The sequence below is a fragment of the Streptomyces sp. NPDC007084 genome (assembly GCF_040703595.1).
GTDB lineage: Bacteria > Actinomycetota > Actinomycetes > Streptomycetales > Streptomycetaceae > Streptomyces.
Map to the genome: position 1 here is coordinate 57672 of NZ_JBEYFY010000016.1, position 57099 is coordinate 114770.

Below are 57099 nucleotides of genomic sequence, written 5' to 3' on the forward strand. Positions count from 1 at the left end.
CCCGCGGCGGCGGGCCCGCGGCCGACTGGCTGCCCTACGCCCCCGAGGCGTACGCCGCCTTCCCGCTGGACCTGCTCGCGGTGCGGGAGGACGCGGTGGCCGAGGACGGTGACACCCGGGCCCTCGACGCGTTCGGCGAGGCCCCGCCCGGCTACCGGCTGCTGCCCGCCCACCCCTGGCAGCTCGCCCTCACCCAGGACTCCCCGCGGATCCGGGCCGCTTTCGCCGACGGCCGGCTCCTGCGGCTCGGGCGCACCGCCCGTCCGCTGTGGCCGACCGCCGCCATCCGCACCCTGTACGCCCCCGAGGACGACCTGTTCGTCAAGTTCAGCCTCGACGTGCGGATCACCAACGACATCCGCCGGCTGTGGCGGCACGACCTGCTGAAGGCGCGCGCCACCGACGCGGCGACCGCCGCCGCCTTCGCCGCCCGGCCCGGGCCCGCACCCGCCGCCTGGCTGAGCGACCGCGGCTATCGCACCGCCGACTTCGCCTTCGAGGAACTCGCCGTCCTGGTCCGCGACGGATTCGCCGGCCACCTCCTCCCCGGCGCCACCCCGCTGCTCGCCGCCGCCCTCGTGGAGGGCTTCGACGGCAGCCCGCTCGACCGCCTCACCGACCCCGCCGACTGGTGGGCCGCCTACCTCCGCCAGGTGGTGCCTCCGGTCCTCGCGGCCTTCGCCCACCACGGCGTCGTCGTCGAGGCCCACCTCCAGAACACCGTCGTGGCCGTCGACGCGGCGGGCCTGCCCGTCCAGGCGCTGTTCCGGGACGCGGAAGGCGTGAAACTGCTGCCCGGCGTGACGCGCGCGGCCGGCTGGGAGCGGCTGGTGTACTGCCTGGTCGTCAACCACCTCGCCGAACTGGCCGCGCTGCTGGCCGAACGCTTCCCGGGCACGGACCCCTGGCCCGCCGTCCGGGCCGAACTCCGCCGCCACACCGCGGACGGCGCCCTCCCCGAGGTCACCGCCCTGCTCACCTCGCCCACCCTGCCCGGCAAGACCAACCTGCTGCTCCGCTGGACGAACGCGGACGGCGCGGACGCCCGCTACCTCCCGCTCCCGAACCCGCTGTCCGCCGCTTCCTGACCCCGGCTCCTGACCCCGGCCCACCGGATCGCCTGCCGTTCCCGGGGACCGGGCTTCGCCGGCCGTTGCCGCGAACCGGGCGAGGCCGCCCGCTGCCGGTGCCGCCCGCTCTCGGCGCCGCCCCGCCGAGAGCCGCCGCCAGGTAAAGCTTTGCCGCTGAACGGGCAACGGGTTCCCCTACCGCCGCAGGTGGGCGCCGGAGCCCAACTGGACGGCGTGCGCGGCATCTTGACCGTTCCGTTGGTCCAGACCAATCATGGGGCCGCTCGCAGTCCGCCCCGGCGCGCAGGGCGGTCACCCGCACCCTCCACCCCCCATTGCCGGGAGTCTCCATGAGACCAGCCGCCACCACCCGTCCCCTCGCCGCGCTGCTGTCGGCGCTGCTCGCCGGGGCCGGGGCCCTGCTCGCCACCGCCGCACCCGCCCACGCCGCCGCCACCCCGCTGCCGGCCCACGTGGTCGCGCCCTACTTCGAGACCTACCAGCCCGACGACGTATCCGACCTCGCCGCCGCGTCCGGCAACAAGTACCTGACACTGGCCTTTCTCCAGACCGAGAAGAAGGGCTCCTGCACCCCGTACTGGGACGGCGACACCTCCCTGCCGGTCGGCCAGGCCGCGTTCGGCGGCGACATCGCCGACCTCCAGGCCCGGGGCGGCAACGCCATCCCGTCCTTCGGCGGGTACGCCGCCGACAACGGCGGCACCGAACTCGCCGACAGCTGCACCGACGTGGACGCGATAGCCGCCGCGTTCGAGAAGGTCATCACCACCTACAACATCCCGCGCATCGACCTGGACGTGGAGGACAACTCCCTCACCAACACGGCCGGCATCGACCGCCGCAACCAGGCGATCAAGAAGGTGCAGGACTGGGCAGCCGCCAACGGGCGTACCGTCCAGTTCTCGTACACCCTCCCGACCACCACCAGCGGCCTGGCCGCCAGCGGGCTCAAGGTGCTCAAGAGCGCGAAGACCGCGGGCGCCCGCGTCGACGTCGTCAACCTCATGACGTTCGACTACTACGACGGCGCCACCCACCACATGGCCGACGACACCAAGACCGCGGCGACCGGGCTGGCCGGTCAACTCGCCACCCTCCACCCGGAGCTGACGACCGCGCAGATCTGGGCGTCGATCGGCGTCACCGAGATGCCGGGCATCGACGACTACGGACCGGCGGAGACGTTCACCACCGCCGACGCGGCGGCGGTGGACTCCTGGGCGAAGACACAGGGCATCAACACCCTCTCGTTCTGGGCCCTCCAGCGCGACAACGGAGGCTGCCCCGGCACCGGCGGCAGCGACACCTGCTCCGGCATCGCCCAGGACACCTGGGCCTTCAGCCACGCCTTCGCCGACTTCGGCGGCCCCGGCACACCGGTCCCCGACGACTTCGGGGTGGCCGTCGCCCCCGGCGCGGCCTCCGTGGCGCCCGGCGGCAGCACCTCGGCCACCGTCTCCACCTCGGTCGTCGCCGGCTCGGCCCAGCAGGTGGCCCTGAAGGTGACGGGCGCCCCCACGGGAGTGACCGCCACCCTCAGCCCCGCCTCGGTGAAGGCCGGCGCCACCTCCGCGCTCTCGGTGAGCACCACCTCGGCCACGGCGCCGGGCACCTACCCCCTCACGGTCACCGGGACGGCGGGCACCACCTCGCACACGGCGACGTTCACCCTGACCGTCACCGGCACGGGTGGCGGGGGTGGCGGCGCCGTCGTCAACGGCGGCCTGGAGACCGGCTCGCTCGCACCGTGGACCTGCGCGGCGGGCAGCGGGATCACCGCCACGACCGCGCACACCGGCACGCACGCCCTGGAATCCGTGCCCACCTCCGCGGCGACCGGCCAGTGCGAGCAGACGCTCACCCTGCTGCCGAAGACCACGTACACCCTCAGCGGCTGGGTGCAGGGCTCCTACGCCTACCTGGGCGTGAGCGGCGGGGCGACGGCCAGCGGCTGGGCCTCGTCGAGCACCTGGACCAAGATCACGGTCCCGTTCACCACCGGCGCCTCCGGAACCGTGACCGTGTACCTGCACGGCTGGTACGGCCAGCCGGCGGCCCACGGGGACGACATCACCGTGAGCTGACCCTTCCGGGCAGCCGGCCGCTCGCCCTGCCCGGCGCCACCGCCCTCCGGCCGCCGCCCCACACGGCCGGAGGGCGGTGGCGACCCGCTGTTCTACAGTGGCGAGTGTGCTGCGCGACGTGACTGCTGTTCGATACGTGACCCCGCTGACGGCGGGCGGCTCCGTGCCCGGGGTCGTGGAGGCCGACGACCTCGGGACCTACGTCGTGAAGTTCACCGGGGCCGCCCAGGGGCGCAAGGCGCTGGTCGCCGAGGTGGTCGTCGGGGAGCTGGCCCGGGCGCTCGGGCTGCGCTTTCCCGAGCTGGTCCTCGTCCACTTCGACCCGGCCGTCGGCGGCCACGAACCCCATCAGGAGGTCCAGGACCTGCTGCGGGCCAGCGCCGGACTCAACCTCGGCATGGACTATCTGCCGGGCGCGAAGGACTTCACGCCGGAGGTCGCCCGGGTGTTCCCGGTCGACCCGCTGGAGGCGGGCAAGGTGGTCTGGCTGGACGCCCTGACCGTCAACGTCGACCGCACCGTGCACAGCTCCAACCTGATGGTGTGGCCCACCCTCGGTGTGGCGCCGCCCCGGCTGTGGCTCATCGACCACGGCGCCGCCCTCGTCTTCCACCACCGCTGGGACGCCTCGGCGCCGGACAAGGCGTACGACTTCAGGAGCCACGCGCTCGGCGGCCACGGCCCGGACACCCGCGCCGCCGACGCCGAACTCGCGCCCAAGGTCACCGAGGAACTGCTGCGCGCGGTGCTGGACCAGGTGCCCGACGCCTGGCTCGCCGAGGAGCCGGGCTTCGCGGGCCCCGACGCGCTCCGGGAGGCGTACGTCGGCTATCTCCTCGCGCGGGTGCGGGCCTCCGCCGCCTGGCTCCCCACGGACTTCCCGAGCCGGGAACAGCTCGCGGCGGAGGACGCCGACCGCGCGGAGCGGACCCAGCGGGACCGTCCGGACTGGCTCAAGCGCGTCCCCGACCTGCACGGCAAGCCGGCGGCGGAACAGGACTGGTCGGTGCATCTGGGATGACGGACCGGACGGCGCGGCGGACGAGAGACCAAGAGGCGGACCAGGTGAGCGACCAGATGACCGACGGGCCGGCGGACCGAGCGGCGGAAGCGACGGCGGACCGAGCGGCGGAGGCGACGGCGGAAGCGATGGAGGACCGGGTGGCGGAAGCGGCGGCGGAAACGATGGCGGACCGGGTGGCGGAAGCGGCGGCGGACCCGGTGGTGGGCGGCCGGCGGGTGCAGATCGAGTACTGCACGCAGTGCCGCTGGCTGCCCCGCGCGGCCTGGCTCGCGCAGGAACTCCTCACCACCTTCGAGGCCGAGCTGGACGAGCTGTCGCTCAAGCCGGGCACCGGCGGCGTCTTCGTCGTGCGGGTCGGCGACGAGGTGGTGTGGGACCGCCGCGAGCAGGGTTTCCCCGAGCCCACGGCGGTCAAGCGCCTGGTACGCGACCGAGTGGCCCCGGGACGAGCCCTCGGCCACTCGGAGCGTACGGCGGGCTGAGCCGGGTCAGCCGGCGAGCTGCTCGTAGGCCGGCAGGGTGAGGAAGTCCGCGTAGTCCTCGTCCAGCGACACCTTCAGCAGCAGGTCGTGCGCCTGCTGCCAGGAACCGGCCGCGAAGGCCTCCTCGCCGATCTCGGCCCGGATGGCGGCGAGTTCACGCGCGGCGATCTCGCGGGCCAGCTCCGGGGTGGCCGCCACGGTCTTCCCGTCGTGCTCGAAGACGACCCCCGCGTTGATCCACTGCCAGATCTGCGAGCGCGAGATCTCGGCGGTGGCGGCGTCCTCCATCAGGTTGAAGATCGCGACCGCGCCGAGGCCGCGCAGCCAGGCCTCGATGTAACGGATGCCGACCTGAACGGCGTTGACAAGCCCGTCGTAGGTGGGCCGGGCGTCCAGCGAGTCGATGGCGATCAGATCACCGGCCGCCACCGACACGTCCTCGCGCAGCCGCTCCTTCTGGTTCGGCCGGTCGCCGAGCACCGCGTCGAAGGAGGCCATCGCGATCGGGACGAGGTCGGGGTGGGCGACCCAGGAGCCGTCGAAACCGTCCCCGGCCTCACGGTCCTTGTCGGCCTTGACCTTCTCGAAGGCGACCTTGTTGACCGCCTCGTCGCGGCGCGAGGGGATGAACGCGGCCATGCCGCCGATCGCGTGCGCGCCGCGCTTGTGGCAGGTGCGGACGAGGAGTTCGGTGTACGCGCGCATGAACGGGGCGGTCATCGTCACCGCGTTGCGGTCCGGCAGGACGAACTTGGCGCCGCCGTCACGGAAGTTCTTGACGATGGAGAACAGGTAGTCCCAGCGGCCCGCGTTCAACCCGGCCGCGTGGTCGCGGAGTTCGTAGAGGATCTCCTCCATCTCGTACGCGGCCGTGATCGTCTCGATCAGCACGGTCGCCCGGACGGTGCCCTGCGGAATGCCCACGTAGTCCTGCGCGAACACGAACACGTCGTTCCACAGCCGGGCTTCGAGGTGCGACTCGGTCTTCGGCAGGTAGAAGTAGGGGCCCTTGCCGAGGTCGATGAGCCGCCGCGCGTTGTGGAAGAAGTACAGGCCGAAGTCGACCAGCGCGCCGGGCACGGGGGTGCCGTCGGCGTCGACGAGGTGGCGCTCGTTCAGGTGCCAGCCGCGCGGGCGCATGACGACCGTCGCCAGCTCCTCGTCGGCCTTGAGGGCGTACGACTTGCCGGACCTGGGGTCGGTGAAGTCGATGTTCCGGGTGTAGGCGTCGATCAGGTTGACCTGGCCGAGGACCACGTTCTCCCAGGTCGGCGCGGAGGCGTCCTCGAAGTCCGCGAGCCACACGCGGGCACCGGAGTTGAGGGCGTTGACGGTCATCTTGCGGTCGGTGGGGCCGGTGATCTCGACCCGGCGGTCGTTCAGCGCGGCCGGGGCGGGGGCCACCTTCCAGGAGTCGTCCGCGCGGATGGCGGCGGTCTCCGGGAGGAAGTCGAGGGTGGAGGTGCGGGCGATCTCGGCGCGGCGCTCGGCACGGCGGGCGAGGAGTTCGTCACGCCGGGGCGTGAACAGCCGGTGCAGCTCGGCCACGAAGGCGAGGGCCGCGTCGGTGAGGACCTCTTCCTGCCGGGGCAGGGGCTCGGCGTCGACGATGGCCAGCGGGGACGGCGCTGGTGCGGACATGAGCTGTCACTTCCTTCAGCGAACTACGGGCGGGCTGCTACGGGCTGTGCGGCCGAACCGGTACGGCCGCACGTGCGAGGCCGAACCGGTGCGGGCCGAACCTGTGTGGCGCCGCCGCGTCGTGGCACCCGGTGCCAGGGCGCGGGGGACGGCGCCGGGCGCCCTCGGCACGGCGGGGCGCTTCTGATCAGTGGATACTAGTTTCCTCATGGTGGAAGTTCAATGGTTTGTTGATGTCGAGATTCTCTGAGTCGACAGAAGGTGGCGCTCGGTGCCATCCCGTTCACTCCAGGTGGACGAGATCGGCCTCGGTGTCGATGTCGAAGGCCCGCGCCACATCGCCGCACTCCACGAGTGTGATCGCGTCCTGGCGCGCCTTCAGGTAGGCGCGCGCACCCCGGTCGCCGGTCGCGGTCGCGGTGATTTCCGCCCAGTGGCCGGCGCCGAAGAGCACCGGATGGCCGCGCTGCCCGTCGTACGCCGCCGCGGCGAGCGTCCCCGGCGACTCGTACACCCCGAGCACCCGGGCCACCGCCCGCGGCCCGATCCCCGGCTGGTCCACCAGCGACACCAGCGCGGCCCGCGCCCCCGAGCCGGCGAGCGAGGCGAGCCCCGCCCGCAGGGAGGAGCCCATGCCCTCCTCCCAGTCGGGGTTGTCCACCAGTACGCAGCCGGCCAGCGCGGCCCGCTCCCGTACCTCCTCCGCCCGGGCGCCGAGCACGACGTGGACGCGTCCGCAGCCGCCGGCCCGCAGCACCTCGACCGCGTGCTCGACGAGCGGGCGGCCCCGATGGGACAGGAGCGCCTTCGGGTGGCCCCCGAGGCGCCGTCCGCCACCGGCGGCCAGCAGCAGTCCGGCCACCTGGTCCTTGTTCTCCGTCATGCCCCCTGCATACCGGACCGGGCCCCCGCGCGCCCCGGCCCCCGCGCCGGCGCGGCGCTCCGCCCGGGCCGAATTTCGGTCCGCCCGGTGGCGCCCGGCGCACCGGGTGGCGTTTACTGGCCCGCGTCCCCGGGCGCCCGGCCAGCGCCACGGGGCGCTGGGCCGACGCGGGAAGGACCGCCGCACAACGGTGTGCGAGGGGGGAGCGGTGTTGCGGAGCTTGGGGCAGAGACCGGTGACGGGCAGCGACGAGGATCCGAGGGTGGCGGAACTGCGTACCGCCGTCGCCCGGCTGCGCCGTGAACTCGCCGCGCATCCCGCCGAGTTCCCCGACCGGGGCATCGCCGAGGACGAACTCGCCGCGCTGGCCGCGATGGCCGCCGGCGGCGCCCCCGAGACACCCCGGCTGCGCCGCTCCCTGCTGCTGATCGCCGGTTCGATCGGCTCGGTCAGCGCGCTCGCGCCCCGCCTCGCCGAAGTCCGCAGCGCGGTCGACCTCTTCGGCGAACCCCCGCGGGAGAGCCGCCGCTGACGGCACCCGGACGGCCGGGCGCCGCCCGCGCGCTCAGGCCGCGCCCGGTCCCGAACTGGCCAGCGCCTGCGACAGTTCGGCCGCGACCTGCTGAAGCACCGGCACGATCTTCTCGGTGGCGGCCTCGGTGACCCGGCCGGCCGGGCCCGAGATGGAGATCGCGGCGGCGGTGGGGGAGTCCGGCACCGGGACGGCCAGGCAACGGACGCCGATCTCCTGCTCGTTGTCGTCCACCGCGTACCCGGTACGGCGCACCTCCTCCAGCGCCGCGAGGAAACCGTCCGGCGTGGTGATCGTCTTCTCGGTCGCCGCGGGCATCCCCGTACGGGCGAGCAGCGCGCGCACCTCGTTGGCCGGGGCATGCGCGAGCAGCGCCTTGCCGACGCCCGTGGAGTGCGGCAGCACCCGGCGGCCCACCTCGGTGAACATGCGCATCGAGTGCTTGGAGGGCACCTGGGCGACGTAGACGATCTCGTCGCCGTCCAGCAGGGCCATGTTCGCCGTCTCGCCGGTCTCCTCGACCAGGCGCGCCAGATAGGGGCGGGCCCAGGTGCCGAGCAGCCGCGACGCGGACTCGCCGAGCCGGATCAGCCGCGGGCCGAGCGCGTACCGCCGGTTGGTCTGCTGCCGTACGTAGCCGCACGCCACCAGGGTGCGCATCAGACGGTGGATGGTGGGCAGCGGCAGTCCGCTGCTCGCGGACAACTCGCTCAGACCGACCTCGCCCCCGGCGTCCGCCATGCGCTCCAGCAGGTCGAAGGCGCGCTCCAGGGACTGGACACCGCCACTGGGAGCGGGCGATTTGGCGGCGTCGGTGGTGCTGGCGCTGGACGGCGGCACGGCGGCGGTCCTTTCAGGGCGCAGAATCGAGAGACATGACCCGAAGGCTCTCGATCAGGGCGGTGGCCGGTGACGGAGGGCAGAGACGCAGCCTACCCGGCAGGCGGTTGACTCCTTGGTTGTACGTCACTACGTTCTGCTTGCCGGAATTCTACTTCCGCCTTGTGGAAACATCCAGAGAGTCCGGCGGGTGGCCGGCGGAAGAGGCGGACTCTTGACGGCGCGGGGGTCGGAGTGAAGACTCCTTCAACAGAACGTTGAATTTCGTTACGTGGAAGTAAACCCGCGTCATCGCGAGTCAACGGCGGCAGAGAGAGGGGTCCGGGTGTCCGACGTCGAACTGGTACTGCGCTCGACACGCGTCATCACTCCCGAGGGGACACGGGCCGCTGCGGTCGCGGTCTCCGCCGGGAAGATCACGGCCGTGCTCCCGCACGACGCCGAGGTGCCGCCCGGCGCCCGTGTCGAGGACTTCGGCGACGACGTCCTGCTGCCCGGCCTGGTCGACACCCACGTCCATGTGAACGACCCCGGCCGCACCGAATGGGAAGGGTTCTGGACCGCGACCCGGGCCGCCGCGGCCGGCGGCATCACCACGCTCGTGGACATGCCCCTCAACTCCCTCCCGCCGACGACGACGGTCGAACACCTCCGTACGAAGCGGGACGTCGCCCGTGCCAAGGCGCACATCGACGTCGGCTTCTGGGGCGGCGCGCTCCCCGACAACGTCAAGGACCTGCGACCGCTGCACGAAGCGGGCGTCTTCGGCTTCAAGGCGTTCCTGTCGCCCTCCGGCGTCGAGGAGTTCCCCGAACTCGACCAGGAACAGCTCACCCGCTCCCTCGCCGAGATTGCCGGCTTCGGTGGTCTGCTGATCGTGCACGCCGAGGACCCGCGCCACCTGGCCGCGGCCCCGCAGAAGGGCGGCCACAAGTACGCCGACTTCCTCGCCTCGCGCCCCCGCGACGCCGAGGACACCGCCATCGAGAGCCTCGTCGCGCAGGCCCGGCGCCTCGACGCGCGCGTGCACGTGCTGCATCTCTCCTCCAGCGACGCCCTCCCGCTGATCGCCGCCGCGAAGGCCGACGGCGTCCGGATCACCGTGGAGACCTGCCCGCACTACCTCACCCTGACCGCCGAGGAAGTCCCGGACGGCGCCAGCGAGTTCAAGTGCTGCCCGCCCATCCGCGAGGCCGCCAACCAGGACCTCCTGTGGCGGGCGCTGGCCGACGGCACCATCGACTGTGTCGTCACCGACCACTCGCCGTCGACCGCCGACCTCAAGACGGACGACTTCGCGACCGCCTGGGGCGGCATCTCCGGCCTCCAGCTCAGCCTGTCCGCCGTCTGGACCGAGGCACGCGAGCGCGGCCACGACCTGGAGGACGTGGTCCGCTGGATGTCCTCCCGCACGGCCGAACTGGTCGGCCTTGGCGACCGCAAGGGCGCCATCGCGCCGGGCCGGGACGCCGACTTCGCGGTCCTCGCCCCCGACGAGACCTTCACCGTCGACCCCGCCGCGCTCCAGCACCGCAACCGGGTGACGGCCTACGCCGGCAAGACCCTCAGCGGCGTCGTGAAGTCGACCTGGCTGCGCGGTCAACGCATCGTCGCGGAGGGCGAGTTCACCGAGCCGGCAGGGCAACTCCTGACCCGGACCCCGTAGTCCGCCCGGCGCCCTCCGCCACCCGCGCACGGACACCGCGCCGGGCCCCTCCCCTCCGTGAACATCCCCGGCGAACCCCACCACCGACAGACCGACCGACCGCCGCACCGCACTCCGGCATCAGCACCCGCACCCGCACCCGCAACGGCCGACCCCCGAAAGGCAGATCGATCATCGTGACGGCGCAGAACCCGCCCGTTTTGGCCACCTTCACCGGAGACGCGAACCCCTACGGAGGCGGCGACCCGTACGCCGACTACCGCACCGCCGACTTCCCCTTCACCCAGTACGCCAACCTCGCCGACCGGCAGCTCGGCGCCGCGGTGGTGGCCGCGAACGACGAGTTCTTCGCCCAGCGCGAGAACCTCCTCGTGCCCGGCGCGGCCGAGTTCGACCCCGAGCACTTCGGGCACAAGGGCAAGATCATGGACGGCTGGGAGACCCGGCGCCGCCGCGGTGTCTGCGCCGAGCACCCGTGGCCGACCGCCGAGGACCACGACTGGGCGCTGATCCGGCTCGGCGCGCCCGGCGTGATCCGCGGCATCGTGGTCGACACGGCCCACTTCCGCGGCAACTACCCGCAGGCGGTGTCCGTCGAGGGCACGTCCGTCGCCGGCTCGCCCTCGCCCGAGGAACTCCTCGCGGACGACGTGAAGTGGACGACCCTCGTACCGCGCACCGCGGTCGGCGGCCACGCGGCCAACGGCTTCGCCGTCGCGGCCGAACAGCGCTTCACCCACCTGCGGCTCAACCAGCACCCCGACGGCGGTATCGCCCGGCTGCGCGTGTACGGCGAGGTCGTGCCCGACCCGCGCTGGCTGTCCGCCCTCGGCACCTTCGACGTCGTCGCCCTGGAGAACGGCGGCCAGGCCGAGGACGCCTCGAACCTCTTCTACTCCCCGGCCACCAACACCATCCAGCCGGGCCGCTCCCGCAAGATGGACGACGGCTGGGAGACCCGCCGCCGCCGCGACAACGGCAACGACTGGATCCGCTACCGGCTCGTCGCCCAGTCCGCGATCCGCGCGATCGAGATCGACACGGCCTACCTGAAGGGCAACAGCGCCGGATGGGCCTCGGTGTCGGTCCGCGACGGCGAGGCGGGGGAGTGGACCGAGGTCCTGCCCCGCACCCGCCTGCAGCCCGACACCAACCACCGCTTCGTCCTCGACGCGCCGGTCGTCGGCACCCACGCGCGCGTGGACATCTTCCCGGACGGCGGCATCTCCCGGCTGCGCCTCTTCGGCTCCCTGACGGAGCAGGGCGCGTCCCGCCTGGCGGCCCGCCACCAGGAACTGGGCGGCTGAGCCGGCCGGTCCGCGGAGGCGGGCGACGGTGAGCCCGGTGGCCGCGCCGGAACCGGTGCGGCCCCCAGGCCGTGACGGACCCCGCGGGTGCGGGTGCCGGGCCGTGACGACCCCTGCGGGCGCGCCTCCCGGGCCGTGACCGCCCTCGCGGGTGCGGATGCCGGCCGAACCGGTCCCCCCGGGACCGATGAGTCGCCGGGGCCGGTGGGGTCTGTACTGACGACGGCGGACCGCGCGGACGGGTCTTGCCGGACGGCAGCGCAGGCGGCGGGCGGACCCCGCCTCACGGATGGAAGCAGGCACACGGCATGGGCAAGCTCACCCTCACCGCATTCGTCTCCCTCGACGGCGTTCACCAGGCGCCGGGCGGACCCGAGGAGGACGCGACCGACGACTTCCGGCAGGGCGGCTGGTCCGTCCCCTACGACGACGAGGACTTCGGCCGCTTCATCACGGACGTCTTCTCACGGGCGGGCGCCTTCCTGCTGGGACGGCGCACCTACGACATCTTCGCGAGCTTCTGGCCCAGGATGACCGACCCGGCCGATCCGGTCGCCTCCAGGCTCAACTCCCTGCCCAAGTACGTGCCGTCCGCGACCCTCACGGCGCCCGCCTGGGAGGGCACGACCGTCCTCACCGGCGACCTGGGCAAAGAGGTCACCGACCTCAAGGAGCGCATCGACGGCGAGGTGCAGGTGCACGGCAGCGCCACGCTGGCCCAGTCCCTGTTCGCGCTCGACCTGGTCGACACCCTGCACCTGCTGACCTACCCGGTCGTCCTCGGCGCAGGCCGCCGCCTCTTCGCCGAGGGCGCGCCGCCGACCGCGTTCCGGCACGTCTCCGGCAGCACCACCAGTACGGGCGTCGCGATCGCCACGTACGACCGCGAAGGCCGGGCCAGGTACGGGAGCTTCCTGGACGAGTCCTGAAGCACCTCCCCGGGGACTTGGGGGAGGGTTTGTGAGGACGGTGGGGACGGCTCGCGGGGGCGCGGTGAGGCCCGTTAACTCGGGGAAAAATCATCGGGCGTGCCGGGAGAAAACCGCCGACTTGACGTTGACATGCCATGCTCTACGCGCGTCATCCTGGAGCCATGCGATTCCCCCCACGTATGACTCGTATCGGTGCCCTCGTGGCCCTCATGTCCGCCCTGCTCGTGGGCGGCGTCACCGTCGTCCCGGCCGACGCGGCGGCGGCCTCCGTCGGCAGCGTCTGCTACGGCGCGCTGCCGTCCCAGGCGCACGACACCCTCGGACTGATCGACGCGGGAGGCCCCTTCCCGTACTCGCAGGACGGGGTCGTCTTCCAGAACCGCGAGGGTGTCCTGCCCTCCCAGTCCTCCGGCTACTACCACGAGTACACGGTCATCACCCCGGGCTCCTCCACCCGGGGCGCCCGCCGCATCGTGACCGGCGCGCAGACCCGGGAGGACTACTACACCGCCGACCACTACGAGACGTTCGACCGGGTCGACTTCGGCTGCTGACGCCCGCGCCCGGCACCCGGCCGGGCTCCGGGCCGGAACCCGGTCAGGTCCGTCCCCTCTCCGCCACCGCGAACAGGGCGAACGCCAGGACGACCAGCGTGACGCTCGCGTAGATCTCGTGGCCGTCGAGAAAGCCGAGCCGCTGCACGATCCCCCACCCGTGCAGCCGGCCGGTGATCGCCTGGACCAGGCCGAGTGCGCCCTGCACCAGGGCGATGAATCCGAGCGCCTCCAGAAGCTGCTTCATGGCACGACCCTCGCCCGGGGGTCGTGCCCCGCGCATCGGCCGCGCGGCGCGTGCGCGGGGCGGAAAGTCGGCCGGTGCCCCGGCCCGGCCGCGACGAAAGTCTCAAGCGGGCCGACTTTGGTCGGTGAACGCGCTCACCAGGGCGTGCCGACGGGTCCGGCTGCGTAGATTTGTCGACGTGAGTGGTGACGAACCGGCCCCGGGGCCGCGCGAGGTTCCGATGCCGGCCCTGCGCGGCCGGCGCTGGCTGCTGCCGTCCGCCGTGGCCGCGGAACTCGACCCCGACACCGAGCGGGCCGGCCGCTCCGGGCGGCCCCGGCGCACCGTGCGGGACTGGATCGTCGACTTCGGCTGCTTCCTGCTGGCCGTCGCGATCGGCATCGCCGCGGCGAACACCCTCACCGACGACCCCAACACCCCGCACGCCCTCGCGGTAGCCGACCAGTGGATCGGCGCGGGCGCCTGCGCGGCGGTCTGGCTGCGGCGCCGCTGGCCGCTCGGCCTCGCCATCGCCCTCGTCCCCGTCGGGATCATCTCGACCACCTCGGGCGGGGCCGGGCTCGTCGCCCTGTTCACCCTCGCCGTCCACCGGCCCTTCCGGTACGTGGCCTGGATCGCCGGCGCGCAGCTCGCCCTCCTCCCGGCCTACTTCCTGCTGCGGCCCGACCCCGACCTGTCCTACCCCGTCGCCTTGGCCGTGACCGCGCTGCTCACCTCGGCGGTCGTCGGCTGGGGCATGTTCGTACGCTCCAAACGGCAGCTCATGCTGAGCCTGCGGGACCGGGCGCGGCGGGCCGAGACCGAGGCGGCGCTGCGGGCCGAGAAGGCGCAGCAGCTCGCCCGTGAGGCCATCGCGCGCGAGATGCACGACGTGCTCGCGCACCGGCTCACCCTGCTGAGCGTGCACGCCGGGGCGCTGGAGTTCCGGCCCGACGCGCCCCGCGAGGAGGTCGCCCGGGCCGCCGGGGTCATCCGGGAGAGCGCGCACGAGGCCTTGCAGGACCTGCGCGAGATCATCGGGGTGCTGCGGGCGTCGGACGCCGACGACGGGGGGCGTCCGCAGCCGACGCTCGCCGCGCTCGACGGGCTGGTCGCGGAGTCGCGCTCCGCGGGGATGAAGGTGGTACTCGACAACCGGGTCGCCGAGCCGGACGCCGTGCCCGCGTCGGTCGGGCGCACCGCCTACCGGATCGCCCAGGAGGGCCTGACGAACGCGCGCAAGCACGCGCCGGGCGCGGAGGTCACCGTCTCGGTGCGGGGCGCGGCCGGATCCGGCCTGACGGTGTCCGTCGTCAACCCCGCCCCGCCGGGCGAGGTCCCTCCCGTCCCGGGCTCCGGCCAAGGCCTGATCGGCCTACGCGAACGCGCCACCCTCGCGGGCGGCCACCTGGAACACGGGGCGGAGGGGGACGGGGGTTTCCGGCTGGTGGCCTGGCTGCCGTGGGGGGTGCGGGGGGAATGAGGGGGCGGCCCGCGCGACGCGCGTGAACTTTCAGCCCCTCCGGCGTTTGAGGAGCGGGGGTCCGGGGGCGGAACCGCCGGGATCGGACGGGTAGGGGCGGAGGGGGCGAGGAACCTCCTGGGGAGCTGGTTAGGTGGGGCGATGACTGCGATTCGACTGGCGCTCGTCGACGACGACCCCCTGGTGCGAGCGGGCCTCGCCCTCATGCTGGGCGGCGCCGAGGACATCGAGATCGTCGGAGAGGCGGCCGACGGCGCCGAGGCCGAGACCCTGGTGGACCGCACCCGGCCCGACGTCGTCCTGATGGACATCCGGATGCCGAACGTCGACGGCCTCACCGCCACCGAGCGGCTGCGCGCCCGCAAGGAGGCCCCCCAGGTCGTGGTCCTGACGACGTTCCACGCCGACGAGCAGGTACTGCGCGCCCTGCGCGCGGGCGCCGCCGGCTTCGTCCTGAAGGACACGCCCCCGGGCGACATCCTGGAGGCGGTGCGCCGGGTGGCGGCCGGTGACCCCGTGCTGTCGCCCACCGTCACACGCCAGTTGATGGAGCACGCGGCCGGTTCCACCGCCGACACCCGCAAGGCCGAGGCCCGTTCGCGGATCGCCGCCCTGAACGAGCGGGAGCGCGAGGTCGCCGTGGCCGTCGGCCGGGGCGGTTCCAACGCCGACATCGCCGCCGAACTGTTCATGAGCGTCGCCACGGTCAAGACCCACGTCTCCCGCATCCTCGCCAAGCTCGACCTCAACAACCGGGTCCAGGTCGCGCTGTTGACATACGACGCGGGACTGCTGGAGGAGGACGGGCACTGAGCGGGACCCGGCCGGGAGAGGAGCGTCGAGCATGCTGCGTACGGCCGAGATCGGAGCCGAGCTGACCGACAGCGTCCAGACCGACCGGACCCGGCCCCCCCGGCCTGGCGGCGAGTACTGCGGTCCCGGCCGGGCGGCGAGTACTGCGCTCCCGGCCTGGCGGCGAGTACTGCGGTCCCGGCCGGGCGGCGAGCACTGCGGTCCCGGCTCGGCGGCGAGTACTGCGGTCCCGGCCGGGCGGCGAGCACTGCCCTCCCGGCCCGGCGGCGAGCACTGCGGTCCGCTGCTCGCGGTCGACCGGGGGACCCCCGCGTACGGTTCCTCGGCTGAGCGGAGTCCGGGCGACGGGACCGGACCCGGGGAGGTGTGCGGCGTGCGGCCGGCTCAGTCGCGGGCGCCCGCGATCTCCGCCGGGGAGACCGGGCGGCGTTCGCGCCGGGAGACCTCGCAGGCCTCGGCGACACGCAGCGCCTCCAGGGCCTCGCGGCCGTCGCAGGGGTTGGCGCGCTCGCCCCGGACCACCTCGACGAAGGCGGCGAGTTCCGCCTCGTACGCGGGGCCGAAGCGTTCCAGGAACCCCGTCCACGGCTTGTCCGCGGCCGGCGGGCCCGCGGGCTCCGTCGAAGTGATCGGCGTGCGGTCGTCCAGGCCGACGCCGATCTGGTCCAGCTCGCCGGCCAGTTCCATCCGCACGTCGTAGCCCGCGCCGTTGACCCGGGTGGCCGTCGCCGTGGCGAGCATGCCGTCGTCGAAGGTGAGGACGGCCGCCGCGGTGTCGACGTCACCCGCCTCGCGGAACATCGCGGGCCCCGCGTCGGACCCGGCCGCGTACACCTGGACCACCTCGCGGCCGGTGACCCAGCGCATGATGTCGAAGTCGTGGATCAGGCAGTCGCGGTAGAGCCCGCCGGAGAGCGGGAGATAGCCGGGCGGCGGCGGCGACTGGTCGGAGGTCATGGCCCGGACGGTGTGCAGCCGGCCGAGGCGGCCCGAGCGCACCGCCTCCCGGGCGGCCGTGTAGCCCACGTCGAAGCGGCGCTGGAACCCCATCTGCAGAACCGTTCCCGCGGCGTCCACCTCGGCGAGAGCCGACAGCGTGCCCGGCAGATCGAGGGCTATGGGCTTCTCGCAGAAGACCGGGAGCCCGGAGCGGGCCGCCCGGCCGATCAGCTCCGCGTGGGCGGAGGTGGCGGCGGTGATGACCACCGCGTCCACACCCCAGGTGAAGATCTCGTCCACGCTCGGCGCCGCCGTCGCGCCCAGCCGGTCCGCCAGCCGCTGGGCCCGTACCGGGTCCGCGTCCGTGACGATGAGGGAGCCGCCGACCTCACGGTGACGGCTGAGAGTCGTGGCGTGGAATGTGCCGATACGACCCGCTCCGATGAGTCCGATGCGCATGGAAACAAACTGAGGGCGGACCCGCCGCCCTGTCAATCGCTTTGTCCGGACAATCGAACTTCACAACTTCCCGTCAACATCTCACGGAGCTACGCTCGGGCCGTGCCGAAACCAGATGTGGACCCGACCGTCTCGCTCCAGCTCAGCGTCGACCGCGGCAGCCCGGTCCCGCTGTACTTCCAGCTCGCGCAGCAGCTCGAGGCCGCCATCGAGCGCGGAGCCCTGACCCCGGGAAGCCTCCTCGGCAACGAGATCGACCTCGCCGGACGGCTCGGCCTGTCCCGCCCGACCGTCCGCCAGGCCATCCAGTCCCTGGTCGACAAGGGACTGCTGGTACGCCGCAGGGGAGTCGGCACCCAGGTCGTGCACAGCCAGGTCAAGCGCCCCCTGGAACTCAGCAGCCTCTACGACGACCTGGAGTCGGCCGGCCAGCGCCCCGCCACCCAGGTGGCCCTCAACACCGTCGAGCCGGCCTCCACCGAGGTCGCGGCAGCCCTCGGCGTCCCCGAGGCCAGCGACGTCCACCGCGTCGAGCGGCTGCGTCTCGCGCACGGCGAGCCGATGGCGTACCTCTGCAACTACCTGCCCCCCGGCCTGCTGGAACTCGACGGCGACCGGATGGAGGCCACCGGCCTGTACCGGCTGATGCGCACGGCCGGCATCACCCTGCACAGCGCCCGCCAGTCCGTCGGCGCCCGCGCCGCCACGCAGCAGGAGGGCGAGCGGCTCGGCGAACCCGCCGGAGCGCCCCTGCTCACCATGGAGCGCACCACCTTCGACGACACCGGCCGCGCCGTCGAGTTCGGCACCCACATCTACCGCGCCTCGCGCTACTCCTTCGAGTTCCAGCTCCTCGTACGGCCGTGAGGTTCCGGTTCCAGGAAGGGCCGTGAGGTTCCGACTCCTCGTACGGCCGTGAACCGGGCCCCTCAGGCCCGGAAAACGTCACCGAGAAGGCCGTACCGCGCCGCGTGAACGCACCGCGCGCGGGACCCGCTGGTCGGGTGGAGGATCCCCGTGATTGATACTTGGGCGTTTGGGCCGGTACGAAGCCGGTCCCCAGGGCCTGCGGAACGGCCCCCGGGCAGGACCGCAGGGCCCGGCACACCAAGGAGCACGCAAGAAGGGCACGGCCTCGTGGCACGGACTCGGACCTGGGTAAGCATCGCGCTCGCAGGGGCGCTGGGACTGTCCCTCGCGGGATGCAGCAGCACCGGCGGGAAGCGGGCCGAGGACGCCCGCAAGGCCGCCGCGGCCCAGGGCAGGGCCGCGGTGAACACGCCCAAGTGGACCTTCGCCATGATCACCCACTCGGGTGACGGCGACACCTTCTGGGACATCGTCCAGAGCGGCGCCAAGCAGGCCGCCGTCAAGGACAACATCAACTTCCTCTACTCGCACGACGACGAGGCCCAGCAGCAGGCCCAGCTCGTGGACGCCGCGATCGACAAGAAGGTCGACGGCATCATCGTCACGCTGGCCAAGCCCGACGCCATGAAGGCCGCCGTCGCCCGCGCCCGCAAGGCCGGCATCCCGGTGATCACCGTGAACTCCGGCTCCGCGGAGTCCAAGGCCTTCGGCGCGCTCACCCACATCGGCCAGGACGAGACGATCGCCGGCGAGGCCGTCGGCGACGAGCTGAACAAGCGGGGCCGCAAGAAGGCCCTGTGCGTCCTGCACGAGCAGGGCAACGTCGGCCACGAGCAGCGCTGCGCCGGCATCAAGAAGACCTTCCACGGCACCGTGCAGAACATCTACGTCCAGGGCACGAGCATGCCCGACGTGCAGTCCTCCATCGGCGCCAAGCTCCAGGCCGACCACTCCATCGACTCCGTCGTCACCCTCGGCGCCCCCTTCGCGGACACCGCCGTCAAGGCCAGGAAGGACGCGGGCAGCAAGGCCGAGATCGACACCTTCGACCTGAACGCCAAGGTCGCCGCCGAACTGAAGGACGGCACCCTCGGCTTCGCCGTCGACCAGCAGCCCTACCTCCAGGGCTACGAGGCCGTGGACCTGCTCTGGCTGTACAAGTACAACGCGGACGTCCTCGGCGGCGGCAAGCCCGTCCTCACCGGACCCCAGATCATCACCAAGGACCAGGCCTCCGAGCTGGAGCAGTACGCGGACCGGGGGACCCGATGACCGCCACCGCGCCCGCACCCGCCCCCGCGCCCGGTTCCGGTTCCGGAACCGACGAGCGCCTCCTGAAGACCTCCCCGCTGCGCCGGCTGATGGGCCGCCCCGAGCTGGGCTCCGTGGTCGGCGCGATCGCGGTCTTCGTCTTCTTCGCCGTCTTCGCGGACAGTTTCGTCCGCGCGTCCAGCCTCAGCACCGTCCTGTACGCGGCCTCGACCATCGGCATCATGGCCGTCCCCGTCGCCCTGCTGATGATCGGCGGCGAGTTCGACCTCTCCGCGGGCGTCATGGTGACCAGCTCCGCGCTGATCTCCTCGATGTTCAGCTACCAGATGACCGCCAACGTCTGGGTCGGCGTGTTCGTCTCGCTGCTCGTCACCCTCGCCATCGGCGTCTTCAACGGCGTCATGCTCACCCGTACCGACCCGCCGAGCTTCATCATCACCCTCGGCACCTTCCTCATGCTGACCGGCATGAACCTCGGCTTCACCAAGCTGATCAGCGGCACCGTCTCCACCAAGTCGATCTCCGACATGGAGGGCTTCTCCTCCGCCAAGGACGTCTTCGCCTCCACGATCACCATCGGCGGCGTCGACTTCAAGATCACCATCCTGTGGTGGCTGCTCCTGGTCGCGGTCGCCACCTGGATCCTGCTCCGCACCCGCGTCGGCAACTGGATCTACGCCGTGGGCGGCGGCGAGGAGGCCGCCCGCGCGGTCGGCGTCCCCGTCGACAAGACGAAGATCGGCCTCTACATGGGCGTCGCCTTCGGCGCCTGGATCTCCGGCCAGCACCTGCTGTTCTCGTTCGACGTCGTCCAGTCGGGCGAGGGCGTCGGCAACGAACTGATCTACATCATCGCGGCCGTCATCGGCGGCTGTCTGATCACCGGCGGCTACGGCTCCGCGGTCGGCGCGGCCGTCGGCGCCCTCATCTTCGGCATGGTCAGCAAGGGCATCGTCTTCGCCGAGTGGAACCCGGACTGGTTCAAGTTCTTCCTCGGCGTCATGCTGCTCCTCGCGACCCTGCTCAACCACTGGGTCCGCAAGCGCGCGGAGGCGACGAAGTGACCACGGAAACCGACATGACCAAGGAACCCGCCGCCGCGGACCGGGCGCCGCTCGTCGAACTCGACGACGTCAGCAAGTACTACGGCAACATCCGCGCCCTCGAAGGCGTCTCCCTGGAGGTCCACGCCGGGGAGATCACCTGCGTCCTCGGCGACAACGGCGCCGGCAAGTCCACCCTCATCAAGATCATCGCGGGGCGGCACCAGCACGACGGCGGCACGCTGCGCATCGACGGCGAGGAGACCCGCCTCTCCTCCCCGCGCGAGGCCCTGGACCTCGGCATCGCGACCGTCTACCAGGACCTCGCCGTCGTCCCGCTGATGCCGGTCTGGCGGAACTTCTTCCTCGGCTCCGAGCCCCGCAAGGGCGTCGGCCCCTTCAAACACCTCGACGTCGACTTCATGCGCCGCACCACCCACGCGGAGCTGCTGCGCATGGGCATCGACCTGCGCGACGTCGACCAGCCGATCGGCACGCTGTCCGGCGGTGAGCGCCAGTGCGTGGCCATCGCCCGCGCCGTCTACTTCGGCGCCAAGGTCCTCGTCCTGGACGAGCCGACCGCGGCGCTCGGCGTGAAGCAGTCGGGCGTCGTCCTCAAGTACGTCGCCGCCGCCCGGGACGCCGGCCTCGGTGTCGTCCTGATCACCCACAACCCGCATCACGCCTACCTGGTGGGCGACCGCTTCGTCCTCCTCAAGCGCGGAACGATGTCGGGCAGCCACACCCGCGACGAGATCACCCTCGACGAGCTGACCCGCCAGATGGCGGGCGGCAACGAACTGGACGACCTGCGCCACGAACTGGAGAACCGGACGGCGTGAAGGGTGCGTGGGGCACCCGGGACGCCGGGGTGTGATCCGTACGGCACCCCGGACCCGTACGGCACCCGGGACGCCGGGGTGTGATCCATATGGCACCCCGGACCCGTACGGCACCCGGGGCGCGGGGGAGCGGTTCGTGCGGCTACCCGGACGCCGGGGTGTGATCCGTACGGCATCAGGGAAGCCGGCGTGTGATCCGTACGGCGGCCCGGATGCCGGGGAGTGAGCCGTTCGGGGGCGGGGGCGCCGTGCGGGAGCGGCCCCCGGCGGCCCGCGGGCCGCCCCCGTCACACCGGCGTCCCCGCGCTTCCGCGGTGCGGCGCCGGCGCGGCGTAAGGCAGAATCGGCGCGATGAGCACCTACCGCGACCTCGCGCTCCCCCGAGCTCTCGGCTCCGCTCGGGCAGGGGGCACCTCCATGGGCTCCGCGCGGGCCACCGTCCTGCGGACCGTGGGAACCCGTGAGCGCCGATCCCACCTCACGGCGCCCCGTGTCCCCACCGTCGGCATCGACATCGGCGGCACGAAGGTGATGGCGGGCGTCGTGGACGCCGACGGCAACATCCTGGAGAAGGTCCGCGCCGAGACGCCGGACAAGTCCAAGAGCCCCAAGGTCGTCGAGGACACCATCCTCGAACTGGTCCTGGACCTCTCCGACCGGCACGATGTGCACGCCGTCGGCATCGGCGCGGCCGGCTGGGTCGACGCCGACCGCAACCGCATCCTGTTCGCCCCCCACCTGTCCTGGCGCAACGAGCCGCTGCGCGACCGCCTCGCCGGCCGCCTCGCCGTGCCCGTCCTCGTCGACAACGACGCGAACGCCGCCGCCTGGGCCGAGTGGCGGTTCGGCGCCGGCCGGGGCGAGGACCACCTCGTCATGATCACGCTGGGCACCGGCATCGGCGGCGCGATCCTGGAGGACGGCCAGGTCAAGCGCGGCAAGTTCGGCGTCGCCGGCGAGTTCGGGCACATGCAGGTCGTGCCCGGCGGCCACCGCTGCCCGTGTGGCAACCGCGGCTGCTGGGAGCAGTACAGCTCCGGCAACGCACTGGTCCGCGAGGCCCGCGAACTCGCCGCCGCCGACTCCCCGGTCGCGTACGGGATCATCGAGCACGTCAAGGGCAGCATCGGCGACATCACCGGCCCGATGATCACCGAGCTGGCCCGCGAGGGCGACGCCATGTGCGTCGAACTCCTCCAGGACATCGGCCAGTGGCTCGGCGTCGGCATCGCCAACCTGGCCGCCGCGCTCGACCCCTCCTGCTTCGTCATCGGCGGAGGCGTCAGCGCCGCCGACGACCTGCTCATCGGGCCCGCCCGCGACGCGTTCCGCCGCCACCTCACCGGCCGCGGCTACCGCCCCGAGGCCCGGATCGCCCGCGCCCAGCTCGGCCCCGAGGCCGGCATGGTCGGCGCCGCCGACCTCGCGCGGCTCGTCGCCCGCCGCTTCCGGCGCGCCAAACGCCGCCGCGTGGAGCGCTACGAGCGGTACGAGCGCTACACCGAGTCCCGCCGCTCGACCGGCCAGGAGTCGATGTGACGGCGTCCCTGCCCCGCCAGGCGACCTCCCCGGAAGAGCCCCAGCGGCCCCCCGAGGACCCCCGGCACAAGTTCCGCCGACGCGCCCTGACGCTGCTCATCATCGTGCTGCTCATCGGTGTGCCCGCCGGCTACCTGGTGATCTCCGCCAACCAGAGCCGCGACAGCGGCAAGGACAAGGAGGAGAAGTACTCGGCGACCGGCCTCACCGCCGGCTGGCCCTCCCGCGTCCAGCGCCGCCTCTACCAGGTCCCGATCCCCGGCCGGTCCACCGACGTCGCGTACTACGAGACGAACAACTGGAAGACCAGCCGTCTGTACGTCCAGTTCGGCACCACCGAGGCCGCCCTCGACGCGTTCCTCAAGCAGGTCGGCACCAAGGGGTCCGACCTGAAGAAGGACGACATCACCATCAGCGGGCGCGACCAGAAGATCGTCGGCTGGGAGTTCACCGGACCCGGTCCCTGGTCCGGGCTCGTCCACAAACAGAAGGACCCGGCGCCCACCCACGACATCGTCGTGAACCGCTCCGAGCCCGGGCACCCCATGGTGTACGTCGTCTCACGCACGGTTCCCTGACGGTCCGCCCCCGGTCGGCGGCGCTGCCTGCGCGCGGCCGTGGGAGCCGATTGTCCGACCCCGCCCGTAGAGTCGAAGACGACTGTCGAAGACAACTGACGTGGCAGAGGGCGGGAGGTGGACGGACGGATGCGTGAGGCGATGGACGCTGTGGACACGGTGGGCGCGGTGGACGTGCCGGTGCCGCCCGTGTGGCCGTCCCCGGCCCGGGTCCCCGCGACGCCCGCCGTCCCGGACCGCCCGCCTTCCGGCGAACCGTCCACCGACCCGCCGCCCTCCGTACGCCTCGCCGCCGTCTTCCTCCCGGCACCAGTGCCCCGGGACGGACGGGTCGCGTTCTGGGACCCGGAGGGCGAACCGCCGAGCCGTGCCGGCGCAGGAGCCGAGCCGACCGGGGCCGGTAGCGCGGGGACCGCCCGGGATCGGGGTGAGGTGCCCGGGGCCGGTAGCGCGGGGACCGCCGGTGAGCGGGCCGGGCTGACCGGGAGCCGTACGGCCGGGGCCGCTCGGGAGCAGGGTGAGCTGATCGTCGTACGGCCGCACGGCAGCGGAGTCCGCCGGGTCGCCGTGCCCGTGGTCACCCTCTCCGTCGGGGAGGCCCTGCCCCTGCTCGCCGGGGCGCGGCGGAACCCCGCGGCCCATCCCGCCACCGCCTGCTGGGGCGCGGCCGCGCTGCACGCGTTGCGGCTCGTCGCACGGGGCCGGCTGCTCCCCGGACTCACCCCGGACGGCTTCGACGCCTGGCGGGCCGGTCCGCTCGACCAGGACGACGTCGCCCACCTCCGCGCGATCGCCGCCGCCCTGCCCTACGAGGGGCACGCCGTCCCGCTCCCCGGCAAGGGCCCCCTCCGGCTGCCCGAGCCGGAAGCGCTCGTGCGGTCCTTCCTGGACGCCGTGGCCGACACCCTCCCGCGCACCCCCGCCGCGCCGTACGTCTCCGGCCGGCCCTTCGCGGCCCGCGCGCCCCAGCGGCTGCCCGGCGCCCACGCCTGGGCGGCCGAGGTCGCCGCCGGGATGGACGCGGGCGTACGGATCTCACTGCGCCTGGACCTGTCCGCCTACCAGCTCTTCGACGACGGCGAAGGAGCCCGGCGGGCCGGCGCCGCCGTCGTCCAGGTGCACAGCCTCGCCGACCCCACCCTCGTCATCGACGCGGCGGCCCTGTGGGCGGGGGAGGCCGACGAGGTCTTCGGACCCCGCGCGCGGGTCGACGCCGCCCTCGCCGTCCGCCGCGCCGCCCGCGTCTGGCCCCCGCTGGACCGCCTCGCCGAGCAGGACGTACCGGACGTGCTCGCCCTCTGTGAGGAGGAGCTGTCGGACCTGCTCGGCGTCGCGGCGGCCCGGCTCGGCGCGGCCGGCGTCGCCGTGCACTGGCCCCGTGACCTCGCCCAGGACCTCAGCGCCGCCGCGGTGGTCCGCCCCGCGCCCGGATCGGCGACGGACGGCACCGGCTTCTTCGAGAGCGAGGAACTGCTCCAGTTCCGCTGGCAGCTCGCCCTCGGCGGGGACCCGCTCAGCGAGGCCGAGATGGACGCCCTGGCCGAGGCCCACCGCCCGGTCGTCCGGCTGCGTGACCAGTGGGTGCTCGTGGACCCCGCCCTCGTCCGCAAGGCACGCAAGCGCGAGCTGGGCCTGCTCGATCCCGTCGACGCGCTCTCCGTCGCCCTCACCGGCGCCGCCGAGGTCGACGGCGAGACCGTCGAGGCCGTGCCGGTCGGCGCGCTCGCCACCCTGCGCGACCGCCTCACGGCCGGCCTCACCCCCGTCGAACCGCCCCCCGGCCTCCAGGCCCGCCTGCGGGACTACCAGCTCCGCGGCCTCGCCTGGCTCGACCTGATGACCTCCCTCGGCCTCGGCGGCTGCCTCGCCGACGACATGGGACTCGGCAAGACGATCACCCTCATCGCCCTCCACCTGCGCCGCGCCCGCCGCGAACCGACCCTGGTGATCTGCCCCGCCTCCCTCCTCGGGAACTGGCAGCGGGAGATCACCCGCTTCGCGCCCGGCGTCCCCGTGCGCCGCTTCCACGGCCCCGACCGCACCCTCGACGGCCTCGACGGCGGCTTCGTCCTCACCACCTACGGCACGATGCGCTCCGCCGCCGCCCACCTCGCCGAACAGCCGTGGGGCATGGTCGTCGCGGACGAGGCACAGCACGTCAAGAACCCCTACTCGGCGACCGCGAAGGCCCTGCGGACCATCCCGGCCCCCGCGCGCGTGGCCCTCACCGGCACTCCCGTGGAGAACAACCTCTCCGAGCTGTGGGCCCTGCTCGACTGGACGACCCCCGGCCTGCTCGGCCCCCTCAAGTCCTTCCGCGCCCGCCACGCCCGCGCCGTGGAGAACGGCGAGGACGAGGAGGCCGTGGCCCGGCTGGCGCGGCTGATCCGCCCGTTCCTGCTCCGCCGCAAGAAGTCCGACCCCGGTATCGTCCCCGAGCTGCCGCCCAAGACGGAGACCGACCACCCCGTCCCGCTGACCCGCGAACAGGCCTCCCTCTACGAGGCCGTGGTCCGCGAGTCGCTGCTCGCCATCGAGACCACCGACGGCATCGCCCGCCGGGGACTGGTCCTCAAGCTCCTGACCTCCCTCAAGCAGATCTGCGACCACCCGGCGCTCTACCTGAAGGAGGACGCGACGGCCGCCGCCGGGGGACCCTCCGCCCGTTCCGGCAAACTCGCCCTGCTGGACGAGCTGTTGGACACCCTGCTCGCCGAGGACGGCTCGGCCCTCGTCTTCACGCAGTACGTCGGCATGGCCCGCCTCATCTCCGCCCACCTGGCCGCCCGCGCCGTCCCGGTGGAGCTGCTGCACGGCGGCACCCCGGTCCCGGACCGCGAGCGCATGGTGGACCGCTTCCAGAGCGGCGAGACCCCGATCCTGGTGCTGTCCCTCAAGGCCGCGGGCACCGGCCTGAACCTCACCCGCGCCGGCCATGTCGTCCACTTCGACCGCTGGTGGAACCCCGCGGTCGAGGAGCAGGCCACCGACCGCGCCTACCGCATCGGCCAGACCCAGCCCGTCCAGGTCCACCGCCTGATCACCGAGGGCACGGTGGAGGACCGCATCTCCGAGATGCTCGAAGCCAAGCGCGCCCTCGCCGACGCGATCCTCGGCTCCGGCGAGGCCTCCCTGACCGAGCTGACCGACCGCGAGCTGACCGACCTCGTCTCGCTCCGGAGGCCGACGTGACCGGCACCGAGGGGGAGGAGCGGCACGAGGACACCGCGGCGGGCGAGCCCGCCGCCGGCACGGACCGGCCTCGCCCGGCGACCGGGGACCGCCCCGCCGACGCGGCCCGCCGGGCGCTACGGGCCGCGCGGGTGCCCGACGCGACTGACGCCACTGACACGGCTGAGGCAACTGACGCGACCGAAACGGCCGAGGGCGGTGCGGAATCACGTGGTCCCGCTGCCGGACCGCGCCCCTCGGACGCGGCTCGCGAGGCCCTGCGGCGGGCGACGGAGGCGGCGCGGACCGGGGACGACGGAGACGAGAACGCCGGGAGCGTAGGGGCGGCGGCGGATACGGCAACGGGCGCGCGCCCGGCTGACGTCGCCCGGGAGGCCTTGCGCGCCGCACGGGAGGCGAAGCGGGCCCGAGCGGCGCGAACGGAGGAGAGCGAAGCCCCGACCGTTGCGGGTGCGGCGGGTGCGGCGGGTGCGGCGGGTGCGGGGAGTACGGGCGTCGACGCCAAGCGGGGTGCGGGGAGTACGGGCGTTGGCGCGAAGCGGGGTGCGCGGCACCGGTCCGACAAGGGGGCGGCCCGCGGCACCCGAGGGCGACGGAGTGCGCCTACCGTGACTGACCCCGAAGGCGCCTCCCGTGCGCGGGAGTTGAGGGAGCTGCTCGCCGGCGCCTTCCGGCTCCCCGCCGATGTGTCCGACGCCGGGTCTGAGTCCGGCACCGACGCCGGGACCGAGTCCGGCACCGACGCCGGGACCGAGTCCGGCACCGACGTTGGGACCGGCGCCGGGACCGGCGAGGGCGCGCGCGAACGGCTCCGCCCGGAGGGTGAGCGCGCGGAGACGCGGGCTCGGCCCCACCCCGAGGACGAGGGAGAGGGCGGGACCGGAGAGGCTTGGGTGGCCTCCGGTTCCCTCCCGGAGACGGGCGCCGGTTCCGGCCCTGACCCTCTCGCCGCCCAGCCGCCCGTAACGGGAGACATCCCCAACTCCCTTGCCGCAGAGCCCGGTTACGGCACGCCCACGCCGGCGAACCCCGCTCTCGGTGAGCGGCTGCCGCGTTCCATGGCGTCGCCTGGGCGGGACGGGGAGCTGCGCCGTACGTTCCCGAGGTTTCCCGCGCGGGACACCGGGGGCGGCGCGTTCGCGGAGACGTGGTGGGGCAACGAATGGGTCACCGCGCTGGAGGAAGGGGCCCTGGACGCCGCCCGGTTGGGGCGCGGCCGGACCTACGCCGGGCAGGGGCACGTCGACGCCATCACGGTGACCCCGGGTCTCGTGCTCGCCTATGTGCACGGCAGCAGACCGCGCCCGTACCGGGTCCAGGTCAGGGTGCGGACGCTGGCCGACGCCGACTGGGACCGTTTCCTCGACGCGGCGGCCGAGCGGCCGGGGCACATCGCCGCGTTGCTCGACAAGGAGATGCCGAAGTCGCTGGCGGACTGCGGAGCCGACCTGCTCCCGGGCCCCGGCGAACTCGAACCGCACTGCAGCTGCCCCGACTTCGGACACCCCTGCAAGCACGCCGCCGCCCTCTGCTACCAGACGGCCCGGCTGCTGGACCAGGACCCGTTCGTGCTGCTCCTGCTGCGCGGCCGGGGCGAGCGAGAGCTGCTCGACGAGCTGTCCCGGCGCAACGCCACCCGCGCCGCCCGGGCCTCCCAGGAGCGGGAACCGGCTCCGCTGCCCGGAGTGCGTGCCCGTGACGTCCTCGCCCGGCGCGCGCTGCCACCCCTGCCCGTACCGCTGCCGCCGCCCGCGCATCCCGAGCAGCCGCCGGCGTATCCGGGGGTCCCGGCCGGCCCGGACCCGTTCGCGCTGGACCAGTTGGCGACGGACGCGGCGGCCCGCGCGCACGCCCTGCTCACCGCGGGCCGCGACCCGGTGGCGGGGCTGACGCTCTGGCAGGACGCGGTGCGTATCGCCGCGGCCCGCCCCGGATCGGGCCTCACCGCCGCCACCCGCGCCCTCTACGCCTCGCTCGCCTCGGCGACCGGCCGGACGCCCGCCGATCTCGCCCGCGCGGTGGCCGCCTGGCGGCAGGGCGGGTTCGACGCGCTCGCCGTGCTCGAAGAGCCCTGGGACCCGCCCGCCGGCCGCTTCGACCGCGCGAGACCGCTGCTCCTGGCCGCCGACCTCCCGGCCTTCCGGCCCTGGCGCAACCGTCTGACCCACCCGCGCGGCCACGCCCAACTGCGCCTCGGCCGCAACGGTCTGTGGTACGCCTTCGAGTCGGAGCCGGGCGACGAGGACTGGTGGCCGCGCGGCACCCCCGACCTCGATCCCGTCGGCGCGCTGACGGGCCTCGGGGCAGGGGACGATCTCTGACATCTGCACGGCCCAGGTCAGTGCCGGGGAGCGGTCGCGCGGGTGTGAGCGGGGCGGCCGGCGCTGCGTCGCCGGTGCTGGACGGCGTATGGAGGGTGGTCCCCCTGCGGACACCCCCGCAGGGGGACCACCGCGTCGGCCTGTTGTTCCCGCCGATCCGGGGTAGTCGGGGTAAACGGATTTACCGGGCACCCCGCCCGCGAAGCCGTTCCCCGCAGGGAGGACAGCATGGCCGTTCAGCAGGATGTCGTCACCGTGATCCTCAAGGACCACCGTCGTATGGAGGATCTGCTCCGTCGGATGAGAAGCGTGGAGGCGGACCGCGCGAAGGCGCTCGAACAGTTCTCGGCCCTGCTCATCGCCCATGGCGAGGCCGAGGAGGCCAAGGTCTACGGGGCGCTGAAGCGGTTCAAGAACGTGGACGACGAGGAGGTCGAGCACGGCGCGGAGGAACACGCCGAGGGCAACGAGGCACTGCTGGCCCTCCTGGAGGTGTCGAAGATCGGGTCCGACCTGTGGGACACACGCCTCGAAGAGCTGGTGAAGGCGGTCTCCCACCATCTGGACGAGGAGGAGCGGACCATTCTCAACGACGCCCGCGAGAACGTCCCCGACGAGCGCCGCGAGGAGCTGGGCGCCGCCTTCCTCCAGGAGCGGGAGAAGCACCTGGCGGCCGACTGCGGCAGCGTCGAGTCCGTACGGGCCGTCGTACGAGGCTGAGCCCGGCGCGGACCGACGTCCGCCTGACATCCCGCTCGACGTCTCGCTCGACGTCCGCGCGACACCCCGGTCGGGAAGACGGCGGACGTCCCACGGCCACCCCACTGCTGACAGTCCGTCAGAACATTGACACGGCGCCGCCTTTGTCAGGGGCGACCTGGTGGTGCCACGCTCGGGTCTCCCCCAAAGCGTGCTTCCGCCGGGTCCCGGGCGGGACCGGCGGAAGCACGCGCCCAAGCGCGACAGGAGACACCGTGCCGGGACGCGTCGCTGACGAATCGATCCACTGGAAAGACCCCAAGCGCTACCTGTGGCTGATCGCGCTGGCCGTTCCCACCCTGCCCTTCCAGGCCGGAGCCCTCGTGGAGCTGACCGGTCTGCGCGTCTTCTGGTGGTGGGGGCCCCTCTTCGCCTTCCTCCTCGTGCCCGCGCTGGACAGTGTCCTGGGACGGGACGGCGCCAACCCTCCGGAAGCGGTGATGAAGCGGCTGGAGGCCGACCGCTACTACCGGTGGTGCACCTATCTCTATCTGCCCCTCCAGTTCGGGGCCCTGGTGTGGGCGTGCGCCGTCTGGTCCGGCGGCGGACTGTCCCTCGTCGACGACGTGGGCCTGGCCGCGACCACCGGGGTGGTGGCCGGTGTCGCCATCAACACCGCCCACGAACTCGGGCACAAGCGGGCCCGGTTGGAGCGCGGGCTGAGCCGGCTGGCCCTCGCCCAGAGCTGGTACGGGCACTTCTACGTGGAACACAACCACGGACACCACCTGCGCGTGGCCACACCGGAAGACCCCGCCAGTTCCCGCCTGGGCGAGACCTTCTGGCGGTTCCTGCCCCGGACGGTGGTGGGCAGCGCCCGCTCCGCCTGGCGTATCGAGAGCCGCAGACTGTCCCGGCGCGGGCGCCGGACATGGAGCCCGCACAACGCCATCCTGACCGCGTGGGCGATGTCGGCCGGTCTCTTCGCCGCCCTGACCGCGGTGTTCGGATGGACCGTGCTGCCCTGCCTCCTCCTCCAGGCGGTCCTCGGCTTCTGTCTGCTGGAGTCGGTCAACTACCTTGAGCACTACGGCCTGTTGCGCCGACTCCTGCCGGACGGACGCTACGAACGGGTCGCGCCCCGGCACAGTTGGAACAGCGACAACACGATCAGCAACCTCTTCCTCTTCCAGCTACAGCGTCACTCGGACCACCACGCCAACCCGCTGCGCCGCTACCAGACCCTGCGCCACTTCGACGAGGCGCCCCAACTGCCCTCCGGCTACGCCACGATGATCGTCATCGCCTGGTTCCCGCCGCTGTGGCGGAGGGTGATGGACCCCCGGCTGCTGGCGCATTACGACGGTGACGCGGCGCGGGCCAACCTCCACCCGCCGGCCCACACCCGGCCCCTCACGCGTTCGTGACCAGCACGGCGCACGCGGCACGGGCCACGCGGGCGGGAGAGGCCCCGGCGTCGGGCGAGGGGAGCAGCATATGACTGACCGTCAGCCGGACGATCAGGTCCGTGGCCTCGAGCCGCCGCTTTGCCAGCACCCCGGGCGCGACTTCCGCCAGCCACGCGTCCACCAGTTCCCGGGCCTGCGAGAAGACGGGTTCGGGGCGGCTGGAAAGGAACGGCAGCAGGGCGTCGGTGCCGCCCTGCGCCGCGGCTATCACGGCCCGCACGAACGGGTTGCGGGCGGACTCGGCCAGAGCGTGGGCGACTCCGGCCTCCAGCGCGGCGGCCACGTCATGACGGTGCGCGTCGAGAACCTCGGCCACCCCCAGGAGAAAACGACCGGACTCCCGCTCCACGAGCGCGGCCCCTATCCCCGCCCGGTCACCGAACTCGGCATAGATGGACGGCCGGGAGACCTCGGCCCGCACCGCCAGATCCCCGACGCGCACCCGGTCCCACCCCTCCCGCGCGGCCAGTCGCCACGCCTCCTCCAGGACCCGTTCACGCATCGCCTTGCGCCACGCCACCCTCGGCGGGTCGGGCGGGGGAGGAGTCGGGGCCGGGTGTCGGGTCGGCAGGCGGTCGGGCTGCATACCGAGAGTGTGCGCCATTCCGGCGGGCCCGGGGATCACTCCGGCGCTCGGGAGCGGGTAGAACCCCGTGAGGCGGCCGGACGCGGCCAGGTCGTCCAGGACGTCGAGCGCCGGCAGCGGTCCGCTCGCCATCACGACGGCCACGGCACGGTTGAGTTCGACCGCGGGCGAGGGCGCCACCCGGCCGAGCGCCTCGTGGAGGAGTACGACCCGCTCCCAGTCGGTCTCCCGCACCGAGGCGGCCGTCGCGTGGCAGGCGGCGGTCGCGGCCTGCAGACCGTACGGTCCAAGGCCCCGCCCGACGGCCGCGGCCCGGGGCGCCGCTTGTAAAGCAGTTCGACCCGCGTCGAATCCATCGCGGCGCGTCCACCGCCGGGTGGAGGGTCGGGACATCGCGGAAGCCGCGGCGCGAGTGATCACCGGCCTCGCGCCATCGCGTCCGGCGCCGCGCGAAGAGCCCGAACCGACCGGCAAGAGGAGCGGCTGATGAGAGTCCCACGATCCGCCTGGCTGAGGCGTTACCTCCCCCTGGGGGCGGCCCTGACCGGGCTGCTGACGCTGGGGACCAGCCCGGCCCACGCGGCCGACAAGTGCGTGAACCTCGGCAACGGGCGCCTCTGCGTGGCGATCACACCCGTCAACCAGCAGGGCGCCATCCAGGTGACCTACACCAAGACCGGCGGACCGGCCGTCTACGGCCACCTCGCGTGGCAGGTCCCCGGCGGTGACGACCACGTCTCCCCGGACATCTCCATGACGGCAGGGCACACCTACTACCACACCTGGCCGACGTGGGTGGGGCCCGGCTATGTCGAGGGCGTCATCTGGACGGACCGCTACGGACGCCTCCCGACCGGTTACGTCAAGGTGACCTGACCAGCCGTCAAAGTCCCGGCGGGCGGCGGGCGGCGGGCTGGGAGCAGGAGGCCGGAGCCGCGAGCGGGCCCGGTCAGGGCCGGGCTTCTTCGCCGAGCCAGGCGAACGCGGAGTCCACGAGGTCGCGTTCCAGCTCGCTGCCCTGGGTCGCGAAGGTGCGCTCGACCGGGAACCCGCTCCGGTCGAGGAGGTAGGCGAGGGCGGCGTACTCCGGCGGGTACTTGGCCACCACTCCGGCGTCGATGCCGGTGATCCCGGCGGGGAAGGTGAACGTGGCGAAGTCGTAGACGCTCTTGCGGTCGGCGATGCGCCAGACACCGTCGCGGCGTTCGAGCCGGTCGATGAACCGGTTGTGGCCGTTGCAGCCCAGGGCGAGGCCGCCGTTCTCCACGACGATGACCGCGTTGGTCTCGCTGACGGCTCGGGTGCCGTCGGCGGAGAACGTCACGGCCGGTGCGGTGATGAGGTGCTTGGTGCGCAGGCCGGTGGTGGCCATGCGCGCGGAGGCGTCGACGAAGTCCGACGCCAGGCCCTCGAACCAGGTGATCTCGATCCGGGCCCCCGGGTGGAACAGCTCCCGGAGCCGGTCCCACCGGCCCTGGTCACGGTGGATCCATCCGGTCATGAGGTCGGCGATGTCCTGGCGGTCCTGAAGCTGCGTCGATGTAGGCATATGCCCAGTCTCCGGCGGCTCGATCGATCGGTCCAATTGATAGATTCGATCTATCATTCGCTGAAAACGATCGGAGTCCGTCCGTGGAACTGCGCCACCTGCGGTACTTCGTGGCCGTCGCCGAGGAAAGCCACTTCGGCCGCGCCGCCGCGCGGCTGCACGTGACCCAGTCGACGCTGAGCACCCAGGTCAAGGCCCTGGAGCGGGAGGTGGGAGGCCCGGTCTTCGTCCGCACCAGCCGCCGCGTCGAGCTGACGGAGGCGGGGGAACTGCTTCTTCTGGAGGCGCGGCGGACGCTGGCCCAGGCCGAGCGGGCCCTCGACGTAGCCCGGCAGTCGGTCCGGGGCGAGACCGGCGCGGTGCGGATCGGGTTCTCCGGAATCGCCGTACTGGAGGGCATTCTGCCCGCGGACCTGCGCCGCTTCCACACGGCCCACCCGAGAGTCGAACTCCACGTGGCCGAACTCCCGCCCGCCGCACAGGTGCAGGGCCTCCGCGACGGCACGCTCGACGTCGGATACAGCCCCGACAACGGCCTGGGGGACGTGGACGGCCTGGTGGCGCGGCGCGGCGTACGCACCACCCTGTCGATCGCCGTACGCCCCGATCACCCACTCGCCTCCGCGGCGACGGTCGCCCCGGCGGACCTGGAGGGCGAGAACCTCATCGTGTACGCGGCCGACCCCGACGACCTGAGCGTGCTCGACCGGCTCCGGGCGGGCCACGCCGAACGCCGCGCCGGAGTGCACCTGGTGACCAGCACCCTGGGGGTACTCGCCCTGGCGTCGGCCGGCGTGGGCGTCGCCGTGGTCCCCACGGCGGCCCACCGCATCGCCGTGCCGGACGTCGTCTACCGGCCCCTGCGCGACACGGCGGCCGACGTCCAGGTCGTCACCCTCAGCCGGGCCGACGAACTCGCGGGCCCGGTACGCGCGTTCGTCAGCTCCCTGGACCGGCCCACGCCGATGTGAACCCGGTCCGTGAAGGGGTGGACGGCAACCGGTGAGCCTTCTCGGCGCCGGCAGCATCGTGTTGACCACCGCCGGCATCCAGTGCTTGAGTCCGGGCGTGGACAGCACTTCCGCCAACCGGCGGTTCTGGAACCGGATCAGCGGCGACTACCAGCGCAAGCACGACCCGCGGATCGGGGCGGCGCCCCGGCTGTGGGGCACGTACGCCATCCCCGACGCGCGGCTGCACGCCCTGGGCGACGTCACCGGCAAGCGCGTCCTCGAACTCGGCTGCGGCGCGGGCCAGTGGTCCAGGGCGCTCGCCGCCGAGGGCGCCCGCGTGGTCGGGCTCGACCTGTCCGAAGCCCAACTCGCCGCGGCGGCAGGCGCGATGGGAGCGGCCCGCTATCCGCTGGTGCAAGGCGCCGCCGAACACCTCCCGTTCGCCGCCGCCAGCTTCGACCTGGTCTTCTGCGACTACGGCGGGCTGAGCTGGGCACCCCCGCGCCTGGCCGTCCCGCAGGCCGCACGGGTCCTGCGCAGCGGTGGCCGCCTGGTGTTCAACGTGGCGAGCCCATGGTTCGAGGCCTGCTACGACGAGGCCGCCGGCCGCGCGACCACGACGCTGCACCAGGACTATTTCGGCCTGGACGCCATCGCCGAGGACCAGGACGCGGTCAGCTATCAGCTCACCTACGGCGACTGGATCAAGGTCCTGCGCGGCGCGGGTCTCGTCATCGACGACCTCATCGAACCGCGGCCCGCCCCGGGAACAGCCAACGGGTACAACGAAACAGACCCGCCCGACTGGGCACACCGCTGGCCGGCGGAAATGCTCTGGGCAACCCACAAGCCGTAGGTACCGCGGCCCGAGACGCGACGGAATCCCCATCCCCATCCCCGGCCGGCCTCGCAAGCCCTTGTGCGGGCCGGACGCGATGGGTCGCCGAGGCAGACCTGAAGCTCCGCGAGATGTGTCCGGACGAGCCGCGCCGGATCGCGTCGGATGCCGCTCCGGCTCACTCCGCCCCGGCGCCGGCGCCGGTGACGTTGGCGGTCAGCAGGCGGAGCAGGTGCTTCGCCGTGGCGTCCTGCTCCGGGGTGAGGCCCATGGCGTTGCCGATGGACACGGGGACGGTCCGGGCCTTCTCGCGGAGTTCCGCGCCCGCCGGGGTGAGGGTGACGGCGACGGACCGCTCGTCCTCGGGCCGGCGTCGTCGGTGGATCAGCCCCATCGTCTCCAGGCGCTTGAGCAGGGGAGACAGCGTGCTGGATTCCAGTTGCAGGGACGCGCCCAGCTCGCGTACGGAGACCGAGTCCCGCTCCCACAGCGCCAGCATGACCAAGTACTGCGGATAGGTGAGTCCGAGTTCGTCCAGCAACGGCCGGTAGCGCGTGGTGACCGCTCGCGAGGCCGCGTAGAGCGCGAAACACAACTGGTCCTGGAGCAACAGCGAGCCCTGGTCCTCGGGATGGTTCATGGTGCGGCTCCCTGGCGGTCGGGGCGTAACCCCACGATTCTACCATTTCACGCGCCCGCGATAACTTTGACAGCGATTAAGTTGTGCACGACTTAATCGCGCTGTACTGTTTTCCTCGTGCTCAGGGCGGCTGTCCCGGCCGTCGGCGCACGTGAAGAAGGGGCAACTCATGTCTGAGAACAGCAATCTCCCGGTGCTCGAACCGGCCGCGGCGGCATTCGCGCAGGCCACCGCGAACCCGCCGTACCTCTTCGACCTGGGGCCTGTGGAGGGCCGCAAGGCCGTCGACGAGGTGCAGTCCGGGGAGATCGACAAGCCGCGGATCGTCGAGGAGTGGATCACGGTCGCGGGTGGGCCCACCGGCTCGGTCAGGACCCGCATCGTCAAGCCCGCCGGCGTCGAGGGCACGCTGCCCGTGATCCTCTACCTGCACGGCGCGGGCTGGGTCTTCGGCAACGCCCACACCCACGACCGCCTGGTGCGTGAACTCGCCGTCGGCGCGGGCGCCGCCGTGGTCTTCCCCGAGTACGACCTCTCGCCCGAGGCCCGCTACCCCGTCGCCATCGAGCAGAACTACGCGGTCGCCCAGTGGATCGTCCGCGAGGGCGCGGACAAGGGCCTGGACGCGGGCCGGATCGCGGTGGCCGGCGACTCCGTAGGCGGGAACATGACGATCGCGCTCACCCTGATGGCCAAGGAGCGGGGTGACGTGCCGCTGGTTCAGCAGGTCCTCTTCTATCCGGTCACGGATGCCGCCTTCGACACCGGCTCCTACGACCAGTTCGCCGAGGGCTATTTCCTGCGCCGCGACGCCATGCGGTGGTTCTGGGACCAGTACACGACCGACGAGGAGCAGCGGGCCGAGATCACCGCCTCGCCTCTGCGGGCCTCCGTCGAACAGCTCCAGGGGCTGCCGCCGGCGCTGGTCGTCACCGCTGAGGCGGACGTCCTGCGCGACGAGGGCGAGGCCTACGCCGCCAAGCTCCGGCAGGCCGGTGTGCCCGTCACCGCTGTCCGCTATCAGGGCGTCATCCACGACTTCGTCATGCTCAACGCCCTGCGTGAGACCCAGGGCGCCGAGGCCGCGATCGGCCAGGCCGTCGCCGTGCTGAGCGCCGCCCTCGGCGTCGCGTAACGTCCACCGGTCCGACCCGCTGCCCGGCCGATCCGGTCGGGCAGCAGCCGCGTCCGGCCACGGGTGCCCGCACTCGTTCCTCCGGTGGCCGATGGTGACGGCGTTGTGTACGTGTTGCCGGCCGCTTCGGTCCCCTCGCGCCCCTGCCTGCACTGCCCGTGTCGGCCGGGCCGGTGGGGATGGGGGGCGGAACAGGCGTCACTGCCCGGCCGGCGCCGCCTGCGTCATCGCCGGAGACACGGCGAACAGGGCGTGCACGGCGGCGCGGACCTGGCGGGCCACCACCTCGGGGGAGGAGGCGTCGAGTTTCCCGTCGAGGTGCAGGAACGCCAGACCGTGGACAAGGGCCCAGACCGTGGTCGCCAGGGCGTCCGCCTCGTCCGCTCCGGGGAAGGCGTCCCGGACGATGCCGCTCACGTATTCCGAGATGACCGCGGTCGCGGCGACCCGGTCCGTGTCGGCCGGGTCGCAGGGCTCGGCGAACATGGCCCGGAACAACGCCGGGTGGTCCAGCGCGAACTGCACGTAGACCACGGCCACCGCCGCCAGGTCCTCCGGAGTCGAGGGGGAGGGGTGTGCCGCGGCCAGGTCCGCGGCGAGTTCGCGGTATCCCTGTGCGGCGACCGCCGACACGAGCGCTTCGCGGTCCGTGAAATGGCGGTAGGGGGCGGTGGCCGAGACCCCGGCCCGGCGGGCGACCGCGCGCAGCGACAGCCCGGCGCTCCCGTCCTCCTCCAGCAGTTCCCGCGCGGCACGCAGGCAGGCCGCTCGCAGGTCGCCGTGATGGTAGCTGCCGCCTTGCGACATAGGTCACACTCCCTCATGTTTACGGTGCTTACTTTTTCGCCTAATGTGAATGGTGCATACATCGTAGGTGATCGAGATGGAAGAGGGAAACGGAATGACGAGCGAGCTGTTCTCGCCGCTGACTCTGCGCTCGGGGCGGGTGCTGAGGAACCGGATCGCCAAGGCGGCGATGGAGGAGAACATGGCCGGCGACGGCCAGCTTCCGGACGGGCAGTTGCTGTCGCTGTACCGGCGCTGGGCGGCCGGTGGTACCGGCCTGCTGATCACCGGCAACGTGATGGTGCACGCCGAGGCCCTGACCGGGCCGGCCGGTGTGGTCCTCGACGAGCACGCGCCGCTGGAGCCGTTCGTCGAGTGGGCGAAGGCCGGAAAGTCCGGTGGCGGGGCGATCTGGATGCAGATCAACCATCCGGGCCGTCAGGTGGCCTCCGACATGCCTGGTGTCGTGTGGGGGCCGTCGGACGTCGCGGTGTCGCTCGGCAAGCACAGCAGCCGGTTCGGCAAGCCGACCGCCATGACCGCGCGGCAGATCCGGGAGACCGTGGCGCGCTACGCCCTGACCGCCCGGCGCGCCGAGGAGGCCGGGTTCGACGGGGTCGAAATCCACGCCGCGCACGGATACCTGCTGTCGCAGTTCCTGTCCCCGCTGGTCAACACGCGCACCGACCAGTGGGGAGGTTCGCTGGAGAACCGCGCCCGGATGCTCCTGGACATCGTCCGCGCCGTCCGTGCCGCCGTCTCCGCGTCCTTCGCCGTGGCGGTGAAGCTGAACTCCGCCGACTTCCAGCGCGGCGGCTTCGACGCGGAGGACGCCCGGCAGGTCATCGAGATGCTCGCACCGCTCGGCGTCGACCTGGTCGAACTGTCCGGCGGCAGCTACGAGAGCCCCGCGATGACCGGCCGCCCCGCCGACGACCGCACCCGGGCCCGCGAGGCCTACTTCCTGGACCTCGCCAAGGACCTCGTCAAGACCAGCCCCGTCCCGCTCATGCTCACCGGCGGCATCACCCGCCGCAACACCGCGGAACGCGTCCTGGACAGCGGCGTCGCCGTCATCGGCATGGGCACCGCCCTCGCCGTCACCCCCGACCTGCCCGACCTGTGGCGTGACCACCGCGAGGCCGACCGCCAGATGGAACCCGTCACCTGGTCCGACAAGGCCCTCGCGTCCGCCGCCGGCATGGCCAGGGTCCGCCACCAGATGCGCCGCCTCGCCCGAGGGCGCCGGCCCAAGGCCGGCACCCACCCGGCCGTCGCCCTCGTATCCGAACGCCGAAACCAGCGACGCGCCCTGCGCCGCTACCGCGCCTGGCTGGCCAAGGGACGAGGTGCCGCCGCGAAGTGACCCCGCGTTCTTCGAGGCGGACGTGGCACGGCAACCGCGGCGAGGGCCCGCGTGGGAACCAGACGTTCTCACGGGCGAGGCGCCGCCCCGGTGTCCGGCATTCCGTGCCGAAGGGCCGCCCGGAGAAGCGGTTCGCGCCCGACGCGGACGACAGCGCCCACGCCTGAACGAAGGCGTGGGCGCTGCGCGGCGTCCGGCCGGGGCGGGGGACGCGTATGGCGCACCGGCATCTGGACGCGCGCTCACGGACGGGGATCGGCGTCGTCGTGACAGCCGGCCGCCCCGGAGCTGGCTTCGTCGTCCGTCGGGAGACCGCAGGGTTCGGGCACCGTGGCTGCCGTGCGGCGCGAGGCCGGGAAGGCCGGCCTGGCGCGGTGAACCGATGCCGTCAGCGTGCGGCGGCGTTCACGTCGGCGACCAGGCGCTCCGCGAGACGCTCGGACGACGGCGGGTTCTGGCCGGTGTAGAGGTTGCGGTCGACGACGACGAAGGGGCGCAGCGGCAGCCGGGCCTTCACGTAGTCGGCCCCGCTCTCGCGCAGGCGGTCCTCGAGGAGCCATCGGGCCTTGCGGCCGAAGCTGTTGAACTTCTCCTCTAGGTTGGACAGGCCGGTCATGCGGTAGCCGGTGAACGGCCAGGACCCGTCGGGGTTCGTCGCCGCGAAGGCCGCGGCGGGCGCGTGGCACAGCAGGGCCAGGGGCTTGCCCGAGGCGAGGACCTTCGTGAGCAGGGCGCCGGAGACGGGATCGACCGACAGGTCCTCCATGGGGCCGTGCCCGCCGGGATAGAACACGACGTCGAAGTCGTCCGGATCGATCTCGTGCAGCGACTTCGGGGTGTTGAGTTCGGTCTTGATCGACTCCAGATAGGCGGCCACCTCACGCAGCTTCGACGGCAGGCCCGCGGTGCGGGACATGCTCAGCCGGTCCAGCGTGGGGACCTTCCCGCCGGGGGTCGCGATCGTGATGTCCCACCCGGCCGCGCTGAAGATCTTGTGCGGCATGGCGAGTTCCTCGCCCCAGAACCCCGACGGGTGCACTTCACCGTCCCGCAGGGTCCAGCGGTCAGCCGCTGACACAACGAACAGCACCTTGGTCATGTCGACACGTCCTCCAGTAGAAGCGGCCCGCTGCCGATGTGTGCGGCGGTCCCGATGCCGAGTCGCGGAGCCGGGCACCCTCACTCACATCATGGGTTCTGGTCAGGGGCCGGGCGATCCGGGGTTGTCGCAACCGCGGCCGCTCTTGGTCCGAGGGGCCGGGCGAGCAATGTTGACACTGTACACTCCGCCGCCTAATGTGTGTAGTGCAAACATTGGTCCCCGGGCGGCCGGCCGAAAGCCGTGACGCATTCCTGTGGGGCCTTTCAGCTCAGTCATGTGATCGGAGTGCCATGAAGGCCGTATCCATCAAAGAACCCGGCGGTCCCGAAGTCCTGGAGTGGACCGAGGCCGCGGATCCGACGCCCGCCGTCGGCGAGGTGGTCATCGACGTCGTGGCCAGTGCTCTCAACCGGGCGGACGTGATGCAGCGCTGGGGCCTGTACCCGCTGGCCCCCGGTACGTCCCCCTACCCGGGGCTCGAGGTGTCCGGCCGTATCAGTGCCCTCGGTGAGGGAGTGACCGGATGGCGGGTGGGCGACGAGGCGTGCGCCCTGCTGACCGGCGGCGGCTACGCCCAGAAGGTCGCCGTACCGGCCGGCCAGTTGCTCACGATCCCCAAGGGGATCGACCTCGTCGAGGCCGCGGCCCTTCCCGAGGTGACCGCGACCGTCTGGTCGAACCTCGTCATGACCGCGCGGCTGCGGAAGGGCGAGACGCTGCTCGTCCACGGCGGGCTCGGCGGCGTCGGCACCTTCGCCATCCAGATCGCCAAGGCTCTCGGCGCCCGGGTCGTCACCACGGTCGGCGGACCCGAGAAGGTCGCACGCGCCCTGGAACTCGGCGCGGACGCGGCCATCGACTACCGCACCGAGGACTTCGCCGAGTTCGGCCCCTATGACGTGATCCTCGACGTGATCGGCGGCGACTACCTGGAGCGGAACATCCGCTCCCTCGGCCCGGACGGCCGCCTGGTCGTCATCGGTCTGCAGAACGGCCTCGAAGGCCGGCTCAACCTGGCCGACATCGTCTTCAAGCGCGCCTCCGTCTTCGGCACCACGCTGCGCACCCGGTCGAAGGAACAGAAGGCCGAGATCGTCGCCGAGGTGCGGGACAAGGTCTGGCCGATGATCGAGAGCGGTGCCGTCCGGCTGCTCATCGACCAGACCGTGCCCATGTCCGAGGCCGCCGAGGGCCACCGGCTGATGGAAGCGGGCGGCCACGTCGGCAAGATCCTGCTCGTGAACGAGTAGCACGGACGCCTCGGGGTGACCGCCCCGAAAGTCCGTGAACCGGCGCTCCGGTGCCGCGGAGAGGGAGGCAGGCTCGTCGCCGGCCTCCCTCTCGGCATGCCCAGGTACGGCGAACGGCTGACAGGCCTTCAGCGCGTGGCCCGCGAGTACTGGAGGCGACCGGACGGATCACGAACACGGTCGGTTCTCCGCACTCCGGCCGCTTTCACGGCGGGCATGCCAATCGGCCAGGAACACCCCGTGGGTGTCCGCTGGCCTGGTGCCTGGTGCCTGGTGCCTGGTGCGGCAGGCGGAGAGGGCGGGAGGGCCCGGAAGGTCTGCGGCGTCAACGGCGCTGTCGGCCGAGCGCGAGACGGGGGGCGGGGGACGCGGGAACGGGGACGGGGGCGGGGGCACGGTAGGGCGGCTGTGGGCTGTGGGCTGTGGGCTGTGTGCTGTCGGCAGTCGACCGGTCCGGCGGTGCCGGGTCGAAAGACGCCGTACCGCCGGACTCGTCGATGCCTGTTCATGCCGGGCGACTGCCGCTCGGGCAACGCCTGTTCAGCGCATGCCGGCCGCCTTCATGAACCTGAGCGCGCCGGTCAGGAGGGTGGCCCAGGTGTCGGGGGAGACGCGGGCCGGCGGGTAGAAGCCCTGGAGGCGCTGGTGGGCGACGTTCTGGGCCTCGGTGTACTTGAGGATGCCCTCGCCGCCGTGGCGGCGGCCGAGTCCGGAGTCGCCCATGCCGCCCATGGGCGCGTCGACGCTTCCCCACGCCGCGGCGAACGCCTCGTTGACGTTGACGGTGCCGGCGTGGATGCGGGCGGCGACGGCCCGGCCGCGTGCGCCGTTGCGCGACCACACGCTGGCGTTCAGCCCGTACGGCGTGGAGTTGGCCAGCTCGATGGCCTCCTCGACATCCCGGTAGGAGTAGATCGAGACGACGGGGCCGAAGGTCTCGTGGTCGTACAACGTCATGTCGGGGGTGACGTCGGTGAGGATCGTGGGTTCGTAGAAGAGGGGGCCGAGGTCGGGACGGGCCTTGCCGCCGGCGAGGACGGTGGCGCCCTTGGCTACGGCGTCGTCGACGTGGGTGGTGACGGTGTCGAGCTGGGACGGGGTGGTCAGACTGCCGACGTCCACGCTGTAGTTGTAGGCGGCGCCGGTCTTGAGCCTCTTGGTGCGGGCGACGAACGCGGCGACGAACTTGTCGCGGATGGACTCGGCCACGTAGAGGCGCTCGATCGAGACGCAGAGCTGGCCGGCGGAGGGGAAGCAGGCGTTGACCGCGCCCTCGGCGGCCTTCTCGATGTCGGCGTCGTCGAGGACGATCATGGCGTTCTTGCCGCCGAGTTCGAGGGACGCGCCGATCAGGCGCCGGCCGGCGTCGCTCGCGATCTGGCGCCCGGTGGCGGTGGAACCGGTGAACATCATGTAGTCGGCGTTGTCCATGAGAGTGCCGCCGATGGAGCTGCCGCGGCCGATCACGATCTGCCACACGCCTGCCGGCAGTCCCGCCTGCCGCATCAGGTCGACGGACCACAGGGCGGTGAGCGCGGTCTGGGTGTCGGGCTTCTGGACCACGGCGTTGCCGGCCATGAGAGCCGCGATGGTGTCGCTCGCGGCCATGCTGAGCGGGTAGTTCCACGGCGAGACGACCGCGACGACGCCCTTGGGGTGGCGCAGTTCGGTGGTGTGCGTGAGCAGGGGGATGGCGCCGTGACGGCGCTTGGGGCTGAGGTACTTGGCCGCGTTGCGGGCGTAGTAGCGGGAGATGACGCCGATGTCGACGACTTCGAGGAACGCGTCGCGCCGGGTCTTGCCGTTCTCCGCCTGCATCAGGTCCAGGACCTCGTCCTGGCGGGCGAGGACCAGGTCGTGGAAGCGCAGGAGGATCTTCTTGCGTTCACTCAGCGGCAGCGCGCCCCAGGACTTCTGCGCGATCCGGGCGCGCTTGAAGGCGGCCTCGACATCATCTGGTGTGGAGACCGGCAGGTCGGCCAGGGGGGCGCCGGTGTAGGGGGCGTTGGTGGTGACCCGTGCCGCGTTCGGCGCGGCCGAGACCCGCGCGGCCAGCTGCTTCAGCAGGGCCGGGGTGATGGAGAGGGGAAGACCGGGGTCCCGGGTGGTGGCGGGGGTGGCGTGGGTGGTGGCCATGGCTGAACTCCTTTTCTTCCGCTGCTACTTGTTCCGGCTTCGGACCGAGGTGGGCACGGGCATGTGGAGGGCGGCCTGGCCTTCGGTCATGACGTCGAACTGGATGGTCCGCTTCGGCTGGAGCGAACGCAGATCGTCGGACATCCGGCCCTCGCCGAGCTGGAGGTTGATGCCGCCGGTGCTCCGCGTCGTGCCGGCGCGGAGCACATTGGTCTGGTTCAGGGTGGAGTGCCAGGCGCCGTTGATCGTCGTGTACGAGGTGAGCGAGCCGACGCGCTCCCCGCTCAGGTGGGTCCGCTGGGCCGGGGTGTCCGCCCGGAGCGACATGTCGACTCCGCCGGCGTCATTGGCCACCTGGGCCGTCGTCCGGTGCTCGTCGATCTCGACGTCGAGGCCGGTGACCCACTTCGGGAAGCCGTATCCGTCGTGGCCCCGGACCTGGGCGATCTCCGTGTTCACCGGCAGCGAGAGCACGTACGAGTCGAGGTGGTCGTTCTTCAGGCCGGAGACGAGATCGAAGAAGCCGAGCTTTCCGTGCCGGGCGGGCTTGACCGCGATGCCGACGGCGGCCTCGGTGTAGAAGTCGATGTCGCACACGTCGTACCGGAAGAACATGACCGACACCAGGCCGAGGCCGGGCACGATCTCCAGCGGCGAGAGCTCCTGGGGGAGGCGGGCGCGGATCGCCCGGGACGGCGCGACCATCGTGACCCGGGCGCTGGACATCGTGTAGTAGAAGTTCGGCGTGAGCGTCGAGCCGATCGGTGAGTCGACCTTGATCTTGGGCAGCCGGCGGAAGAAGTCCACGCTGCTGACGCGGGGGTCGCGGGCGATCGCGTCGAGGTCGGGGTTCATCCGGTAGCGGTCGTACATGCCGCCCTTGGGGACCTCGATCTCGCGGCCGCCCAGGTCGACCTTGACGGTGTTCTTCTGCGTCGACGACATAGGAGACATAAGGGAGTCCTCACTCTCATGTAAGTGGTGTACACATGACTATAGGCAGCAATGTAAGCACCGTCAACAATGTGGCGTGGGAATCCTTGCGGCCGGATCTCGGCTGGCGGCTCTACCGGCCCCGGCCGAGGCGGCGGTGGGCGGTGGCGAGGATGCTGGACCACACGGTCTGCACGGTTCCCGGCTGATCGTCCTGCGCGATGGAGGGTGCGGCTTCGCGTGGAGTGCGGGGGCCGGGGGCGTCCGTGAGGCCGTCCGGGGTGGCCGGGTCGTGGGTCGGTTCGGGCATCGTCGCGCTCTCGCGTCGGGGGATGGTCTTTCGAGTTCTCCGGTCACGGCCTGCCGGCCGCGTCCGCCGCGTCTCGATCGCCCATTATGTATACGCCCCTCACATTAGAGCATCGATGTAATCGTCATAAACATCCAGGGGGTGGGGGCGTCGCGCGCGGGCCGGGCCGGTGCGCACCGCGGGCGGCCTCGTGCGGCAACGGCAGGGCCCACCGGCGCGGTGACGGCGCCGGTGGGCCCGGACCCGGACTCCGGTGTTCCTCTGCCGTTGGGTGTGTCAGTCGTCGTGCAGTGCCGTGCGGAGCGCGTCGACGGCGAGCTTGCGGGCGACGTTCGCGGCGCGGGTGTCGCGCAGGCTGTCCAGGAGCAGGAAGTCGTGGACCATGCCGGCCACCCGGACCGAGGTGACGTCCACGCCGGCTTCGCGCAGCTTGTTCGCGTACTGCTCGCCCTCGTCCCGCAGTACGTCGGCCTCGTCGGTGATGACCAGCGTCGTGGGCAGCCCCCGCAACTGCTCCACGGGAGCCTGCAACGGGGAGGCGTACACCTCCGCCCGCTGAGCCTCGTCGCTGGTGTAGGCGTCCCAGAACCACTTCATGCCGTCGCGGGTCAGGTAGTAGCCCTCGGCGAACTGAATGTAGGACGGGGTGTCGAAGTCGGCGTTGGTCACCGGGTACAGCAGCACCTGCGCCTTGAGGTCGATCCCGCCGCGCTCCTTGTTCATCAGCGCGAACACCGCCGCCATGCAGCCGCCGACCGACTCGCCGGTGACGGCGATCCGCGAGGTGTCCAGGCCGTGTTCGGCGCCGTGCTCCAGGACCCACCGGCCCACCGCGTAGTTCTGCTCGACCTGCGTCGGGTACTTTGCTTCGGGAGCCCGGTCGTAGACGGGGAAGACTCCCGCCGCGCCCGCGCCGACGGCCAGTTCACGGAAGAGGCGGTCGTGCGTCTTGTCGTCACCGAAGACCCAGCCGGCGCCGTGGATGTAGAACACCACCGGCAGCGGGCCGGTGACGCCCTGGGGCCTGATGATGCGGGTGCGGACGGTGCCCCACTCCCCGGCGTCGACGTCGACCCACTCCTCGTCGACGTCCGGCCGGGGCACGCTCGCGTCGCTCTGCAGACCGAGCAGGATGTCCCGGCCCTTCTCCGGCGGCACCTCGTAGATCCGCGGGTGGGGATCGGTCGCTTCACACAACTCCTTCGCGGCCGGCTCGAGGAAAGGAGTGATCGGAGGGGGAAGCTCGGTCATGTCGACTCCATGGTCACGAGTGTCTGCGGGGTGATGGGGTGGGTGGGGCCGGCCTGGAACCGGCCGCTGCCCGGGGATCTCGGGGACGGGAGTTCCCTGGTCTTCCATCGTTTCGCTCGTCGTCTGTCAAGCGCAACTCGGCACAATGGATTCCATTCGGAGCCGGTTTGTCGCCGTTTTCGGCGCCGCGGCGAATCCGGCTTTCCTACGTATACGTATAAAGGATCGGGCGCGGTGTATCTCGGGCCGGTCGAAGGGGATATGGCTGCCGATGGGGGCCTGTAACTGCTCCGCATCCGGTTCTGATCGCCGAGCACGGAGATTTCCGCGCTCCAAACCCGTCGCGGATTTCCGTACGAAGCGGTTCGCCGGACGGGCCGTACATACGTAACCGGGTGCGCCGCATATACGTATACGTATTTGTGGCCCCCCGCGTGCGCCGACGCGGATTCGGCCACTTCCCGATGCGCGCGCGCAGGAGAGTGGCAATGATGGGTCTCGGGCAGCGGCAAGACGCCCGCGCCGTGCGTCGAACGAGCAGCCACCCGAAGGACCTCAAAGGGGTGATCCACCCATGCAGACAGTTCTGGGAGCCGGCGGCCCGATCGGCGGCGAACTCGTCCGCGAGCTGTACCGCGGCTTCACACACGACATCCGGCTGGTCGGCCGCAACCCCGCGAAGACGCACGACACCGATCAGCTCGTCAGCGCGGACCTGACCGATGCCGAGGCCACCGCCAGGGCCGTCGAGGGCAGCCAGACCGCCTACCTGACCGCGGGCCTGCCCATGGACTCACAGCTGTGGGAACGGCAGTTCCCCGCCATGATGCGCAACGTGATCGACGCCTGCGCGAAGTACGGCACGAAGCTCGTGTTCTTCGACAACACCTACATGTACGCGGGCACGACCGCCCCGCAGACCGAGTCGACCGCCTTCGAGCCCAACGGCCGCAAGGGCCGCGTCCGCGCCCGGATCGCGACGATGCTGCTGGACGCGATGAACGCGGGATCGATCGACGCCGTCATCTGCCGGGCGCCGGAGTTCTACGGTCCGGGAAAGACCAAGAGCCTGACCAATTCGCTCGTCTTCGACCGGATCAAGGCCGGCAAACGGCCCCTCGTCCCCGTCAGCGCGAAGACCGCCCGCTCGCTCATCTGGACGCCCGACGCCGGCCGTGCCATGGCCCTGATCGGCAACACCCCGGACGCCTTCGGCCAGACCTGGCATCTGCCGGTCGACACACAGCGCCCCACCTACGCCGAGATGATCCGGGTGGCCGGTCAGGTCACCGGCCGCCGCGTCAAGTACTCGGTGCTGCCACTCGCCTTCTTCCGGATCGGCGGCCGCTTCGTCGGGCAGCTCGAAGAGGTCGGGGAACTGCTGCCGCGCTACCGTGGAGACAACATCTTCGACACCTCGAAGTTCACGGCACGGTTTCCCGACTTCACCGTCACCCGCCACCAAGAGGGCATCACCCGGCTCCTCGGCTGACCCCGCGGGACCCGGCCCGCACCGGACACCGCGTTCCATGTCCTACGGTGGTCGCCACGGCACTGAACGGGCACACACAGCGAGGTAGCCGGGCATGGGCTTTGCATTCGGTCAGCACCGTGGCGGGCGGCTGCCCGTCGAGCGGACCAGCTTCGTCGGCCGGACGGCAGAGGTCGCCGCCGTGTCCGAGGCGCTGGAGAGGACACCGCTGGTGACCCTGACCGGGCCGGGCGGTGTCGGCAAGAGCCGGGTCGCGCTTCGAGCGGCGGACTCCCTCGCGGAGCGGTTCCCCGACGGGGTCTGGCTCGCGGAACTGTCCGCGCTGAGCGACGCGGAACTCCTCCCCGCCACGCTCGCCGCCGTCCTCGGCCTGCCGGAGCAGCCCGGGATGACGCCGCTGGACGCCCTCGTGGGGCACCTCCAGGACCGCCGGCTGCTCATCGTGCTGGACACCTGCGAGCACCTCGTCGACGCCTGCGGCATGTTGTGCGACCTGCTGCTGCGCGAGGCCACGGACGTGTGCCTGCTCGCCACCAGCCGACAGCCCCTCGACGTCCCGGGGGAGCGCTGTGTCCCGATCGGTCCGCTGCCCCCGGCGGACGCCATGACCCTCTTCGAGCGCCGAGCCCTCACCTCCGCCCCGGACTTCGTCGTCACCGACCACAACCGTGAGCGGATCTCCTCCCTCGTCGACGCCCTCGAAGGCATCCCGCTCGCCCTGGAACTGGCCGCGGTCAGACTGAGATCCGCATCCCTGGACCACCTCACGGCCCGCGCCGAGGAACGGCTCGGGATCCTGACCGGCCGCCGGCACACCGCCCCCGGACGTCACCAGACCCTGCGTTCGGCGATCGACTGGTCGTACGAGCTGTGCACCGGCGAGGAACGGCTGCTGTGGGCGCGGCTGTCGGTCTTCGCCGGCCCGTTCGAGCTGACGTCCGCGGAACACGCCTGCGCGGATCCCGCCCTCCCCGCCGCGGACGTCCTGGGCGTGCTGACCGGTCTCGTCGACAAATCGATCGTCCACCGCGAAAGCGCGGACTCCAGATACCGCATGCTGGACACGCTGCGCGCCTACGGCTCCGAACGGCTGGCCGAACAGAAGGAGGCCGCAGCCGCCCGCGAACGCCACTTCCTGCTGTACCAGGAGCTGGGACAGGGGCTCTGGGACCACCTGCTCACCGACCGGCAGACCGAACTCCACCGGCTGTTCCGCAGCGAGCTCCCCGACATCCGCGCAGCCCTGCGGTACGCCTTCGACACTCCGGAGCACGCCGGCCAGGCACTGCGGCTGGCGGCACAGTTCGCCCCCTACTGGCGGGCGACCGGCACCCTGTCCGAAGGGCGCCACTGGATCACCCGCGGCCTGCGGGCCGTTCCCGAAGACTGCGCCGCCCGCGCCTGGGGGCTGCTCATGGCCGGAATGCTCGCCGTGTGGAGCGGCGACCTGACGAACGCCCCCCGGCAGTTCGCCGGCGCACAGGACGTCGCCGTCCGCTGCGGCGAGCAGCGGGTCCAACTGCTCGCCGCACCGAACCTGGGAACCATGCGCATGCTGCGCGGCGAGTTCGAAGAAGGCCTCGCGGACTGGGAGCGGGCCTATCAGCGTCTCGTCGACACCGACGACCTCCTGGGCCTGTCCGTGACCCGCTCCGAGGGCGCGCTGCTCAAGGCCGCCCTCGGCGACCTGGCCGGCGCTCTGGACTGGTGCCGGGCCAACCTCGATCGCCTCGGGAACATCGGCGAACGCCAGCTCTACGCCGGCACACTCGCCGTCCAGGGCATCATCCTGTGGCTCGACGGACGACCGGACGACAGCGCTCCCGCCCTGCGGGAGGCTCTGGAAGCCATCAGCGACATCGGAGACGTGCTCGTCGCCGCCCTGTGCTGTCTCGGCCTGTCCTGGCACGCCGCCGCGAACAAGCGCTACATCCAGGCCGCGTGGCTGCTCGGCTACGCCCAGGGCGCGCGCAAGCTGGGCAGCGACCCCATCGGCACGCTGCCCTCGCTCCTGGAACACCAGGAGGCGGTGACGGCCACCGTCCGCTCCGAACTCGGCACCGCCGCCTTCGAACGCTGGCACCGGCACGGCGCTCGTATGTCCGGTGACGAGGTCCTCCAGGCGGTCCGCGCCGACACCGACAGACCACCCCGGCCGCCGGCCGGGCCGGCCGGCCGAGCGGACGAGGCGGGAACGACACACCTCACCCCTCGCGAACTCGAGGTGGCCTCGCTGGTCGGGCAGGGGCTGTCCAACCGTGAGATCGCCGGCCGACTGGTCATCTCGAAGCGGACCGTCGACACCCACGTCGAGCACATCCTCGCCAAGCTGCGTGTCGGTACACGAGCCGCCGTCGCCGAGGCACTGGAGGACTGAACGGCCGCTCTCGGCCCGGGACATGCGGAACCGAGATCCGAAAGAATGCCGGGGGCAGGGCGCCCCCTGGAGGCCGGTTCACCCAGCACCGGCCACGGCCTGGTCCGCGCGCGCCGGGGCCGGGCATGTCTCATTTCCGCTACCCCGGCCATGTGACAGCACGGGACAGATGAGAGGGTCGGCGGGTGAGCGAGACACCGACGAACACCCTCCAATACCGCTTCGACGGGCCGGAAGACGCCCCGGTTCTGATCCTGGCTCCCTCACTGGGCACCACCTGGCACATGTGGGACCGCCAGGTCCCCGAGCTGGCCAAGAGCTTCCGGGTCTTCCGGTTCGACCTGCCGGGGCACGGCGGAGCCCCCGCCTACCCGGCCGGGTCGGTGGCCGAGCTGGCGGGCCGGCTGCTGGCCACCCTCGACCAGCTCGGCGTCCAGCGCTTCGGATACGCGGGCTGCGCCTTCGGCGGCGCCCTCGGTATCGAGCTGGCGCTGCGCCGCCCGGAGCGCGTCGCCTCCCTCGCCCTGATCGCGGCCTCCCCGCGCTTCGGCACCGCCGACGAGTTCCGCCAGCGCGGCGTGATCGTCCGTTCGAACGGCCTCGACCCCATCGCCCGCACCTCGCCCGAACGCTGGTTCACCAACGGCTTCGCCGCCGCCCAGCCCGCGATCACCGAGTGGGCCGTGCAGATGGTGCGCACCACCGACCCCGGCTGCTACATCGCCGCCTGCGAGGCCCTCGCCGCCTTCGACGTACGGGCCGAGCTGGGCCGGGTCGGCGTTCCCACCCTCGTCCTCGTCGGCTCCGACGACCAGGTCACCGGCCCCGCCGAGGCCCGCACCCTGGTCGCCGGGATACCGGACGCCCGGCTCGCCGTCGTCCCCGGCGCCTCCCACCTCGTACCGGTCGAGCAGCCCGCCGCCGTCACCGACCTGCTCGTACGGCACTTCTCCACCGCCTGGCAGCCCGCCCCCTTCGACTCCGCGACCGGCCAGATGGCGATCCAGTCCGCGCCCGCCCACGCCGCCCTGGCCGCGCCCTCCCCGGTCGGCCCCTTCGCCGAGATCGGCCCCGCAGCGGCCCCGCCCGAGACCCGGGGGCGCCCCGACCCGTACGAGGCCGGGATCAAGGTACGGCGCGAGGTGCTGGGCGACGCCCACGTGGACCGGGCGCTGGCCTCGGCGGACGAGTTCTCCGCAGACTTCCAGGAGTTCGTCACCCGCTACGCCTGGGGCGAGGTCTGGAACCGGCCCGGCCTCGACCGGCGCTCCCGCAGCTGCGTCACCCTCACCGCCCTCGTGGCCGGCGGACACCTCGACGAGCTGGCCTTCCACACCCGCGCCGCCCTGCGCAACGGCCTCACCCCCGTCGAGATCAGGGAAGTACTCCTCCAGGCGGCGGTCTACTGCGGTGTGCCGGCCGCGAACAGCGCCTTCAAGGTGGCCCAGCAGGTGATCCGCGAGGAGACCACCCCCGAGGAGTGAGCCGCGCGAGCACCGGCGGGGGCGGCCCGAACGTCCGGGGTGAGGCGGCCCGAACTTCCGGGTGGGGCGGGCCTCCGTACCGGGGTGGGGGCAGGATGGGAGCCATGAAGCTCACGAAGAAGTCGCACGCCTGCGTCCGTCTCGAGAAGGACGGGCGCACGCTCGTCATCGACCCCGGCGGTTTCAGCGAGGAGGACGCCGCGCTGGGCGCGGACGCCATCCTCGTGACGCACGAGCATCCCGACCACTTCAACGAGGACCGGCTGCGGGCCGGCATGGAGGCCAACCCGGCGGCCGAGATCTGGACGCTGCGGTCGGTGGCGGAGCAGATCTCCGCCGCCTTCCCCGGCCGCGTGCACACCGTCGGCCACGGTGACACGTTCACCGCGGCCGGCTTCGACGTCCAGGTGCACGGCGAACTGCACGCCGTCATCCACCCGGACATCCCGCGCATCACCAACGTCGGCTACCTCGTCGACGGCGGACGCGTCTTCCACCCCGGCGACGCGTTCACCGTCCCCGGCAGCCCGGTCGAGACGCTGATGCTCCCGGTGATGGCGCCCTGGAACAAGATCTCCGAGGTCATCGACTACGTCCGCGAGGTCAAGCCGCAACGCGCCTACGACATCCACGACGCCCTCCTCACCGACCTGGCCCGGCCGGTCTACGACGGCCAGATCGGCTCCCTGGGCGGCTCCGAACACCTGAGGCTCACCCCCGGGACATCGGCCGAGGTCTGACCCGGGAGCGGTCGGCACCGAAGCACCCCCCGGGGTACCCCTCCCGCGCCTCCCGTGAGGGGCCGGGTGGCTGTCGCGGCTCGTTGTCGGACCCGCCCGGTAGGTTGTGGGGCATGCGTATCGCCACCTGGAACGTGAACTCGATCACCGCCCGCCTGCCGAGGCTGCTGGCCTGGCTGGAGAGCACCGGCACGGACGTGCTGTGCCTCCAGGAGGCCAAGATCGCCGCCGAGCAGTTCCCCACGGAGCAGCTGCGCGAGCTGGGCTACGAGGCCGCGGTGCACGCCACCGGCCGGTGGAACGGCGTGGCGGTCATCTCACGGGTAGGCCTCGCCGACATCGTCAGGGGCCTGCCCGGCGACCCCGGCTACGAGGGCGCCGAGGAGCCCCGCGCCATCTCGGCGACCTGCGGCCCGGTCCGCGTCTGGTCGGTCTACGTGCCGAACGGCCGCGAGGTCGGCCACCCGCACTACGCGTACAAGCTCCAGTGGTTCGAGGCCCTGAGAGCCGCGGTGGCGGGAGACGCCGCGGGCAGCCGCCCGTTCGCGGTACTGGGCGACTACAACGTGGCGCCGACCGACGACGACGTCTTCGACGTGGCCGCCTTCGAGGGCCTCACCCACGTCACCCCGGCCGAGCGCGCGGCCCTCGCCGCCCTGCGCGAGACCGGCCTGTCCGACGTGGTCCCGCGCCCCCTGAAGTACGACCACCCCTTCACCTACTGGGACTACCGCCAGCTCGGCTTCCCGAAGAACCGCGGCATGCGCATCGACCTCGTCTACGGCAACGCGGCGTTCTCCACGGCCGTCAAGGACGCCTACGTCGACCGTGAGGAGCGCAAGGGCAAGGGCGCCTCCGACCACGCCCCGGTCGTCGTGGACCTGGACGTCTAGGCCGGGCCAGGTCGCCCCGCCGCGAGGAACCGCGGAGGAAGCGGCGCCCGTACGTTCGTACCGCGCCATACGCCCGTACGGGCGGACGCCCTGGTCCTACGACCACCCTTTCCGTGCCCGTACGCCCCTCACGTGCGGCCGCGTCACCCGGGCAGCAGGACGAGCTTCCCGCGCACCCGGCCGCTCTCGCCCGCCCGGTGCGCCTCGGCGACCTCGGCGAGCGGGAACGCGCGTACGACCGGCGGGGTGAAGCGCCCCGACTCGATCAGCGGGCCGATGTCGCTCAGCGCGTGGACGGCGCGACCGCTGTCCCCGCGGCTGAACGTCACGCCGTGCTTCCGGGCGCCCTCGAAGTCGGCGACCGTGAGGACGTGCCCGGGACCCCCGGCCAGGTCGATCAGCTCGGGAAGCACCCCGCTCCCGGCGACGTCGAGGGCGAGGTCGACACCGTCCGGGGCGAGCGCGCGGACCCGCTCGGCCAGACCCTCCCCGTAGGCGACGGGCTCGGCGCCCAGGGAGCGCAGGTAGGCGTGGTTCGCGGGGCTCGCGGTGCCGATGACCCGCGCTCCGCGCTCGACGGCGAGCTGGACCGCGGCGCCGCCCACGCTCCCTGACGCGCCGTTGACCAGGAGCACCGCGCCGGCCCCGACGCCGAGCTGGTCGAGCGCGCGGGTGGCCGTCTCCACGGCGGCGGGCAGCGTGGCGGCCTCGGCGAAGTCCAGCGACGGCGGGATCGGCGCGTAGTGCGACAGCACGGCCAGCTCGGCCTGCGCCGCTCCCTCGGGGCTGAACCCGTACACGCGGTCGCCGACCGCCACGTCCGTGACGCCCTCGCCGAGTTGATCGACCACGCCCGCCGCTTCGTATCCCAGGGTCTGCGGAAGGTCCTCGTCCATCAGGCCCGCGCGCTTCTTCCAGTCGCTCGCGTTGACCCCGGCCGCCCGCACCGCGATCCGGACCTGCCCCGGCCCCGGCCGCGGATCCGGCAGCTCCACGATCTCCAGTACCTCAGGCCCGCCGAACCGGCTGAACCGCACCGCCTTCATCACTGCCTCCGCTCTCGACCCACGCTCACGGCTGTCTTCAGGACGTCGTACGTAACGTACGGCGTCCCGCCCCCGTCGAGGGTGGCCGGGGCGGGGCGGGCGCCGGGCAGCGCGCGGGGCGCCGGTGACCGCCGACGCGAGCCGGCGCCGCTCTCCGTTCACCCGGCCTGCGGTTCACCGGGCTGCTGCTCGTTGGCGAAGAAGCGCACGACACCCTGGGGCGCGTCCTCGCCGAACAGCATCGCGTGCAGCTCGGCGCCGTCCGCGGCGGCCTCGGCGCTGCGGGGGAACAGCTCCCGCTCGTAGGCGGTGAGCGCGGCCTCGACGTCACCGGGGTGTTCGATCAGGGCCCGGGCGAGTTCGGCGCCGTCGTACATCGCCAGGTTGGCGCCCTCGCCGTTCGGCGCCGCGAGGTGGGCGGCGTCGCCGACCAGTGTCACGCCCGGCACCCGGTCCCAGCGGTGGTCGTCGGGAAGGGCGTTGAGGACGCGCAGGACCGCGGGGGTCTCACCGTCGGTGATCAGCGCGGTGAGTTCCGGTGCCCAGCCGTCGAACTCCTCGGCGATCCGGGCCGCTGCCGCGGCGGAGTCGGTGAAGTCGATCTTCTCGAACCACTCCCGCGGCCGGGCGAGTGCCACGTACGTGTGCAGGGTCCCGCCGCTCTCCCGGTGGGCCTGGATGCCCTTGCCGGGGGCGAGCGCGAACAGGGAACCGCCGCCGACCGCCCGCGCGGCCTCCGGGTGGCGGGTGTCGCCGTCGAACAGATAGGTCTCGACGTAGGACATGCCGACGTACTCGGGTGTCACGTCGGACAGCAGCGGGCGCACCCGCGACCACGCTCCGTCCGCGCCGACGAGGAGACCGCTCTCCACGCTCGTCCCGTCGGCGAACGTCACCTCGTGCCGGTCCGCGCCGAGGGCGCGGACCGCCGTGACCTTGTGCCCCCAGCGGATCGAGTCGGCCGGAAGCGAGTCGATCAGGAGGCGCCGCAGGTCGCCGCGGAGGACCTCGGGGCGGCCCGCGGTGCCCTCGTCGGGCAGGTCGAGCAGCACGGTTCCGTCCGCGCCGAGGACGCGGATGGCCTCGCCGCCCTCGTGGACGAGACCGAGGAAGTCCTCGAACAGGCCCGCCGCCTTCAGGGCGACCTGCCCGTTCTCCTCGTGGATGTCGAGCTGGCCGCCCTGGGCACGCGCCGTCGGCGAGGCCTCGGCCTCGTAGACCGTCGCCGGGATGCCGTGCACGTGCAGGACGCGGGCGAGGGTCAGCCCGCCGAGTCCCGCGCCGATGATCGTCACTGGAGTCGTCATGATCTTTTCTGCCTTCCTGCTCCCCGCCGCCGGCAGGACAGCCCGCGGAACTTGAATGGAACGTTGTTCCATAGCCTCAGGATGGAACGCTGTTCCATTCATTGTCAAGCTGGAACGATGTTCCAGCGAGTCCTATGCTGGGTGCATGACAGCCGGCAGGACGTGTCGCCCGGAGCGACGGCGGGAACCGCTCTCCCGCGAGCGCATCGTCGCCGCCGCCGTGGAACTCCTCGACACGGTGGGGGAGGGCGGGCTCACCTTCCGCGCGCTCGCCGAGCGGCTCTCCACCGGCCCGGGGGCCATCTACTGGCACGTCACCGGCAAGGCCGAACTCCTCGCCGCCGCGACCGACGCCGTCGTCACCGCCACTCTCGCGGACGGCACCGGCGAAGGCGGGGACGGCGGCGATCCGACCCCGCAGGACGCGATCCGCGCCCTGGCGCTCGGCGTGTTCGACGCGATCGACCACCACCCCTGGGTCGGTACGCAGCTCGCCCGTGCGCCCTGGCAGACCCCGATGATGCGGGTCTTCGAGCACACCGGACGCCAGGTCCAGGCGCTGGGCGTCCCCGAGGCGGCCCGGTTCACCGCGGCCTCCGTCCTGCTGAACTACGTCCTCGGCGTGGCCGGCCAGAACGCCGAGAACGCCCGCTCGGCGCCCCCGGGCACCGACCGGACCGAGTTCGTCGACGCCGCGGCGAGTCAATGGGCGGAGCTGGACCCGGAGGAGTACGCCTTCACCCGGAGTGTCGCCGGGCAGCTCCGCCGCCACGACGACCGTGAGGAGTTCCTCGCCGGCATCGACATCATCCTCGCGGGGATCACCGCGGGGCGGGAGCGGGCCGGTTCCTGACGGCGCGCCCCTTGGCGGACTCCGCGCGCCGGATGCCCCGCGCCGGATGCCCCGCCGGGCCCGTTACGTTTCGGGGTCGGCGCCTCCCCGACCGCCGGCCTCGGTCAACGGCGCGGCGTCTCACGCCTGTTGGCGGAAGCGCCCGTTCCTTCGGCCGGTCCGGCCGCCGGGCATGGTCACCTCTCGCCGGCCCTGCCGCTCCCTTCGGCGCCAGGGCGCCGTGATTCGCCCATTCCGTGATCAACTGCCGCAAGATAGGCTCGTGGAAACGCCGGGAACGCGGAGCCGCAGGCGATCGCACCCCACGGAGAGGCCGGTCATGAACATCCCCTTCTTGGAAAAATGGCGCAGGCGCCATCCGGCGCGGCAGGACCGGGCGCTCGCCGACGCCTTCGAGGACGACCCGCAAGGCGTCGCCGAACTGCTCTCGGAGTGCGAGCTGCTCCGCTCCCAGGCCGCGGCCGTCGGCCTCGAACTGGACGACACCCCCGCCTCGTTGGCGGCGCTCGACCAGCTCCTTCCGCTGTGGCGCGACGACCCGGAAGGGCTTCCCTGGCTCGGTAACGACGCGGGCCTGTATCTGGGCACGGTCGTGGTGCGGACGGTTCCCGGCGCGTCCTGGCACGTCTGGCCCGGCGGCAGCCCGGTGGTCAGGCTCGCCTCGGGCCGCGAGATCACGGTCGTCGAGGCCGGCCTCGACTGGGCCGTCCAGGGAGTGCCCGAACTGTCCCAGACGTACGCCGAGGCCGCCGAGGGATAGCGGTCGCCACGGACGACAGGCGGCGCCGGCCACTCTTCCCGGAAGCGGGTAACCGCCCCGGGTGAACGGGCCCCGGGACTCGGCGGAGTGTCGTGACGGGGGTCGTAATGCAGCCTCAAATACGGTTAATTGCTCCCCGTGCGTGTCGTGTCTTTGGTCCCGATTTGCGCCGATAGGTTGCCTTGGCCGCCACAGCGGTGAGTGCAGGACCGGAGCAGACCTCGGTCCGACGGGCGACCTGCACGACGTCAACACGTACTTCGGGGAGCTGCATGTTCTGCAGGACGTCGACCTCACCGTCGGCACGGGGGAGGCGGCCGCCGTCACCCCCGCGCCGGCACCGCGCGAAACCGGGCGGGCCGCCGTGTCGGCACCCGGGCGCCGCCCGGACGGCCCGGCCCCACGGCGCCCGCGCCCCGCGAGGCCTGAAGCCCGAACTCCGCTCCGGGAAGCCGAACCCGCCGAACCTCGACTACGATGTGGCGTTCATCCCCGCGGTGACGGCGACCTCGCCGGCCCGCACCGGGATGT

General features: G+C 72.4%; 50 protein-coding genes and 1 pseudogene (2 of these 51 running past the window's edge). 35 read left to right on the plus strand and 16 right to left on the minus strand.

The genetic code is table 11. From position 1 onward, the window contains the following. From AB0912_RS16190 to AB0912_RS16205, 4 genes are all read left to right on the plus strand, one after another. Window positions 1–1088: the 3' portion of an IucA/IucC family protein gene (locus tag AB0912_RS16190; protein ID WP_366699995.1), read on the plus strand. The gene continues 451 nt to the left of window position 1, outside the view; the window shows 1088 of its 1539 coding nt (coding positions 452–1539); its start codon lies off the left edge, out of view; its stop codon occupies window positions 1086–1088. Between the two features lie 332 nt (window positions 1089–1420). Next, on the plus strand, window positions 1421–3175 hold the full coding sequence (locus AB0912_RS16195) for a glycosyl hydrolase family 18 protein (RefSeq protein WP_366699997.1): 1755 nt from the start codon (window positions 1421–1423) through the stop codon (window positions 3173–3175). A 106-nt stretch (window positions 3176–3281) separates the two neighbouring features. Further along, the gene (locus tag AB0912_RS16200) at window positions 3282–4196 is read left to right on the plus strand and encodes a HipA family kinase (RefSeq protein ID WP_366699999.1); all 915 of its coding nucleotides are present in this window, start codon (window positions 3282–3284) and stop codon (window positions 4194–4196) included. 164 nt (window positions 4197–4360) lie between these two features. Next, window positions 4361–4681 carry a SelT/SelW/SelH family protein gene (locus AB0912_RS16205; protein WP_366700131.1) on the plus strand — a complete coding sequence of 107 codons (321 nt, stop codon included), beginning with the start codon at window positions 4361–4363 and terminating at the stop codon, window positions 4679–4681. Window positions 4682–4687: 6 nt separating this feature from the next. Here AB0912_RS16205 and aceB read toward each other — a convergent pair whose 3' ends face one another. Together aceB and AB0912_RS16215 are read right to left on the minus strand one after the other, a co-directional pair. Beyond that, complete coding sequence (gene aceB, locus AB0912_RS16210) at window positions 4688–6322, minus strand: malate synthase A (protein WP_366700001.1); 1635 nt, start codon at window positions 6320–6322, stop codon at window positions 4688–4690. Between the two features lie 283 nt (window positions 6323–6605). After that, the gene (locus AB0912_RS16215) at window positions 6606–7205 is read right to left on the minus strand and encodes a nucleotidyltransferase family protein (protein ID WP_366700003.1); all 600 of its coding nucleotides are present in this window, start codon (window positions 7203–7205) and stop codon (window positions 6606–6608) included. Between the two features lie 208 nt (window positions 7206–7413). Between AB0912_RS16215 and AB0912_RS16220 the strand changes: the two genes are divergently transcribed. After that, the gene (locus AB0912_RS16220; protein WP_366700005.1) at window positions 7414–7737 is read left to right on the plus strand and encodes a DUF5955 family protein; all 324 of its coding nucleotides are present in this window, start codon (window positions 7414–7416) and stop codon (window positions 7735–7737) included. A 33-nt stretch (window positions 7738–7770) separates the two neighbouring features. On the opposite strand, the gene AB0912_RS16225 is transcribed toward AB0912_RS16220, so the two are convergent. After that, entirely contained in the window at window positions 7771–8577 is an 807-nt protein-coding gene (locus tag AB0912_RS16225; protein WP_366700007.1) for an IclR family transcriptional regulator, read from the minus strand. A 325-nt stretch (window positions 8578–8902) separates the two neighbouring features. Between AB0912_RS16225 and allB the strand changes: the two genes are divergently transcribed. The 4 genes from allB (at window position 8903) to AB0912_RS16245 (ending at window position 13036) form a co-directional block, all read left to right on the plus strand. Further along, window positions 8903–10243 (plus strand): allantoinase AllB, encoded by a 1341-nt coding sequence (allB, locus tag AB0912_RS16230; protein WP_366700009.1) that lies wholly within the window; start codon window positions 8903–8905, stop codon window positions 10241–10243. Window positions 10244–10419: 176 nt separating this feature from the next. Further along, window positions 10420–11550, plus strand: coding sequence for an allantoicase (gene alc, locus AB0912_RS16235; protein WP_366700011.1), 1131 nt, complete (start codon window positions 10420–10422; stop codon window positions 11548–11550). Between the two features lie 308 nt (window positions 11551–11858). Then, the gene (locus tag AB0912_RS16240) at window positions 11859–12479 is read left to right on the plus strand and encodes a dihydrofolate reductase family protein (protein ID WP_366700014.1); all 621 of its coding nucleotides are present in this window, start codon (window positions 11859–11861) and stop codon (window positions 12477–12479) included. Window positions 12480–12643: 164 nt separating this feature from the next. After that, window positions 12644–13036, plus strand: a complete 393-nt coding sequence (locus AB0912_RS16245) for a ribonuclease (RefSeq protein WP_366700016.1) — start codon at window positions 12644–12646, stop codon at window positions 13034–13036. 43 nt (window positions 13037–13079) lie between these two features. On the opposite strand, the gene AB0912_RS16250 is transcribed toward AB0912_RS16245, so the two are convergent. Continuing rightward, window positions 13080–13283, minus strand: coding sequence for a hypothetical protein (locus AB0912_RS16250; RefSeq protein WP_366700018.1), 204 nt, complete (start codon window positions 13281–13283; stop codon window positions 13080–13082). 220 nt (window positions 13284–13503) lie between these two features. Here AB0912_RS16250 and AB0912_RS16255 point away from each other — a divergent pair, with 220 nt between their 5' ends. Together AB0912_RS16255 and AB0912_RS16260 are read left to right on the plus strand one after the other, a co-directional pair. Continuing rightward, window positions 13504–14745: a histidine kinase gene (locus tag AB0912_RS16255; protein WP_366700133.1), complete on the plus strand. Its 1242-nt coding sequence runs from the start codon at window positions 13504–13506 to the stop codon at window positions 14743–14745. A gap of 141 nt (window positions 14746–14886) precedes the next feature. Continuing rightward, window positions 14887–15558, plus strand: coding sequence for a response regulator transcription factor (locus AB0912_RS16260; protein WP_366700020.1), 672 nt, complete (start codon window positions 14887–14889; stop codon window positions 15556–15558). Window positions 15559–15942: 384 nt separating this feature from the next. Here the strand turns inward: AB0912_RS16260 and AB0912_RS16265 are convergent, their stop codons facing one another. Continuing rightward, a complete protein-coding gene (locus tag AB0912_RS16265) occupies window positions 15943–16956 on the minus strand; it encodes a Gfo/Idh/MocA family oxidoreductase (RefSeq protein WP_366700022.1) in 1014 nt (337 codons plus the stop codon). Between the two features lie 117 nt (window positions 16957–17073). Between AB0912_RS16265 and AB0912_RS16270 the strand changes: the two genes are divergently transcribed. The 10 genes from AB0912_RS16270 to AB0912_RS16315 all read left to right on the plus strand — a co-directional run bounded on the left by AB0912_RS16270 (window position 17074) and on the right by AB0912_RS16315 (window position 30739). Continuing rightward, window positions 17074–17823, plus strand: coding sequence for a GntR family transcriptional regulator (locus AB0912_RS16270; RefSeq protein ID WP_366700135.1), 750 nt, complete (start codon window positions 17074–17076; stop codon window positions 17821–17823). A gap of 270 nt (window positions 17824–18093) precedes the next feature. Continuing rightward, a complete protein-coding gene (locus AB0912_RS16275) occupies window positions 18094–19098 on the plus strand; it encodes a sugar ABC transporter substrate-binding protein (protein ID WP_366700024.1) in 1005 nt (334 codons plus the stop codon). Beyond that, window positions 19095–20162 carry an ABC transporter permease gene (locus tag AB0912_RS16280; protein WP_366700026.1) on the plus strand — a complete coding sequence of 356 codons (1068 nt, stop codon included), beginning with the start codon at window positions 19095–19097 and terminating at the stop codon, window positions 20160–20162. The genes AB0912_RS16275 and AB0912_RS16280 overlap by 4 nt, the downstream gene beginning before the upstream one ends. A 14-nt stretch (window positions 20163–20176) precedes the next feature. Continuing rightward, the gene (locus AB0912_RS16285; RefSeq protein ID WP_366700028.1) at window positions 20177–20983 is read left to right on the plus strand and encodes an ATP-binding cassette domain-containing protein; all 807 of its coding nucleotides are present in this window, start codon (window positions 20177–20179) and stop codon (window positions 20981–20983) included. A 417-nt stretch (window positions 20984–21400) separates the two neighbouring features. Continuing rightward, complete coding sequence (locus AB0912_RS16290) at window positions 21401–22522, plus strand: ROK family glucokinase (RefSeq protein ID WP_366700137.1); 1122 nt, start codon at window positions 21401–21403, stop codon at window positions 22520–22522. Next, window positions 22519–23100, plus strand: coding sequence for a sugar kinase (locus AB0912_RS16295; protein ID WP_366700030.1), 582 nt, complete (start codon window positions 22519–22521; stop codon window positions 23098–23100). Before AB0912_RS16290 ends, AB0912_RS16295 begins: the two co-directional genes overlap by 4 nt. 141 nt (window positions 23101–23241) lie before the next feature. After that, window positions 23242–26292: an SNF2-related protein gene (locus AB0912_RS16300; RefSeq protein WP_366700033.1), complete on the plus strand. Its 3051-nt coding sequence runs from the start codon at window positions 23242–23244 to the stop codon at window positions 26290–26292. A gap of 608 nt (window positions 26293–26900) precedes the next feature. Beyond that, window positions 26901–28613 (plus strand): SWIM zinc finger family protein, encoded by a 1713-nt coding sequence (locus tag AB0912_RS16305; RefSeq protein WP_366700035.1) that lies wholly within the window; start codon window positions 26901–26903, stop codon window positions 28611–28613. 228 nt (window positions 28614–28841) lie between these two features. Further along, on the plus strand, window positions 28842–29333 hold the full coding sequence (locus tag AB0912_RS16310; RefSeq protein ID WP_366700037.1) for a hemerythrin domain-containing protein: 492 nt from the start codon (window positions 28842–28844) through the stop codon (window positions 29331–29333). A 254-nt stretch (window positions 29334–29587) separates the two neighbouring features. Beyond that, complete coding sequence (locus tag AB0912_RS16315; RefSeq protein ID WP_366700039.1) at window positions 29588–30739, plus strand: alkane 1-monooxygenase; 1152 nt, start codon at window positions 29588–29590, stop codon at window positions 30737–30739. On the opposite strand, the gene AB0912_RS16320 is transcribed toward AB0912_RS16315, so the two are convergent. Next, on the minus strand, window positions 30726–31601 hold the full coding sequence (locus tag AB0912_RS16320) for a TetR family transcriptional regulator (protein ID WP_366700041.1): 876 nt from the start codon (window positions 31599–31601) through the stop codon (window positions 30726–30728). The two genes, AB0912_RS16315 and AB0912_RS16320, sit on opposite strands and share 14 nt — an antisense overlap. A 252-nt stretch (window positions 31602–31853) precedes the next feature. Between AB0912_RS16320 and AB0912_RS16325 the strand changes: the two genes are divergently transcribed. Further along, the gene (locus AB0912_RS16325) at window positions 31854–32243 is read left to right on the plus strand and encodes a hypothetical protein (protein ID WP_366700043.1); all 390 of its coding nucleotides are present in this window, start codon (window positions 31854–31856) and stop codon (window positions 32241–32243) included. Window positions 32244–32316: 73 nt separating this feature from the next. On the opposite strand, the gene AB0912_RS16330 is transcribed toward AB0912_RS16325, so the two are convergent. Next, the gene (locus AB0912_RS16330) at window positions 32317–32916 is read right to left on the minus strand and encodes a nuclear transport factor 2 family protein (RefSeq protein ID WP_366700045.1); all 600 of its coding nucleotides are present in this window, start codon (window positions 32914–32916) and stop codon (window positions 32317–32319) included. An 83-nt stretch (window positions 32917–32999) separates the two neighbouring features. Here AB0912_RS16330 and AB0912_RS16335 point away from each other — a divergent pair, with 83 nt between their 5' ends. After that, window positions 33000–33887: a LysR substrate-binding domain-containing protein gene (locus tag AB0912_RS16335; RefSeq protein WP_366700047.1), complete on the plus strand. Its 888-nt coding sequence runs from the start codon at window positions 33000–33002 to the stop codon at window positions 33885–33887. Between the two features lie 97 nt (window positions 33888–33984). Then, entirely contained in the window at window positions 33985–34725 is a 741-nt protein-coding gene (locus tag AB0912_RS16340; RefSeq protein WP_366700049.1) for a methyltransferase domain-containing protein, read from the plus strand. Window positions 34726–34885: 160 nt separating this feature from the next. Here the strand turns inward: AB0912_RS16340 and AB0912_RS16345 are convergent, their stop codons facing one another. Beyond that, a complete protein-coding gene (locus AB0912_RS16345; protein ID WP_366700051.1) occupies window positions 34886–35347 on the minus strand; it encodes a MarR family transcriptional regulator in 462 nt (153 codons plus the stop codon). A 169-nt stretch (window positions 35348–35516) separates the two neighbouring features. On the opposite strand from AB0912_RS16345, the gene AB0912_RS16350 reads away from it, so the two are divergent. Then, window positions 35517–36482 carry an alpha/beta hydrolase gene (locus tag AB0912_RS16350; protein WP_366700053.1) on the plus strand — a complete coding sequence of 322 codons (966 nt, stop codon included), beginning with the start codon at window positions 35517–35519 and terminating at the stop codon, window positions 36480–36482. 198 nt (window positions 36483–36680) lie between these two features. Here the strand turns inward: AB0912_RS16350 and AB0912_RS16355 are convergent, their stop codons facing one another. Next, entirely contained in the window at window positions 36681–37289 is a 609-nt protein-coding gene (locus AB0912_RS16355; protein ID WP_366700055.1) for a TetR/AcrR family transcriptional regulator, read from the minus strand. Between the two features lie 94 nt (window positions 37290–37383). On the opposite strand from AB0912_RS16355, the gene AB0912_RS16360 reads away from it, so the two are divergent. Beyond that, a complete protein-coding gene (locus AB0912_RS16360; protein ID WP_366700057.1) occupies window positions 37384–38634 on the plus strand; it encodes an NADH:flavin oxidoreductase/NADH oxidase family protein in 1251 nt (416 codons plus the stop codon). Window positions 38635–39022: 388 nt separating this feature from the next. Here AB0912_RS16360 and AB0912_RS16365 read toward each other — a convergent pair whose 3' ends face one another. Beyond that, window positions 39023–39733, minus strand: a complete 711-nt coding sequence (locus AB0912_RS16365) for a type 1 glutamine amidotransferase domain-containing protein (RefSeq protein ID WP_366700059.1) — start codon at window positions 39731–39733, stop codon at window positions 39023–39025. A gap of 293 nt (window positions 39734–40026) precedes the next feature. On the opposite strand from AB0912_RS16365, the gene AB0912_RS16370 reads away from it, so the two are divergent. Further along, on the plus strand, window positions 40027–40986 hold the full coding sequence (locus AB0912_RS16370) for an NAD(P)H-quinone oxidoreductase (RefSeq protein WP_366700061.1): 960 nt from the start codon (window positions 40027–40029) through the stop codon (window positions 40984–40986). 540 nt (window positions 40987–41526) lie between these two features. On the opposite strand, the gene AB0912_RS16375 is transcribed toward AB0912_RS16370, so the two are convergent. From AB0912_RS16375 to AB0912_RS16390, 4 genes are all read right to left on the minus strand, one after another. Beyond that, a complete protein-coding gene (locus AB0912_RS16375; RefSeq protein WP_366700063.1) occupies window positions 41527–43122 on the minus strand; it encodes a succinic semialdehyde dehydrogenase in 1596 nt (531 codons plus the stop codon). A gap of 24 nt (window positions 43123–43146) precedes the next feature. Beyond that, a complete protein-coding gene (locus AB0912_RS16380) occupies window positions 43147–44076 on the minus strand; it encodes an acetoacetate decarboxylase family protein (RefSeq protein WP_366700065.1) in 930 nt (309 codons plus the stop codon). Window positions 44077–44188: 112 nt separating this feature from the next. After that, complete coding sequence (locus AB0912_RS16385; protein ID WP_366700067.1) at window positions 44189–44365, minus strand: hypothetical protein; 177 nt, start codon at window positions 44363–44365, stop codon at window positions 44189–44191. 276 nt (window positions 44366–44641) lie between these two features. After that, window positions 44642–45616, minus strand: a complete 975-nt coding sequence (locus AB0912_RS16390; RefSeq protein ID WP_366700069.1) for an alpha/beta hydrolase — start codon at window positions 45614–45616, stop codon at window positions 44642–44644. A gap of 574 nt (window positions 45617–46190) precedes the next feature. Here AB0912_RS16390 and AB0912_RS16395 point away from each other — a divergent pair. From AB0912_RS16395 to AB0912_RS16415, 5 genes are all read left to right on the plus strand, one after another. Next, window positions 46191–47108, plus strand: coding sequence for an NAD-dependent epimerase/dehydratase family protein (locus tag AB0912_RS16395; RefSeq protein WP_366700071.1), 918 nt, complete (start codon window positions 46191–46193; stop codon window positions 47106–47108). A 94-nt stretch (window positions 47109–47202) separates the two neighbouring features. Beyond that, window positions 47203–49485, plus strand: coding sequence for a LuxR C-terminal-related transcriptional regulator (locus AB0912_RS16400; RefSeq protein WP_366700073.1), 2283 nt, complete (start codon window positions 47203–47205; stop codon window positions 49483–49485). Between the two features lie 185 nt (window positions 49486–49670). Next, a complete protein-coding gene (gene pcaC / locus AB0912_RS16405) occupies window positions 49671–50969 on the plus strand; it encodes a 4-carboxymuconolactone decarboxylase (protein ID WP_366700075.1) in 1299 nt (432 codons plus the stop codon). Between the two features lie 104 nt (window positions 50970–51073). After that, entirely contained in the window at window positions 51074–51709 is a 636-nt protein-coding gene (locus AB0912_RS16410; RefSeq protein ID WP_366700077.1) for an MBL fold metallo-hydrolase, read from the plus strand. A gap of 113 nt (window positions 51710–51822) precedes the next feature. Further along, complete coding sequence (locus AB0912_RS16415; protein ID WP_366700079.1) at window positions 51823–52602, plus strand: exodeoxyribonuclease III; 780 nt, start codon at window positions 51823–51825, stop codon at window positions 52600–52602. Between the two features lie 143 nt (window positions 52603–52745). Here the strand turns inward: AB0912_RS16415 and AB0912_RS16420 are convergent, their stop codons facing one another. After that, window positions 52746–53648 carry an NADP-dependent oxidoreductase gene (locus AB0912_RS16420; RefSeq protein ID WP_366700081.1) on the minus strand — a complete coding sequence of 301 codons (903 nt, stop codon included), beginning with the start codon at window positions 53646–53648 and terminating at the stop codon, window positions 52746–52748. Between the two features lie 158 nt (window positions 53649–53806). Further along, a complete protein-coding gene (locus AB0912_RS16425; protein WP_366700083.1) occupies window positions 53807–54955 on the minus strand; it encodes an NAD(P)/FAD-dependent oxidoreductase in 1149 nt (382 codons plus the stop codon). A 145-nt stretch (window positions 54956–55100) separates the two neighbouring features. Between AB0912_RS16425 and AB0912_RS16430 the strand changes: the two genes are divergently transcribed. The 3 genes and pseudogenes from AB0912_RS16430 to AB0912_RS16440 form a co-directional block, all read left to right on the plus strand. After that, window positions 55101–55808, plus strand: a complete 708-nt coding sequence (locus AB0912_RS16430; RefSeq protein WP_366700085.1) for a TetR family transcriptional regulator — start codon at window positions 55101–55103, stop codon at window positions 55806–55808. Between the two features lie 319 nt (window positions 55809–56127). Then, entirely contained in the window at window positions 56128–56568 is a 441-nt protein-coding gene (locus tag AB0912_RS16435) for a DUF6278 family protein (RefSeq protein ID WP_366700087.1), read from the plus strand. 464 nt (window positions 56569–57032) lie between these two features. Further along, window positions 57033–57099 (plus strand): annotated as a pseudogene (locus AB0912_RS16440) (amino acid ABC transporter permease); its annotated part runs 128 nt beyond the window's last position; the annotation flags it as partial.

Excerpts from the sequence above, each read along its gene's own strand:
- AB0912_RS16195 (WP_366699997.1), top strand. The coding sequence starts at position 1,421 with ATGAGACCAGCCGCCACCACCCGTCCCCTCGCCGCGCTGCTGTCGGCG.
- AB0912_RS16205 (WP_366700131.1), top strand. The coding sequence starts at position 4,361 with ATGGCGGACCGGGTGGCGGAAGCGGCGGCGGACCCGGTGGTGGGCGGC.
- aceB (WP_366700001.1), bottom strand. The coding sequence starts at position 6,322 with ATGTCCGCACCAGCGCCGTCCCCGCTGGCCATCGTCGACGCCGAGCCC.
- AB0912_RS16215 (WP_366700003.1), bottom strand. The coding sequence starts at position 7,205 with ATGACGGAGAACAAGGACCAGGTGGCCGGACTGCTGCTGGCCGCCGGT.
- AB0912_RS16240 (WP_366700014.1), top strand. The coding sequence starts at position 11,859 with ATGGGCAAGCTCACCCTCACCGCATTCGTCTCCCTCGACGGCGTTCAC.
- AB0912_RS16245 (WP_366700016.1), top strand. The coding sequence starts at position 12,644 with ATGCGATTCCCCCCACGTATGACTCGTATCGGTGCCCTCGTGGCCCTC.
- AB0912_RS16250 (WP_366700018.1), bottom strand. The coding sequence starts at position 13,283 with ATGAAGCAGCTTCTGGAGGCGCTCGGATTCATCGCCCTGGTGCAGGGC.
- AB0912_RS16255 (WP_366700133.1), top strand. The coding sequence starts at position 13,504 with ATGCCGGCCCTGCGCGGCCGGCGCTGGCTGCTGCCGTCCGCCGTGGCC.
- AB0912_RS16260 (WP_366700020.1), top strand. The coding sequence starts at position 14,887 with ATGACTGCGATTCGACTGGCGCTCGTCGACGACGACCCCCTGGTGCGA.
- AB0912_RS16265 (WP_366700022.1), bottom strand. The coding sequence starts at position 16,956 with ATGCGCATCGGACTCATCGGAGCGGGTCGTATCGGCACATTCCACGCC.
- AB0912_RS16280 (WP_366700026.1), top strand. The coding sequence starts at position 19,095 with ATGACCGCCACCGCGCCCGCACCCGCCCCCGCGCCCGGTTCCGGTTCC.
- AB0912_RS16285 (WP_366700028.1), top strand. The coding sequence starts at position 20,177 with ATGACCAAGGAACCCGCCGCCGCGGACCGGGCGCCGCTCGTCGAACTC.
- AB0912_RS16290 (WP_366700137.1), top strand. The coding sequence starts at position 21,401 with ATGGGCTCCGCGCGGGCCACCGTCCTGCGGACCGTGGGAACCCGTGAG.
- AB0912_RS16300 (WP_366700033.1), top strand. The coding sequence starts at position 23,242 with ATGGACGCTGTGGACACGGTGGGCGCGGTGGACGTGCCGGTGCCGCCC.
- AB0912_RS16310 (WP_366700037.1), top strand. The coding sequence starts at position 28,842 with ATGGCCGTTCAGCAGGATGTCGTCACCGTGATCCTCAAGGACCACCGT.
- AB0912_RS16325 (WP_366700043.1), top strand. The coding sequence starts at position 31,854 with ATGAGAGTCCCACGATCCGCCTGGCTGAGGCGTTACCTCCCCCTGGGG.
- AB0912_RS16330 (WP_366700045.1), bottom strand. The coding sequence starts at position 32,916 with ATGCCTACATCGACGCAGCTTCAGGACCGCCAGGACATCGCCGACCTC.
- AB0912_RS16345 (WP_366700051.1), bottom strand. The coding sequence starts at position 35,347 with ATGAACCATCCCGAGGACCAGGGCTCGCTGTTGCTCCAGGACCAGTTG.
- AB0912_RS16350 (WP_366700053.1), top strand. The coding sequence starts at position 35,517 with ATGTCTGAGAACAGCAATCTCCCGGTGCTCGAACCGGCCGCGGCGGCA.
- AB0912_RS16355 (WP_366700055.1), bottom strand. The coding sequence starts at position 37,289 with ATGTCGCAAGGCGGCAGCTACCATCACGGCGACCTGCGAGCGGCCTGC.
- AB0912_RS16360 (WP_366700057.1), top strand. The coding sequence starts at position 37,384 with ATGACGAGCGAGCTGTTCTCGCCGCTGACTCTGCGCTCGGGGCGGGTG.
- AB0912_RS16365 (WP_366700059.1), bottom strand. The coding sequence starts at position 39,733 with ATGACCAAGGTGCTGTTCGTTGTGTCAGCGGCTGACCGCTGGACCCTG.
- AB0912_RS16370 (WP_366700061.1), top strand. The coding sequence starts at position 40,027 with ATGAAGGCCGTATCCATCAAAGAACCCGGCGGTCCCGAAGTCCTGGAG.
- AB0912_RS16375 (WP_366700063.1), bottom strand. The coding sequence starts at position 43,122 with ATGGCCACCACCCACGCCACCCCCGCCACCACCCGGGACCCCGGTCTT.
- AB0912_RS16380 (WP_366700065.1), bottom strand. The coding sequence starts at position 44,076 with ATGTCTCCTATGTCGTCGACGCAGAAGAACACCGTCAAGGTCGACCTG.
- AB0912_RS16385 (WP_366700067.1), bottom strand. The coding sequence starts at position 44,365 with ATGCCCGAACCGACCCACGACCCGGCCACCCCGGACGGCCTCACGGAC.
- AB0912_RS16390 (WP_366700069.1), bottom strand. The coding sequence starts at position 45,616 with ATGACCGAGCTTCCCCCTCCGATCACTCCTTTCCTCGAGCCGGCCGCG.
- AB0912_RS16395 (WP_366700071.1), top strand. The coding sequence starts at position 46,191 with ATGCAGACAGTTCTGGGAGCCGGCGGCCCGATCGGCGGCGAACTCGTC.
- AB0912_RS16400 (WP_366700073.1), top strand. The coding sequence starts at position 47,203 with ATGGGCTTTGCATTCGGTCAGCACCGTGGCGGGCGGCTGCCCGTCGAG.
- AB0912_RS16410 (WP_366700077.1), top strand. The coding sequence starts at position 51,074 with ATGAAGCTCACGAAGAAGTCGCACGCCTGCGTCCGTCTCGAGAAGGAC.
- AB0912_RS16415 (WP_366700079.1), top strand. The coding sequence starts at position 51,823 with ATGCGTATCGCCACCTGGAACGTGAACTCGATCACCGCCCGCCTGCCG.
- AB0912_RS16420 (WP_366700081.1), bottom strand. The coding sequence starts at position 53,648 with ATGAAGGCGGTGCGGTTCAGCCGGTTCGGCGGGCCTGAGGTACTGGAG.
- AB0912_RS16425 (WP_366700083.1), bottom strand. The coding sequence starts at position 54,955 with ATGACGACTCCAGTGACGATCATCGGCGCGGGACTCGGCGGGCTGACC.
- AB0912_RS16430 (WP_366700085.1), top strand. The coding sequence starts at position 55,101 with ATGACAGCCGGCAGGACGTGTCGCCCGGAGCGACGGCGGGAACCGCTC.
- AB0912_RS16435 (WP_366700087.1), top strand. The coding sequence starts at position 56,128 with ATGAACATCCCCTTCTTGGAAAAATGGCGCAGGCGCCATCCGGCGCGG.